This window comes from Niallia sp. MER 6, assembly GCF_023714395.1.
GTDB lineage: Bacteria > Bacillota > Bacilli > Bacillales > Cytobacillaceae > Niallia.
The window spans coordinates 114341-172011 of record NZ_JAMAUK010000005.1 but is presented as its reverse complement, the minus strand read 5'-3'; the positions used below and the strand labels follow the sequence as shown (position 1 = coordinate 172011).

Genomic DNA, 57671 nt, shown 5'->3' with positions numbered 1-57671 from the left:
ATTATTTGGCATAAACCATGCAGCAATTCCATCTGAAGTGGAAACAAAGTTCCAGACTTTCTGTATGTCCGCATCAATAGTAATAGTTTGGACAATATCCTGCACCTTGTCCTGATTTTGACTAATTGTCATAAAGGCATGCTCCTTTAAGTTTAATTTAAATAACACCTTTTGGTTACACTTTTATCTTATAACACCTTTTGGTTATATGTCAACCTGCCTTCCCCTATTATGACTATTGTTTATTTTTTCTTATTCGTTCATTCCATAATCTCTTTCCACTTTGCAAATACGGACAAAGTAATCTTCATACCAGCTTGATTTACCTAGCTTTTGGGCTGTTTGATGCGCAGAATTCTCCTTCCAGTGTTTAATCGCTTCAAGAGATTCCCAGTAGGACACGGTTATCCCTAAGTTTGCATCCCTTGCACTTTCTATTCCAATAAAGCCAGGCTGTTGTCCAGCAAGTTCTTCCATTCTCTCAGCCATTTTCCCATAGCCATTTTCTCCATCTGTTCTTTTTGATGTAAAAATAACTGCATAATACTCTTTCCGTTCCAAAACATTCTCCCCTATCTGCTTAATCTCTGTTTTTTTATTTCGCGTCTATAAAGATAAACTCCTTTTTTAGCTTATAATAAAAAACACTGGCAAAAGCTTCATTTCGCCAGTGTTCGTCCTTTGCGCTGCAGATAAAATTCCAGTGTTCCCATTTCCTCATTTGCAAGTATTTCCATTTCTTCGAGATCTTTTGTTGTAACATATGGGTCTGATGCATTCCATTTTATAAATTTAATAAAATAATAGTTTTTAATTGGGTATAGTATTACTTTGGAATGAGCAAATTTATCATATTTAAATTCCATGCTGCCTTTTTTTCTGTAAGCGTAGGAAATCACATTCATGTTCCCACCTGCTTTCTCATTAATATCCATTTATTTCACTATTCCCTGTCCTTATGAAGAAAAACCACATGCAGAAACAGAAATTTATCCTATTTTACTTATCTCTATGCTATAATTACAAAAAATTCATACAGAAGTACTATTAAGGAGATATAATCTTATGGAAAAAAAAGGATGTTTTGACATTAAGGTGAATCACTTCTCCAAAACGATTGATATGTTAATAGAAGGTACCTTTGATCCCTCTAAAGTTTTCGAGTTTGTCACTGATTACAAAAATAAAATGATAGGAGTGCCTGTCAAAGAGTACAGATTAATCATCGATTGTAAAAACATGGATGTTCTAACCCAAGAGATGATTCCATACATGGAAAACTCATTTCGTTTATATAAAGAATTCGGCGTAGAAAGAATGATTATTATCATTCAAAAAAGTCCTGTGCTGAGAATGCAGCTGAAACGTATCGCAACGAGAACAGGATTATTATTTCCTGTGATTGTTGAAATATAGTTTACGAGGGGAAATAGAGTCTATTTTATTTATAGCAAGTATAGTTAGAAAAGCAATACTTCACAAACAAATGTAGAAAAATAGACATATTTCCCATTCTCCTCCTAACAACTTACCCACTCCCACATTTTCTACAATAATTTAATTCTTTGCCTTCAAAATGTAAGCAGATTTATTTAAATAGTCAAACATTGATTTTTCTTAATATTTAATCTAATATAGTTAGTGTTTTTATTACAAAAATCTGAATTATCATACTTTGGAGGTTTCGTTATGGGAGTCATCGAGAAAATCAGCAGCTTTGCCGGAAAAACATTTACATTATGGGTGTTAATTTTTGCCGCTGTTGCCTACATTATGCCCAATCATTTCGTTTGGATTGGCAGCTATATTGTTCCTTTATTAGGGATTGTTATGTTCGGCATGGGGCTTACTTTAGAATTATCCGATTTTAAAGAAGTATTCACACGTCCTAAGGATGTTGCTCTTGGAGTAATTGGTCATTTCATCATTATGCCGTTGCTTGCATTTTTGCTCGCAGTTGGGTTGGACTTGCCAAGTGAAATTGCTGTTGGCGTCATTTTAGTAGGCTGCTGCCCAAGCGGTACAGCATCTAATGTTATGGTATTTTTGGCGAGAGGAAATGTTGCCCTCGCAGTTGCCATTGCATCCGTTTCGACGATATTAGCACCAATTGTGACACCATTGCTGATTTTGCTGTTTGCAAGTAAATGGATACATATCAGTGTAGGTTCCTTGTTTCTTTCAATTGTACAAGTTGTCATCATTCCATTAGTTCTTGGTTTTATCGTTAAACGCTTTTTTGGAAAGCAGGCTAAAGCTGGTGCTAAAGCGATGCCGCTTGTTTCGGTAATTGCGATTGTTTTAATTGTGTCTGCCGTTGTTGCTGGCAGTGCTGAAAGATTGGCTGAAACTGGGCTGATTATTTTTGGAGTCGTTATCCTTCATAACGTCCTTGGCTTTATCATCGGCTTTTTCTTTGCACGTCTTTGTGGTATGGACTTGGCCAAGCAAAAGGCTGTGGCAATGGAAGTAGGCATGCAAAATTCAGGATTGGGAGTTGCGATTGCTACAGCTCATTTTTCACCGCTGGCAGCAGTTCCTAGCGCCATTTTCAGCGTTTGGCATAACTTGTCTGGTTCGCTTCTTGCCAATCTGTTCAGCAGAATGAAAGATAAAAACAACAGTGAAGATCCAGAAATTAACAATAACCTTCATGCTTAAATGTTCAACATATATTTGCAAATCATCACCATTTAGCTGTGAAGTGAGTCTATTTCTCTTACAAACTGACTAAAATAGTAATATTCTAAATAATAATGCTATTCAAATAACCTTATGGTAGGATAATACTATTAGATTGTCATTTCAATTCGTTTAAAGAGAGGAGAACACATACATTGATCATTAAAGTTGATGATTTACAAGGACCTGAAATTGCAGGCTTATTAGAGGATCACCTTCATAGCATGACACTTCATTCACCGCCTGAAAGCATCCACGCCCTTGATTTAGAGGGATTACGCAAGCCGGAAATAACGTTTTGGAGCGCCTGGGAGGATGGTGCGCTGTTAGGATGCGGCGCATTAAAGGAATTGGATAAAAATCATGCAGAGGTAAAATCGGTAAAGACTGCTCCTGCCCACTTGCGAAAAGGTGTTGCTAAACAAATTATGTTACATATTTTAGAAGCCGCACAATTCCGCGGCTATGAACGCTTAAGCCTTGAAACAGGCTCAATGGATGCTTTTTTGCCTGCAAGAAAGCTATATGAAACATTAGGATTTACTTATTGTGGTCCATTTGCAGATTATAAACATGATGAGAACAGCATGTTTATGACAAAGCTGCTGTAATTTTTCAAAGAAAACGGCTTTAGGAAACACACATCCTAAAACCGTTTTTTCTTTATTCTGTGATACGCAGTTTATCCCATACAGAATGCCATTTTTTTTGCTTTATTCTTGCCTCGTAAATATGTCTGTTGTTTGCCTTTTTAAAGGGCGGGGTTGGTTTAACCTCAAGGAAAACAGCATCTTTTATCCCCCATGGAGCACAAAGAACGATGCTGTCATCTTTATGAAGCTTTACTCCAAGCGCTGTAGCCGTTTCAGGAAAATGTGCTATCCCATCAGCAGAAGATTCATATGGCGGGAAGTTATTTAAAACATGCATGCGAGCTTGATTTTTTACAGACCATGGCAGATTCGGATTGTATTGTTCTAATTTTTTCTCTAGCTGCTTTTCCTTCTCTTCTGATATTTCGGTTGAGTCAAAATAAATCACATCAATATCAGCAAGAGGTGTTCTATGTGAAAAACCATGGATTTTATCCCAGATTTTTGTTCGGACAAACCCTGCACAAATCCACCAATCAGGCAAGTTGAGCTTACGGACCATTCGTAAAATGTCCATCATCCATTCATCGTCATGAATCCACTCTTTAATGTCTAATTCTGTTTGTATCATGATTACACCCTCTTTTTTTATTGCTTCCCTTTTAATAGTAACAGAGAGCAAAAGTGAATTGTAAATATCTACTATAGGAAATCAATAAAAAAAATGCACCTTCAGCTGAAGATACACTTAAAGGATGGCCTCAAAGCTTTCCATTGTGATTGGTTTGGAGAAATAAAAACCTTGAGCCTGCTCACAGCCAAGCTGTATAAGCTTTTGTACTTGTGCTTCAGTTTCAACACCTTCTGCGATAATTTCCAGCTTAAGATTATGTGCCATAGAGATTATGGCAGAAACTACTTCAATATTGCCTTCTATTTGATCAATAAAAGACTTATCTATTTTTATGCAATCGACCTGAAGCTTATGAAGATAGGACAACGAACTATAGCCTGTACCAAAATCATCCATGCTGATGCTGATGCCAAGCTCACTTATTTTCTTTAATGTCTCATTGACAACAAGCTCATTCTTCATGACAATTCTTTCGGTTATTTCCAATTCAATAATGCTGCCGTCTATTTTGTACTTTTGCAAAAGTCCCGCAATAAATGAGACGAAGTCCTCTCTTAATAATGTGACAATTGAAATATTAATAGAAATCCTGCCGAATGTTTTCCTTGAAGTTGCCCATCTATGAATATGCTTGCACACTTGAGCAAACACATATTTTTCCAACTTTACGATTAGACCGCTTTCTTCTGCCAGCGGAATAAATTCATTGGGCGGTATAAAGCCTTTTTTATTATGTTTCCATCTAAGTAAAGCTTCAGCTCCAATAATCTTGCCGCTTTTTATATGATACTTAGGCTGATAGTAAACGGACAGCTCCTGATAATCCATGGCTTTTTGCAAATCACTCTCTAAACCGACTTTATGGTCTGCATGTAAGGACATTTCCTTGTTAAATTCCTTGAACCCATTAGCCCCTGCTTCTTTCATCTGGTACATCGCGATATCTGCGTACTTTACAAGGTCATCCACATCTGTTGTATGCTCGGGGAACCTGCTGATGCCAACACTTGCTGTCAAAATAATCTCATAACCGTCTATAAGGATTGGCTGTCTAAAAACATTATTAATAGATTTAGCAATTGATTTATACATATCCTTGTCACTACTGCCATCTGGAATGATAATCAAAAATTCATCTCCGCCAAATCTTGCCACTTTGCCGTTCTCTTCTACTAAATTATTAAGCCGTTTTGCTATTCTTTGCAGCAGACTATCCCCGAATGAATGCCCCAGAGTATCATTAATGCTTTTAAAGCGGTCAAAATCGAGGAGCATTAATGTAAACGGAGTGTTGTTTTCCACATATTGATTCATCGTAATCTTTGCAAGCCGTCTATTTGAAAGCTGTGTAAGATCATCATGAAAGGCTAGATGTTTTATTTGCTCTTCTGATTTTTTCTTTTCGGTAATATCCTCAACCAGTACAAAGGTGCCGATGAACTTTTCCTTTGTGATAATCCGGACTGCCGTAACAAAAACATCTTTTCGAGTATTATTCTTTAAAACTATTTCTGTCTCAAATTTATGAACCTTCCCTTTAAAATGACCTAATAGATAGTGTTTAATCTTCTCCTTATCCACCTTCATGAAGATTTCAGAAATGCTCTTTCCAACCAATTCCTCTTCCTCATATTCTAGTAGTTTAATACCTTCAGAATTCACACTATTGATTACTCCAGCTAAATCGATGCCAATAACGGCAACGGGGTTATGCTCAAACAGGGATGTATAAAAGTTTGCCTTTTTATTTAAAATAGTATCTCCTAAAAAATATGGCAGCAGCATTAATAATAAATTCGCTGCGATTGTTAAGGTGAACGGAATAAAAATCTCGTAATCACTATACATATAGCCTAAATTAAATTTCAAAATAGAAACTAATACAATATAGGGGATATTTGCAAGAGACACACCTGCAAGGACAATTCCGATATATTCCAGCCTTTTTGATGTTGCTTGAAAGACATCATCAGTGGTTATCAAAATCACAAACCGGAACACAGAAAAAGCAGATCCTATTGTTAGCAAAGAAGTAGTAATATACAGGATGATATTGAAATGGAGATGATTTTTAAACATCAGGGCAAAACCAATCGTATCAGCGGCGAGAATACATACTGCTAAAAATAAACTCCCCCAAAAATATTGGCTTTCCTTAACTTCCTTGGTTTGTGCCAATGCCAGAATTACTAAGGAACCGATAAAACAAAACAAATAGATGCTGATTAAATATAGCAGATAATTACTAGGCGAATATGGTAATGGCACCATTTGCATAATGAGATAAAGGGTTATCCAAAAAGTAAAGCCTAAGAGCAATGCACCAAAAATAAGAATTCCATTTCTATTTTTCTCATTTTCGTTCTTCCTTACTTTCTTGCTGATCCACAGCCCTAAAGCACAGCTTATGATAGACAGGATAGGAATTACGATCATATATTGTGTATGAAAATGGTCTAAGATGTGATGAAAAGGCAATGATATGACCTCCTGAAGTTTTAGCATGTTCCTATATTTCATTTATTAATCTATGAAGATTTATTATACACTACTTTTGTCATACGACTATACTACTATTTTTTCTTTTAGTTAACAAATATTATCTTTTTAATGCACTAAAAACTGCACCTCATTTATTAAAAGGTGCAGTTATAAAAAGATTGCTTATTTCGGATATGTCATTTCTTTCGGTTGGATATAGCTATCAAACTCTTCTTCTGTTAATAATTCTAGTTCTAATGCTGCCTGCTTTAAAGTGGAGTTATCCGCGTATGCTTTTTTCGCTATTTTTGCCGCATTTTCATAGCCGATATGCGGATTTAAGGCTGTTACAAGCATTAAGGACTCATTTAAATTTCTGTCGATTTTCTCTAGGTTTGGCTCAATTCCAACCGCACAACGATCATTAAAGGAAATAATGCTGTCACTAAGCAAGCGGGCGGACTGAAGGAAGTTATAGGCAATGACTGGCTTAAAGACGTTCAGTTCAAAATTCCCCTGACTTGCCGCAAAGCCGATTGCAGCATCATTTCCCATAACTTGAACAGCTACCATTGTCACGGCTTCACTTTGGGTTGGATTCACTTTTCCTGGCATAATAGAGCTGCCTGGTTCATTTTCTGGAATCATGATTTCTCCAATGCCGCAACGAGGCCCACTCGCAAGCCAGCGCACATCATTCGCTATTTTCATCATGTCTGCAGCCAATCCTTTTAACGCTCCATGTGCGAATGTTATCTCATCATGGCTTGTCAGTGCATGAAACTTATTTTTTGCTGATAAAAACTCTTTGTTTGTGAATAAGGAGATTTTTTCGGAAACTCTTTCAGAAAACTCTGGATGGGCATTTAAGCCTGTACCGACTGCTGTGCCGCCAATTGCCAGCTCACGCAAGTACGGCAAACTCGCTGCTATCATGCTTTCGGACTTTTCAAGCATGCGGTGCCAGCCGCTGATTTCCTGCCCTAATGTCAATGGGGTCGCATCTTGTAAATGAGTTCGCCCAATTTTAACAATTTCAGAAAACGCAGCTGCTTTTTCCTTAAAAGTCTCTTTTAGTTTGGCTATCGCCGGCAAGACCGTATCTTCCAGCTGAACAACTGCAGCCACATGAAGTGCTGTCGGATATGTATCATTTGAGCTTTGCGATTTGTTTACATCATCATTCGGATGCAGCCTGATGTCTAATCCTTTTTCAGCAAGCCATTTGTTGCCTGCAAAAGCAATCACTTCGTTAACATTCATGTTGGACTGTGTGCCGCTTCCCGTTTGCCAAACCACAAGGGGAAAATGCTCTTCAAGACTGCCATTTAAGATTTGGTCAGCACCGTAGCCAATCGCTTCCGCTTTTTCTTTTGCTAATAAGCCTAGTTCTTGGTTTACAATAGCAGCGCTTTTCTTTAAAATAGCAAAGGCGTGAATAATCTCCATCGGCATTCTTTCTGTTCCAATTGGAAAATTCTCTTTGCTTCGCTGTGTTTGTGCTCCCCAGTAACTTTCTGCCGGCACTTTAATTTCTCCGATTGTATCTCTTTCAAGACGGTACTCCATTGACATTCCTTCCTCTCTATAAAAAATGTTTTCGTTTCTATATCCTATTATATACGGTGCTGCCTGAATTTTCATATTTTTATCCTTGTAGAGAAGGTGATAATTCATTTTACATATTTTGTATATCTTAAGTAGTAACAGGAGAAACTGACATTAAGTTAACTTTAAGAGGTATTTATATGAGAATTATTGCTGCATTGATTTCCATGATCATGCCAGGATTTGGCCAAATTTATAATCGTGAGCTGTTAAAGGGCGTAATTTTTATTATTTTTGAGCATTTCGATAATATGCTTGGCAGAATTAATGAAGCTATCGCACTTGATTTTAACGGTTACCATCAGCAAGCAGTAGAAACAGCCTCATTTGACGTTCTGCTCTTTTATCCTGGATTTTATGTTTATGCAGTCTGGGATGCTTGGTTTTATGCTAAGGAAGGTGCAGATAAAACAAGGTCTGCAATTCCCTTTGTTGCTGCAGGATTTTTAGGGGAAATGGGTACGATTTTTGCTGAAAAGCTTCCCTTCCCTACACTGACTATCGGATTGTTAATGATTGTGCCAATGGGTATTGGAATGGTTATATTTCGGAATCACTGACCATTATTTTATGTTGATATTGCCGACAGAAACGGATATGGTCAACTTGTCTTTAGCACTGGAGGCTTCTTTCACCAACTCTTTGCCCGGCCCAATTTTTTTCACAGTTAAAAGGGAGTTATTTGCTGTTATCGCTCCGTTTTTAGTGATGGCATGTATGGCTGTATTAGTTGTATAAAGTTCTTTCGGGAGCTGTATATGAACATTGCCATTAGAGACTTTTAGATAATTTTCTCCTTGAACACGCAGCAGCTCAAGACTTTTTATTCCGCCTACTTTGTTATCAATATTTACTTGGGCACTTACTTTCCCTAAAGAGACACTGCCATTGTTTGATTTAATGGCAAGCTTTCCTCCTTGAAAACTACTTAACTGAATACTTCCTACTTCGGAATTTATGGAAAGTAGCCTTAAATCCGTAATTTGACCGATTTCTGTCTTTCCGTTCTGATTAGTTATTTCTAATGTATCTATCATTCCAGAAGGGATATTTAGTGTTAACTTCGCTCTCATTTTTCGACCAGGCAAGTATTTCTTCCAGCCTTTATTTAATATATTTATAGATATATAGGCTTTATCACCTTCCTCCTTTACTTGAACAGACGGTGTAGACAGCAATGATTTTTTTCCGTTTAATTCAAGGGATAAATCAGGCTTGTCGGTAACTACTTTAAGATCGGAAAAATCTGATTGTAGAATTAGATGACTAGATTTTTTTAAACTGATGCGTTGTTCAAATTTCGTAGACATAATTCCTGCTATTGAAAATAATGCCATTATTAATACCCCTCCTAAAATAAGTCTCTTTATGGACATAGTATATCCTCCCCCCACCCTTAATATTTTAATAACTAAAATATTTAATAATTATAATATATTCTAAATTCGATAAAATATCCATTTAATTCAAAGAAAAAAACAGATCGTTGCGACCTGTTTAAGTTATATCCTCAATATGTTTAAAGAGCTTATTAATCTCTGCCAGTGTGTTGGTAATACTCAGGAGCTGTTCATCTGTAAATTTTGAAAAGATGGCGTTGACTCTGTCTTCCCCTTTTTTCGTTAAAGCAACACGGACAATACGCCTGTCATCCTGCAAGCGAATTCTTTCCGCATAGCCCATTCTTTCCAGCTTATCACACATATTAGTAGCAGCACCTGGTGTCAGTAGGAAAACCTCTGCTATTTGCGTGATTTTCAGAAATCCAAACAGTTTCAAGCGAAGCATGAGGAGCACGAGATTTTCAGATAAGTCCTCATCAAAGGTTAGCAGCCGCATAAAGTTATTGGACTTAACTTGAATATGAAACATCTCCTCCATTAAATTTCGAACTGTATCATCGTTTTGTTTTATCACGTTTAACATCCTTTGTTAATTATTTCAATAACTAAAATAGTAACTATTATAACTGCAAAATCTGTTTGATTGAAATCAGGAAGTATCATTTGAATTTTGCAAAAATTATCACCTTCATTATTTTAGCAAAATAAAGCCTTATCATCCAACATTAAGGATAATAAGGCTATTGTAACAAAATTTTTAAGCGGAACCGCTCTAACTAATTTACTTTCTCTGGATGAGGAATTCAAATTCTATCGTTTCATTAGCATGAATTAAATGCTCCTCATGAACCGGCGCACCCCAGCTGTCATCACCGCCAACGCCCATCTGCCTGCCCGCCACAGTCACAACTGTATAATGGATAGGCGGCAGCTCATAAACATGCTGCGCATTCTCAAGCTCAAAGGCAGTATATGGCGAGATATTACATTCAAGTGGTGTATTTACAGAAGATATTAAAATACCACGGCCATTTTTTGATGTGGCAGATACATGTCTGACACCTGTTCGATTTCCTGATTCTTGCGGCATAACATACCCTGATAGACTCTCTTCCACCTCTTGCTGAAAATGGCATAGTTTTGCGCCCATGTTCCTGTCAGAATAGTTCTCTTCTGGTCCGAGAGCATACCATTCAAGCTTTCTGTAATCTGCTGGAAGCTTAAACGTAAGCGCAAAAATCGGCAGCTGAGGCAGACTGTCAGCTCCTTTATACGCTGACTTCACATGCACACTTCCATCTGAATAAACGGTGTAGGTGACTGTTACCTCGATGTCTTGATGCACAGAGAATTCATATGTGAATGCAACACTTGTTTGACTGTTGCTTTCCTTCACTTGAATGTCCTTACACCTACGCGCAAGACTTGCCGCATACCAGATTCCCGAATGATAGCTTTGTGAAAACCCACGGTCATTGTCTGTTGTCGCTCTCCAAAACAGTGGGGCAGGAGGTGATGAGATCATTTCTCTGCCAGCATAGCTCAAAGAAACGAGACTGCCAGATGCTTTAGAAAATAGCACAGAAAAATCTTTACCATGAACACCAATATTAACATCACCATGGACAGTTCGCAGTTCTCCAACAGGCGGACTAAATTGTTTGCTGCCCTTTTCATAAACATACTGTCCGAATGCAATCTCAAAGCCTGCTTCTGCCCAAAGGGTATTTTCCTTCAGTGTAAGTGATGCTTGAATACTATATTCACCTAAAGCTGCATCCAGATTTTCAGGCAGATCGAACTTGAAATATTGAGAGCTTTGCGGTTCAACTCCTGCCAAAGTACTTTTTCTGTACAGTTCCTTTCCTTCCAAAAACAGCTTATATTCTAATTGATAGCTGTCTGTATTTGTGAAGAGACTCTCATTTCTTATCGTGACACCATTTTCGTCTAATAAGAGCTTATAGTCTTGGTAAAGATATTTAACTTCCTGCATTTTGGGTGACAGTTGGCGGTTTGCATATACAATTCCATTTGTACAAAAACCGTAATCTGTCGGCCTGTCGTCAAAATCGCCGCCATATGCTAAGTATTCCTTGCCAAACCGGTCTTTTTTATAAAGGGACTGATCGATATAATCCCAGATGAATCCGCCTTGGTACATAGGATATTTTTGTTCTAACTCTGTATATTTGTACATGCCTCCAAGTGAATTTCCCATCGCATGCATATATTCACAGCTTATATATGGCTTCTCTGGATTTTCAGACAAGTATTTTTCAATAACAGCCGGTTTTGCATACATACGGCTTTCCATATCACTTGAATCATTATAAGCACGGTTGTGAAACACTCCCTCATAATGGACGAGTCTGCTTGGGTCTGTCTCTCTGAAATAGTTGGCAACGTTCAAGATAACTTCACCAGCATAGGATTCATTCCCGCACGACCAAATTAAGATGGAAGGATGATTTTTATCGCGCTCCACCATTGAAATGGCTCTGTCCATAACAATATCTTGCCATTCCGGTTTATTTCCAGGAATATTCCACGACGGCTCAACAGCCCCCATTTTTTGCCATGACCCATGTGTTTCCAAGTTCATTTCATCAATAACGTAAACACCATATTCGTCACAGAGCTCATACCAATAGCTTTGGTTTGGATAGTGAGAAGTACGAACAGCGTTGATGTTATGCTGCTTTAATGTTTTGATATCCCACAGCATGTCTTCTTTCGAAATTGCTCTGCCTTGTCTTGGATTAAATTCATGTCGGTTCACACCTTTAAACACAATTCGTTCACCATTGAGGCGCATAATTTTATCTGATAGCTCAAATCGCCTGAAGCCGAGCCTTTGTGGCACCACTTCTGTCAGGTTGCCAGATTCGTCATAAACACTAATGAATAATGTATACAAATATGGACTTTCTGCGCTCCAAAGGGACGGCTGGTCTACATTGATTGTTAAGGACCAATTGCTTGCCTCTTCCACCCCCATTGCTGCAGCTGTTGTTTTGCCCGTTTTGTCTCTAAGCTCTGCGCTTAGTTTAGACGCAGGTTTTCCTGTCAGCTTAACGGTTGCTGTTAATTTACCTTTTGTAAAAGTTTCATCCAGTTCAGGACGAACATGAAGATCTGTGATGTGAGTGGTAGGCACTGTGTAAAGATAGACATCGCGAAAAATCCCAGAGAACCTCCAAAAGTCTTGATCTTCAAGCCAGCTGCCAGTACTGCGCTGATACACTTCAACTGCAAGCTTGTTTTCCCCTTCTGCCAAATAGGGCGTGAGCTCAAATTCAGCAGGTGTGAAGGAGTCTTCACTATAGCCGACAAATTCCCCATTCAGCCATACGTAGAAAGCTGATTCTACCCCTTGAAAAGACACATTAACAGCACGCCCCTTCATATTTTCTGGAACAGAAAAATATTTGACATAACTGCCTACAGGATTATGATCGGAAGGAATTTCAGGGGGACGGATATCATTGTGGCCGTCCCACGGATACATCGTATTCACATATTGAGGCGTGCCATATCCTTGCAGCTGTATATGACCCGGAACGGTGATGTATTCCCAGCCTTCACAATCAAAATCTTTTTCATAAAACTGTTGTGGCCTGCTGTGTGGATTTTCTGCATAATGGAATTTCCAATCTCCGTTCAGACTGTGCCTGAGCTTCATCGGCACTCGAAGATTTGCCTCTTCAAATGTTTCATAATAATTATGGTCTGAATGAGCCAAAAGACGGTTAACAGCAAATACCTTCACATCTTCAAGCCAATCTAATGTTGGAATAATTTTCGTCATTGATTACACTCCCCTTGCTTCTATTTAACTGATCCCATCATGCCGGCAACGAAATGCTTCTGCATGATGAAGAAAATGAATGCTGCTGGTAATGTCGCGATAACAATCGCAGTCATAATTACGCCGAAATCGGGAGAATAGCTCGACCCAAGAACAGAAATCAATAATGGCACTGTTTGGTTTTCTGGAGACTGTAACACAACCAATGGCCATAAATAGCTGTTCCAGCTCGCCATAAACGTGATGATGGCTGCTGCTGCATAAGTCGTTTTCATTGTCGGTACATAAATCCTGAAAAAACAGCCTAGCTCTGTCAAACCATCAATTCTGCCTGCTTCCAAAATATCTTTTGGAAACATCTTTGTGCTCTGACGAAAGAAGAAAATTAAAAATGCAGTTGTAACTGTCGGCAAAATAACAGCTGCAATCGTGTCAATACCTATATATGGCGCAGATTGTGAAATCATGCCAAACATTCTGAACAAAGGCACCATTAACGCTGCAAACGGTATCATCATCGACAGTAGAAGAATGTTAAAAACCATGTCTTTCGCTTTGCTTTTGTAAACTTCAAAGCCATAGCCTGCCAGTGATGCAATCAGCAGTGATAAAACAGTAGTAATGATTGATATTTTCGCGGAATTTATCAACGCTGGAATGATCTCTACTGTTTCAAGCAGGTTTTTGAAATTTTCAACAAAATGCCCACCTGGCAATAGACGCCCCTTTGTAACATCAACTGATTTATTCGTTGCACTGACAATCATCCATAAAAAAGGGAAAATCGAAACGATTGAAACAATCGTTAAAAAACTGTAACTAAATACTTTCTTAATCATTTTTGTCACCTGCCACTTTAAACTGGATGATAGAGAAAATAACAATCATAATAACAATGGCATAAGAAACCGTTGCCGCATACCCAAAGTCTGGGGTGTATTTAAAGGAGAGATTATAAATGTACTGGGATATCGTCATCGTGGCGTTCCCTGGCCCTCCCTGGGTTATATTCATAACTTCATCAAACAGTTGGAGTGTGCCAATTGTAGAAGTAATCGATGTAAATAAAATGATCGGCTTCAGCATTGGAATTGTAATCTTAAAAAAGGTTTGAATGCTAGATGCACCGTCCATTTTAGCTGCTTCATAAATAGACTGGTCGACATTTTGTAATGCAGATAAATAGAAAATCATGTTATAGCCAGTCCAGCGCCAAGTGATTGCTGCAATAATGGCGATTTTGGCCCAAAAAGGATCTGTCAGCCACTGAATGGGCTCGGAGATAATGGAAACCTTTAATAAGAACATATTGATAATGCCATCATTACCGAATAAATATTTAAAAATAACCGAGTAAGCTACCAATGAAGTTACACATGGCAAAAAGATAGCCGTCCGGAATACACCTTTAAACTTTAACGTCTTATCATTTAACAGAACGGAGATAAATAATGCCAGCAGTATCATTACTGGAACTTGGATAATGAGATAGATAACCGTGTTTTTCACTGTTGTCAGAAAAGTCGGGTCCTTAAATAACCGGACATAATTATCAAAACCGACAAAGGTCAGGTTAGTGCCTGTTCCTGATTGAAGGGACAAGATAAAAGCTTGCACCATTGGATAAAAATAAAATAAACAAATCATGGCCGCGGCAATAGTTATAAAAGACCAACCGATCGCATTATTTTTTGTGCGCAGGCTTCTGGAAGTTCTTGCTGTCTGAAGATCCTGATTCGTTCTAGCTGGAATCACAACTCAACACTCCTTGCATTCTGTAATAAAAGAGAGCCTTGGTATTTAGTAAGAAAATCCAAGGCTCTAAAGTTTACTCGATTATTTAATCTGCGCCTCTGCCTGCTTTTGGGCATCCTCTAGGGCAGTATCAAGAGCTTTACCTTTTAAGTAGTTTTGAGCCTCTACGACAAGCAGATCTTCAATGGCATATGTGTGCAGTCCATAGTTAATTTGCGGGATTTGTTCTGTCCAGTTCGCAAAATCCGCGATGACTTGCTGACCATTAAAGAAATCATCTGCTTCTTGATATGCTTCATCTTCCACTGCTGGAGAATAAGTGCCGATAGCACCTACTTCTTTATTCAATGTTTGGTAAAAATCAACATTAGAGCCAAACGTTTTCGCTAGGAATTCAGCTGCTTTTTCTTTTCCAGGAACATTTAGAACATACCAAGAACTTCCGCCTAAGTTAGTAGCATTAATGGAGCTTTCCACATCTGGCAAGCGCGGCATAGAAACAACTGCCCATTTACCAGCTTGAGAGCTTTCTGCTTTAACAGATGGAGTAATCCAGTTTCCTGATGGAACTGTGGCTACTTCACCGCTATTGAAACCTGCTAAAAATTGACTCCAGTCCGAAACAGGTGAAACAATATCTGCATCCAATAGTGCTTTATATGTTTCAAACGCTGTCTTTAAAGCTGTATTTCCCGATAAGTCAGGCGTCACACCATCTTCCTTTGTATACCATGATCCAGCAGACTGAATCATCATACGAATCAAACCAAGATCATTAGGGTCTTGTGTAAGCATGTTTTTGCCTGTTGCTTCCTTCACCTTTTTGCCGATTTCAATATACTCATTCCAATCAATATCCTTTAAGTCATCCACTGTATAGCCAGCTTGCTCTAAATAATCTGTTCTGACATACAAACCTGCTACCCCTGTATCAAATGGGAGACCATAGTTTTTGCCGTCTACACTTGTAGGTGCAATTTTATATTGAGCGAAATCCTCTTGCTTAAAAGAATCACTCAACTCATAGAACATGTCTGGATATGCTTGAAGAAAGCTTTGTGCACGATAATCCTCAATTAGGACTATATTTGGCAGCCCCTTCGTCGTTCCTGAGCTTAAAGACGTATTAAGCTTTTGAATGATATCATCTTGAGCGTTTTCAATTACTTCAATATCAAGGTCAGCATTTTCAGCGGCATAGGAATCTACTGCCAAGTTCATCGCCTTAATGTTGAAGTTAGGATCCCAAGCCCATACCGTAATTTTATTTGTATCCTTAGAGTCTCCTGAAGCATTCTCTGTATTGGAGCCAGATGAACAGGCTGCCAAAAGTAGAACGCTGGCTAGTATTAGTGCAAGAATCTTTTTCATCGATTTCCCCCCAAGTATGAATATTATTTGTAAGCGTTATCACTTACAACTATTATGTTATCATCCTATTGGGGTGCATCGTTAGGAAGATATTTTTGTGTTTTTGTAGTATTTTCACAAAAATGAATCCGCTTCCAATGTTCAAATAGGACTTTTTTTAGATTTTATTATTTTCTTTGAACAGGAAGGGTGATTCGTACCTTTGTTCCTTCGCCAACCTCACTGGAAATTTCCACGCCGTATGATTCGCCATAGATGAGCTGAATCCGCTCATGCACATTTCTTATGCCAATGCCAGAAAACTGCTGCTTCCGTTTTGTTTGCGGAAGATGCTCATCAGCTATTACCATCCCATCCCCATTATCAACAATTTCACAAATCAAACAGTCGCCCTCATGCCATACAAGAACATGAATATACCCTTGCGGTTTATGGATAAAGCCATGAAAAAAGGAATTTTCCATAAACGGCTGCAAAATTAGCTTTGGGATCAGAATGTCGTGACAGTTCGGTGCAACAAAATAATTCACCTTAACGGAATCGCCATAGCGCTTCTGATTAATAAGCACATAATTGCGCAAATTATTTATTTCCTGATCTACGGTAATCGTCTCATTTACATCACCAATTGTATTTTGCAATAAGGATATGAGCGAATTAATCATTGCTTCTGTTTCGGCAATATTGCCTTTACTTGCAATAAATTTAATGGATGCGAGTGTATTGTACAAAAAGTGGGGATTAATTTGCTGCTGTAAGGCAGCAAGCTCAGCATTCCGCCGTTGTTTCTGTGACAGTACGAGCTGATCGACATACTCATGTAATTCATCAAGCATGGAATTAAAGGCAATACCAATCTTTCGAGTTTCATATGTTCCTGAAACAGCAACATATTCATCAAAGTCATAATCTGATGCACTCTCAATTTGTTTGACAAGACTAGACAAAGAATTCGTCAGCCTTCTTGAAACAAGGAGAACGATAAACAGCGCTGCGATAACAATGCTTAATGAAATAAGCATAATTTTTTTCTTATCAATTAAATCACCAAAAGCTGTATGCTTATCAATGATATTGAACATGTACATATCAAAGGCTGGTACATATTCCATCATCATTATTTGCTCCTTACCCATAAACTCCCCTATCAGATAATCATCATGATCACTATTGCCAAGCTCTGAAGCATACTCTTTTAGCTCTTTAGAGGTGCTGCCGACTTTTTCTGACAAGCTGCTTGAGACAATGACGCCTTCTTTATCAACTAAAAAAACATCATTGCCTGGACTTGTATAACTAGAGTAAAATTTCCGAAATTCGTTTTCTCGTATAGATATATAAGCCGCTCCGTAAGTATATCCAGACCTATTCACAAGTGCCCGTGAAGCAACAATATAGCTGCCGCTCTCATCATCATTTAGCCGCTTGTCATATTGATAGATTAATCTGTTCGGGTTTTCAGCCGTTTTCTCCGCTAAACTGCTTTCCTTTAACTCTGTATCAGTAATTGGCCAAAACGTTCTGTCGTTTGTCGCATAGCTCAGACCATTTGCACCAACTACAATAATGCCAACCTCATATGCTGCCATATTAGGTTCAACCCGTTTAATTAATTGGCTCATCTGATAGATGGACTGAAACTGTACTGCATTTGTTTCCCTTTTTTCTGTCAATATGTCCTTTATGGCAATGCTTTGCTGTATGCTGTTAGTTGCAAGAACGACTGAATAATGATATTTCTCGTAACTTTCTTTCACTTGATTCATCACCTTCGCATTCGTAATACTGAATTTATCGAAAAAGAATTGTTCACTCATGCGAATTGTTGTCCATGTGATGGTGATGGATACGATGATGATAATCATTACAGTAATCAAGGACATCGTAATAAATAAATTGCTGTGTCTAAAACGTTCAGGAATTAGCTTCATAGTATGCTCAACTCTTTTCCACCCATTGCCTGCGCCTGAACTGGCTCGGTGATAATCCTGTCATCTTCTTGAAAACTTTACAGAAATAGCTGTGGTCTGAATAGCCGACAATTCCGCTGATTTCTGAAATTGGTGCAGTGCCTGCAACAAGAAGCTTAGATGCCTCTTCTATTCTAACTCTGTTAAGGTACTCGCTGAAGCCTTCTTTCATATGTGTTGAAAAATAGCTGGATAAATAGGATGGATTAAAATGAAAATGCTGCGCTACATTAGTAAGTGTCAAAGGCTCACGATAATGCTCATTCATATATGCAATGATGTTTTTGATATTGACATTTTCCGGCTTCGTTTTTACTGTATTAATTACCGTTTTTGTATCACGCAAAAAACACTCCAGCTTTTTAACAACTTCTTCTGCACTATTTGCCTCTTCTATTCCTTTCAAGTAAACATATTTCGACTGTTCCAAGCTATGAATCTCATATTCCATATTGCCAAGCAGGATGGTGATATTAAAAATAATATTGCTAAAAAAAGACTTATACTCATACACATCCAATGTATACATAGAAGAAATAGCTGCAACATGATCCTCCAAATAAGCAAAAGCAGAATCAAAGCGTTTACATTTAAATTCATTAATAAACCAGTCTAAATGAAATTTCTCCAGCTCTGTCACAGTGATATGCAAATGTTGTACAGTGAGAACCGGAATATCTGGAAAGTAAAAGCTGCATTTTATTAATTTTAGAATTTCTTCTTTATATATCTTTCCTATTTGCATAAAATCCTCAAATTCTCCACTTACTATCAATTGAAGATTGTATTTTATGGCCACTGTGTTTTCCAAAAAAGAGTGCAGTGCTTTAAAATTGTCCCCGTTAATAAGAAGGATTTTGTCTGTAATAAAGCAGATATAGCCTTGTTCGCTTAAACCACTGTTAATCCATGTTTTAACAGCAGAAGACAGTTCTCCTGTTCCGTCTCTCTGCTCAACTGAAACGAGACAATACTTCCTATGCAAAAAGCGATCTGTTAGTTTAAGAGAATGTTCCACTTCATAGCCTGACAGCATTTTTCGGACAGCATTCGCAACAAAGGTATTCAAAGCCTCCTCTTCATCTATTTTGCGAGCAGGCAGCCTTTTTTTCATCTTTCTCAACACAGCTAACAAACTTTCTGCATCTAGCTTTGGCTTTAGAATATAATCTAGAACCCCATTTTGAAAAGTTGAGCGCACATAATCAAAATCGCCAAAGCTGCTTAACACTACCACTTCAATATGAGGATATTTCTCCTTCACAATTCTCGTTAATTCTTCTCCATCCATTATTGGCATAACAATATCAGTAATGATAAAATCCGGCTTTACAACCTCTATTAAATCAAGAGCTTCCTGCCCATGCGCTGCCTCGCCGACAATTTCAAAGCCTTCTTGTTCCCAATTGACGTAATGCTTAATCCCCTGCCTTATCAGAATTTCATCATCAACAATAAGCAATCGGCCTCGTTCTAATGCCATTGGTTTCCCCCCTGACGGTGAGTATGTGTTAACAAAAAGCAGACATTCCCGGCTTATCAATGAAGCCTTTCCTTTAGCTCATTCACTCTAAAAATAGAGTGCTAATTCATCCTATGTAGATTGATCCTTTTATAGGTTTCCTTATATTAGCATCGTTGCAAATTGGTTTAATTGCCCCCTTCCGCCGCTTTCCATTAAGTATATCACGTGTTTTATACGGTATTAACTAAAAAAATGAGAGAACGCATCGGAAAGTTATCGTATTTATCAGCAACAAAAAAAGCATAGTCTTAAGTAAACTACGCTTTTCTTAAACACTTCTGTATTATTATGGTCCGCTTGTTTATCTATGCTATTAAGAATTAACAGATACTTCCTTGACCTTCGCTGCTGATTTATCTTTTGGCAGCTTAAGTGATAACAGAAATCCTAACCCGCTAACTACTGTAATAACAAAAAAAGTTATTCCTAACGCCATTTGTTCCGAACTTAAATGGTTGTCAAGGCTTGTGTAAAAAGAGACTAATATCGATATTCCAACAGAACCTGCTATCGAGGTCAAGGTACTATACACAGCTACCCCATGTCTGAATAGGTGTTGAGGCAATATATTCATAGCACCAGTTTGAACTGGCGTCATCAGCATACCAATCCCAACCATTCTTATCGTATATAAGATAACAAGGAGCAGAATTGACTTTTCTATATTTAAGATACTTAAAGGGATTGTAGATAGTGTAATAACCCCGAATCCAAGAACGACAAGCAATTTCACCCCAACTTTATCAGTGATTCGTCCAACAAATGGTGATATCAGCCCCATTAATGCCGCACCTGGCAGCAAAATAAGTCCTGAAGTAAGGGCAGAAACTCCCTCCACATTTTGCGTATATAACGGGACAATAGTTTCTGTACCAAACATTGTTCCAAATGCAATCGCAATCAGTATGCTAGAAACTGTAAATGTTTTGTATTTAAATACTCTAAATTCAAGCATTGGCTGAGCAAGCTTTAATTGTCTTTTCACTAACAATATTAGTGCAACAATTCCGATACTGACCCATGCATAAGTAATCAGGCTTCCCCAGCCTAACGATCCTGCAAGACTGAGTCCATATAGAATTCCTCCGAAAGCAAGGCTTGATAATATAATGGAAAGACTATCAATACGCTCATCTTTATTTGTTTCTGTCACATTCTTTAGTGTTACAAGCGAAAAAATTAACACTATTAAAAGCATTGGGAGAGTACCGTAAAACAGATAGCGCCATGATAAAACATCTACAACTCCTCCAGCTAAGGAGGGACCGATTGCAGGGGCAAAACAGATTACTAGAACAAGCAAGCCCATGGCACTTCCCCGCTTCTCTTTTGGAGTTATTGTTAAGATGATATTGGAGACTAACGGCATCATAATGCCCGCACCGATAGCTTGAATAAATCTTGCCATTAGCAGCATCGAAAAGGAAAAGGACAAAGCTCCTAATATAGTGCCTATTAAAAAAATGATTACAGCAGAAAAGAATAATTGCCTTGTTGTAAACCTGGCAATTAAAAATGCTGAGATAGGAACGACAATTCCATTTGTTAGCATAAAGGATGTGATAAGCCATTGTGCATTATTGGCATCTGTATGAAACTCCTCCATAATTTGCGGCAATGCTGTAATTAATAATGTTTGATTTAAGACTGCAATAAAAGTACCGACTAATAATAAGGTCATTAATATTTTTCTGTTGTGTATCGTTATAGTGGTTGATTCGTTCATCTTGTGCCCTCATTTCTGATTACATATAATTTACAACTCTCTTTCATTTTAGCGATTATCTTTTAAAAGGACTTTCTCATCCTTTTTCACAAAGTATTAAATTTTTATCCTTCCTTTACTGCTCCCTTATTTAGATTAAAAATTTATGGTCATTTTTTAATCTCTCGTACAAAGACATAAAAAAACACGCATTTATTTATCCCCTTTGCTTGCTAAAAGAAGGTTCAAAAAGAACTGCGTGTTATGATAACCCTTACATTTTATTTATTGTCTTTATTGAGATGTTTTTCATCTAAGCTTTCTCTAATTTTCGCTGCCTTTTCTTCTGTTAAGCCATACAATTTAACTGGAATAATAGCTAACAAGAACAAGATGGCTGGAGCAATATTAACTACTAGATTGATGCCGTTCATCGCTTCTGCGGTTTGTTCTGCATTGGCAACATACCCAAAAAATCCTAGTAACGAAACAGTTGCTGCACCGCCAATAGCGCTGGCAAATTTCGTAGCAATACTCGTTGCAGCGTAAGCGGTACCATCTGCACGCACCCCTTTTTTATCCTCCATTTCATCAATCGCATCAGGCACCATCGCAATTACAAGTGGAATACCGAATTGCGTTAGTCCAAAAATGAATGTCCCTATTAATAGTAACGGTATATTATTAAAATCTACAAAATATAAAAGAAGAAGTGAAAGAGATGCTAAACTGTAAGAGATGTATAACATATTTTTTTTGCCAATGTTTTTAGCAAATCTTGCAAATACGATAATCCCGATAGCTGCGCCTATGGCTGGTAAAGGCATGAATAGCGCAATTAAATCCATCCTTTTTATAACATATAGGTAGTAATAAATCTGCACTCCCATTCTGCCAAAAAAGGCGGTTAAGGAAACTAACAATATAAAGAATATACATATTAAGGATTTACTCGTAACAATAGCTGCAAGGGAATCTTTAATAGATATTTTATTTTTATTTATCGGCTGAACCACTTCCTTACATTTGAAAAAAACCATATAAAACAGCGGGATAGCAATTACTGAGAGAACAAGCGCTGTCATGGTATATCCTTTTGCCGTTATTTGCTCTCCTGTGCCTCCACTAAAAAACAAGATTAATGGCATAGAGATAACGGCAAGCAACACACTGCCTAGGTTTGTGAAAAGCATCCTGAAGGAGCTTAATGCTGTGCGTTCACCAGAATCTTTTGACATTACTGCAGCTAAAGATCCATAAGGTAAATTAACAACTGTATATAACAGCCCTAAACCGATATACGTAAACAAAGCCCAGGCAATTTTAGCTTCCGTATTTCCGCCAAAACCAGGAGCTGTGAAGGCAAGTACACTGAATAAAGCGAGAAATGGTGTCCCATATAATATATATGGTCTGAATCTGCCATATTTTGATTTTGTACGATCTGCTAAAACACCAATCATCGGATCTTTAACTCCATCTAAGATTCGAGCAACTAACATAATCATCGCAACAATTGCTGGTGTAAACCCAACTACGTCCGTATAAAAAATCGTAAGATAGGAACCGCTGAAGCTCCAAAATAGCTGACTTGCAAAATCTCCTAAACCATAGCTAATTTTGGTTGAGAAAGACAGTCTTTCCTTATCCTTCACGATTATGCTCTGTGAACTTATACTCTCTGTAACAGCATTACCATCCAAGCCTTTGCTCATTTATACTTACCCCCTTATATTATATAAATCTTCCAAATCAGTTCACTATTATAATCTCTTCCTCTCTGCCTTGTATTTACAATAAGTTAAGCGCTTACTTAATCATATTGTATATACATCACTCTCCTGCAGATATCCTTTTTTTACACTGTTAGCACATGATATTTAATCTAATAAATATCTGTTTTTACAATGGGTTAAAAATTGCATACTGCTTTTACCTAACGTTTTGTCAGCAAAAAAAAGCCCATACTTTTAGTATGGGAGTTTACCGAGCAATCAATATTATACTGTTTGTAGATTTTGTAATATTTTACGTTCCATTTGTAAGTGGCGTTTTGTCATTTCAACAGCATTTTCTGATGCTTCATATTCTGACATAATATAGCCTGTAAATTTAGAATGCTTGATAACTGGCAATATATCTTCATACGGAATACTCGCTTCTTCTAAATGATCATACATATAATGAAACTTCCCATGAAAATATAAGACATGTGGCATTATTTTCGCTAGTCCTGTTAAATCAGGTTCGCGGGTAAACGTTACAAAGCCATACATTCCCTGAAAAGCTCCCATTACCGCCTCATTCGCTCCAGCATTGATTAAACGTTGTCTAGCTTCATTTTGTGGGATGCCGTCATAGCGAAGATTAGCAGCCATTTCTAACAGCTCTAATGGCGCCCCTTTTTCTAATGCTTCATCCCAGTAAACTTTATTTGGCTTTGTTGCAAAACAGCCGAAGTCTGGAACAAAGCCAATATATTTGGATCCTGTTTGCTCAAATATTTCCACATACTCCTGAACCTTTGGAGAAGATGGTGTTTGCGGATTATGAATCTCAACACCTATTTGCACTCCGTAATTCTCAGCATAAGGAATTAATTTCGAAACTGCCGCTGGTGATAAGTGTGGTTGTACCCTCATTAATTTACATCCCAATTTGCTTGCTGTTTTTATATCTAAAATTGTCGACTGCACTAATTCATCATCTGTTAAATCTCTTCCAGTTATGACACCTCGATCAGCACTAGCTCCGTAAGAGACAAAATCAATTCCATAATGATCGGTCATGCTTTTCATTTCATTCACGACTTTTTCACTTGCATATGGGTAAGAAGGCAGCATGGTTGCCCCAACTAGCTCAAAGCCTTCCGCCCCTATTTCTGCCGCTGAACGGATACAATCTTCTAATGATAGCTTGCCTTTTACAAAATCTGTTGAAAAACTAAATAGGGAAACTCCTAATTTTATCTCAGACATCTAATTTAGTTCTCCCTTCCCTCGTATTTAGTGTCAGCGTCTTGCTGCCGCAAGAATCTAATACTGCGTAATTGTGGTTTTCTGTATTTCCAGGAACATACATATATGCATTTCGAAGCAAGAGGGTTACATCAATCTTATAATCCCCCTCTTTTATTCCTCCTGGAGAATAAACTTTAATAGTAGCTGGCTTATCTACATTCCAAAATTCTGAAACTAAATTAGGCAATTGACCTATTGTGAATTCCTTTCCATTAAGACAGAAATTAATATCATTGGAATCAATTATTTTATCGTTTACAGCAATTGATAACTCTTCAATGCAAGATAAGTAATGACCGCGATAATAGCTTAATCTTATTTGAAATTCATAGCCAATCTTTTTTCCATTTATTGTTGTGTTAATTAAACTATTATCTACGACAGTATCAACAAAAGGCAATTTCATTATGAACGTCATTTTGTTACTCCTTTTCAAAAATAATTTCTTTCCCTGTTTCTGCTGATTGGTAAATAGCGTCTAAAATTTTCGTTACGACAAACGCTTCCTCTGGTTTAACAAGGGGTTCTTTATCTTCTCGGACAGCCTCTAGCCATTGCTTTGCTTCGAGCACTTCTGGTGAGTTATTGCTGCCATCGAAATAGGCAATGTTTCCAACCGGTGATCTTCGCTCTTCCACTAATCGTCCATTATGTGTTGTGTTATAAACTAATTCTTTATCCTTATAACCCATGCCCGAAATGATTTCTGCTCCTCCTTTTGTGCCACAAAGAGTAGTTGCCGCTTCTTTTGCGTTTAATATGTTTAGTGCCCAGGAGGATTCAAGGAAAATAGTGGCTCCGTTGTCCATTTTGATATATCCAAATGCTGAGTCTTCTACTTCAAATGTTTCAGGATCCCACGGACCAAATAAATTTCCTTCTGTAGCTTCTGCTAAGCTGCCAAGCTTATTAAATACAGAGCCTGAAACAGAAACCGGCTTATAATTATTCATCAGCCATAAAGTAATATCTAGAGCATGTGTACCAATATCAATTAGTGGCCCACCGCCTTGTTGTGATTTATCAGGAAACACTCCCCAAGTTGGAACAGCACGACGGCGGACAGCATGTGCTTTTGCAAAATAGATATCTCCAAGCTCTTCTTTTTCACAGGATTTATATAAAGCTTGTACTTCCTCTCGAAATCGGTTTTGATAGGCTACGGTGAACTTCTTCCCAGACTTTTTCCAAGCCTCCATCATTTTCGCAGCAGCCTCTGTATTATGAGCCATCGGCTTTTCACACATAACATGTTTTCCTGCCTCAAATGCTGCAACAGTAATCGGACTGTGCATAACATTAGGTGTTAAAACGTGTACAATATCAATAGATTCATCTTTTAATAGTTCCAGATAATTCTCATAAACCTTTGCATCGGTTGATCCAAATTCCGCAGCTGCTTTTTCTGCACGTTCGATATGAATATCACAAAAAGCTACCATCTCACATATCTCTTTAAATTGCGATAATGCTGGAAAATGTTTTTGATTAGCTATTCCGCCACAACCGATAATTCCGATTCGAAGTTTACTCATTTTAAGTCTCCTTTATTTTTCAGGTATATTGGTTCCGCTTACAAAGATAATTTTACCTTTTATTTCAGCATATTCCTTTTCAATTCTTAACATCTCAAACGCAAATTTTGGACTTTTTCTAGGCTCTGTTTCAAATGTAAAACATAAGAGGTTAAAAGTTACGGTGACATTTTTAACCTCTTATGTTTATAACTATTTTTCAGGCAAAGGTTTTTTACACAGCTTGCTCCTATCTTTAAGAACCAATAAAAAAAGAGGATGAAAAATAATGATCATTTTTCATCCTCTTTTTTGGCATCTGCTCATTCTCGATATAATAAATTCAATTCATACAATCTGATTTCATGCGGCTTGAGCTCTGCAGTTATTTTGATTGCATTGTTTTCGACATAAATATGATCAACTTTCATGGAAGGTACACATCTGCGCTTTAAATATCCAACCTCGTCTGGCTTCATATCATAAACAGAACCAAAATTTAACCACTCATCAAGCACACTGCCTTGTTCTCTGTTTAGGATTTGTTCTTTCATTCTGTATTCACCCTTGGTGACACCTTGTATCTCCAATGAAATAGTAAGCTTGTCATTATTTTCAAAAATATCATATTGTTCCTTTATATCCGTGCTTCCTTCTGGATGTAAATAATAGGAATAGTCAAAGTGTTTATAATTAAAGCAGATGATTTGATATCTATCCCCTGATTTTTTGGTGATAATATAGTTCGGTCCCTTGGCAACAAGGATTTCCCCTAAATGTTTTAATAATACAAAGGCATGATAACCAGGTTTTCTGATTCCATTTTTCGTAACGAGCCCTGCTCCTCCATGGAGAAGATTTTTAGCATCTCTAAAATCACTAAAAATATCGGAAAACATCCAATAGCCCATCATATTAACATTTTGTTTAATATTATCTACAATATTCTTCACTATATATGCCGCTTTAAAGCAGCTGTCATTAAGATAATCTCTGTTAGATATGGAAATATTCCACTCTGTTACATTAAGCTCCATATTGTCAAAACCAGCGTTCAGCATAGATTCTCTTACCTGCTTAAGCTTCATCTTCATATAATCAGGATTGGTAGAGAGCATATTCTTTTTAGGAACATTTCTATCTGAATCCACTTCAATGGAGTACAAATAGATCGACAAAAAATCCGGCATTACTCCGTTCAATTTCCACTGTCGAAAGAACTTATCTAATTTTTCCCTTTCTAAATCCATAGGCAATCCACATCCACCAACTTTAGCAGATGAAACAATTTCATTTACCGTCTGTTTTAAGCAGCTGAAAATATTAAAATATCCCTCAAACTGCCCCGGGTCATGCCGGATGTTTTTAACAAAATTATTACTAGGATTCTTTAAATTATGTATAGGATCAATTTCATTGCTCCAAATTTCAAAGTACCATGTTTCCACTTCTTCAATACTATATCGTTCAATACAATGTAATAAAAACGCTCTTAATAATTTCTTCCATTCTTCAAGTGATCTTTTACTGTTTGTTTGAAAGGTGATGGTATGCTCAAAAGACTTGGACACTATTTTCGGCTTGGGTCCAAGTTCAATAAACGGTTTTAATCTATTTTTTATTAAAAAATCCAATAACTTATTTATATTTGTAAAGTTGTAAGTGGAATTATCTTTAGAATAGTCTTCCACATGCATTTCATCACTAAATAATCCCCAAAACCTCGCATAAGTAAATCCTATTTCGTTTTGCATAAAAGTGATTTGTTCCTGCATATCTGAGCTTAATATATCGGTTGCATATCCTATATTAATTGTTTTGTTCCAATATTTTGTAAAAGCATCCATCTTGCCTAATTTAACTATAATATCCTTTTCTTCAGAAATCTTCTTGGTTGAATCGTCTGCTGTAATTACATCTTCTAAATATGTACGTAATGCTCTAAAAGCCTCTTTTTTTTCAGCTGTTTTATCTTCTTTTAAGATTTCATGTTGTTCCTTTGGTTCTATATGCTGTTTTCTATATTCTATTGGTTTCACCTGAAATCTTTCATTAAAGACTCTATTAAAAGCTGCTAAATTAGGGAAACCATTGTCTAATGCAATTCGGGTAATCGATTTATTTGTGTATATTAACTCATTAACTGCATGTGCTACTCTAACTTTGTTTACATATTCGGAGAAGGTTTTTCCTGTTTGCTTTTTAAAGAACTTCGATAAATACGGCACTGTTATATATTGAATACTTGCAACCTCTTCAAGGGACAATGGCTCTCTAAAGTTATTCTCAATATATTCAAGTATTTCTACTAATCTTTCATTTTGACCATTTTCTGTTGTATAACTTCTTTTTTCAAGCGGCCTGCTATCCTTTAAATACTCTAGCTGAAGGATAGAAATTACGTTAAACACTTTCTCTAAAAAAAATACCATCGAGGAATTGCGTTGATTTAAATAAACAGCCAACAGCTCATCTAGGCTGCTTCGCAGTTTTTGATGTGATAAAGCTATCTGTTCTATTGAATTACATTGAAATAATGGATTTTCCTGACCAAGAAGAGAGCAAGTTTGCAAATAATTCAAATGAAAAACGATAAATAAGTTATCAGAATCAGAATGAAAAGAATGCAGCTCGTTTGAATTAACAAGTAGAAAATCAGATTTATTCAGTTCGGTCGTTTTATTGTTCGCTTTTACCTGTAAATTTCCCTTTATGACATAGATTATTTCTATATCCTTATGGACGTGATCAAGGGTACTATTGCCATGCATGACGGAAATAGCTATAATTTTTGAATCTATTGAAGTTTGGACAGTTTGTGTATTAAACATCCTTTAGCCTCCATAGTTATTCTATTTTTTCTTAAAAACTGCCGCTATAATCTTGTTAAAAAAAGGGGAGGACCTGTACTTACTAAACACAGGCCCAAACTTACTATTTATCTAATAAATTACTTAATAAGGTTTGATGATAACTTACCTTTTTAATACTATCGACCTCCATAAAATCTTGTATATGCCGATTCCCTTCATATTCACTATTAATATATCCTTCGTAACCAGCCTCCGCTAATATGTCAATAATCTCCTTATACGGGATACTAGGCTCTTGATAATCCTCTGTCACATCATAAAATTTACCATGGACATGCATGATATACGGTATATAATTCTTCAAAATATGCGGATCTGTGTATATTAAATGCTTTGCCAATTCAGCATAAGCCAGGTCCACTTTATTGGAATTTTCCATACTAGCAACAATTTCTAATGTTTTATCTTTTTCCACACCGTTAGCATAGTTTTCACTTATAAATTGGATTATCTCCGGTGTGCCACCGTCACGAATATATCTTTGTTCCATAACTGGTGGTATACGTTTAACAAAAATCCCTAAATCCGGCATTATTCCAAACCACTGGGTACCACTGCTAATGATATATTCCATTCTTTCCTCAAACCAAGGAGTTCCGAACGTAAAAGGAGAATGTACTTCCAACGCAATTTTTACTCCGTACTCTTCGGCATAAGGAATACTTGCCTGTACAACTTCTAGAGGTGTTGATACTAAAGTTCTGAGAATCTTAAATCCTAGTTTCTTTGCAAGCTTTAAATCTCTTACCATCATATCTACATTTTCTTCCAATGTTAAAAGTCGATTCGCATACAATTTATTATCTAAAAAGGCATCATACGCAACAGGCTCTACACCATATTGTTCCATCCAGCCAAACCATTGCTCAACAAATTCATCGGATGCTTTCGGGTATCCAAAAAGCATTTGCTCTGGTAAAAGTTCAATCCCTTTTGCACCAGTTTTGGCAACTTCAGCAATACACTGTTCGAGATTTAATTTTCCTGTATAAAACTCTTCCTGATAACTATATAGTGATACCCCTCTTTTAATATTCGCTTTCTGTGTCATTTTTCCCACCCCCGTCATTAAATAATTAACTAATATTCTCTTCCAGTGTCAGTATCTTTTGATTTTCTCCTATATTTGGCCATGGTAGATAGGAGATTCGCAAACTAACAAATACGCGAACCTGATGCTCTCCTGGGTTTAATCCGCCTTGTTTTCGAACAAATAGTGTTGCTTTTTCGCCAAATTCCCAACGATTATTTATAACGGTTGCTAATTCTTTATAAGGGAAACTGCCGGAATTAACGGTGAACACCATATCTTCCTGTAAAAAGGCTGTTCCGTTAACTTCTAGTTCTATATGATTAATTAAAGACAATGCAATACCTCGGTAGTAGGGAATCCGGATTTTCAGCTCAAAACCTATTATTTCACCATTATCTTCTACATTCCTAAAACCTTCCTCACACACTAAATATTGTTCAAACACAGCTTTATACCTCCCTCTAATTTTAGGATGAACCGTTTCGCTTAAATTTGTAAGCGCTTTAGTAAATATTTTCTATACTATATCACTTGCTATTTTTTTATACAATTTAATTTCCCATGTTTAAGACTTAGCAGCCAGATATCTGCTTACACAAAATATTGACTTAAATAATTTTTGCTAATGATAATAGAGTCTTTTCTTGATTTTAATGAATCCTCAAATGCTTTATCCTCCACTTCAATCACGGCATTGCCTGTATAGCCGATATCTGTTAGTGCAGATATATAAGTACCCCAATTAACATCACCAAGCCCAGGTAATTTGGGAGATAGATATTCAAGGGGCGCAGCCATAACTCCTACATCATGTAAACGATCTTTATATATTTTCACATCTTTAAAATGCACATGAAAGATTCGATCTTTAAATTCATACACTGGTTTAATATAGTCCATTTGCTGCCAGACAAAATGGGATGGATCAAAATTAAGCCCAAAATTTTTACTTGGAATCAACTCAAATACTTTTCGAAAGATAGCTGGAGTTGTCATAAGGTTTTGGCCCCCTGGCCATTCGTCATTTGTAAAAAGCATTGGGCAATTCTCAATGGCAATTTTCACCCCTAAGTTTTCCGCATATTCCACAATAGGCTGCCAAACAGCACTTACCATTTTAAGATTTTCAGCTACAGACAGATGCTGATTTCTGCCAACAAAAGTGTTTACGAGATTCACATTGAGTTGTTTAGCAGCCTCTAAACATTTTTTAAGATGAGCAATATAATACTCGCTCTTTTCCTTATCCCTATCAAGAGGATTCGGATAGTAGCAAATAGCAGAGATTTTCACATTTTTAGCTTCCAGATAATTACGGATATAGTCAACATCTACATGTTCCACATCAATATGTGTTACACCAGCATATTTTCGGACCGCTTTTCCCCTTGGCCAAGCACATAATTCCACACATGCAAATCCGTTTTCTGATGCAAAATCTATGACTTCTTCAAAAGTACAACCATCTAAAATAGCACTATTAAATCCCAGCTTCATTCCTACTTCTCTCCTTTTTTCAATCATGGTTTTTAACTTAGTTTATTATTCTTACTCTTTTCTCTTTATTTTTAAAAAACACAGGTTCGCCCATACTTGCAGATACATAAAAGCGATCGATAATATCCATCATATATACACCATGTTCTGCAGGAGCAGATAATTCTTCAGCAAAAACAATGCTGTTTACAAAGTGTTCAAACTCATTCTTTAGCTTTATGTTAGGATTAAGAATTGGAGTAATATCAACAGTTGTGTCAAGTAATTCAGAAAAAACCTTCAGCTCCCCGTTAATAATACTTGCTCCTCCATTTGTTCCTAATATTTCAAGGTATGTTTGATCGTTTTCAATATTAGAAGCCCAAGCAAATTCAAAATGCACAATAGCACCGGATTGAAGGCTTAGTAAGCCAGCAGCACTATCTTCTACATTAAAAACACCTGCTGGATTTCCACTGTAGCCATTTCTATTTCGAGTAGCTGTTTGGTGGAAATTTTGATAGGTTGCCCCTGTAACATATTTCGGCTCAGGCAGTCCCATTAAATAAAGAGCTAAGTCGAGAAAATGAACACCTAAATCAATCATAACCCCGCCTCCAGCAACCTCCTTATTTGTAAACCAAGTTCCTCTTCCTGGTATGCCGCTTCTTCTAATCCAACCAGTTTTCGCCTTGTATATTTCTCCTAAATAGCCGGCATCAATAAGCCTTTTTAAAAAAACCGCTTCATTTGTAAACCGATTATTTAGGCCAATCATTAACTGTTTACCTGATTTGTTTTTAGCATCGACTATTTTTTGGGCCTCTATAGCATTTAGTGCTAACGGCTTTTCACAATGTACATGGACACCGTGCAGCAAAGCATAAATAGCGATCGGAGTATGAAGGGAATTAGGTGTACAAATGCTAACAATATCTAAATTTTCTTTATCAATCATGTCAGAATAGCTAGTATAGATGTTTTTAACATGATACTTTTTTGCTATCTTATTAGCATGTTCCTGATTGACATCACAAATGGAAACTAGTTCAATATTAGGCAAACTTAAATAATTGCTTAAGTGTTTTTTTTCTGCATTACTGCCGGCTCCAATTAAGCCATATCTTAGTTTCTTAGTCATATTAATCCTCCTGCTCTTTAAAAAATGAGTTTTTTCATAAATTCAATTGTATAATTCACACCACTCTTTCCAAGTTCCCCCGTCCAGATGGGTGAATGCGCTTCAATACTTAATCCCCCTGTATAGCCTTTTGCTCTTAATAAAGAAATAAATGATTTCCAATCAGTTTGGTCCAGTCCAGCCGGAGGATCATCTACTCTTGTTCCATTAACTATTAATGAACCCTTTAAATGAATATGATTAAAACGGTCACCCCAATCTAAAGTCTCCTGTAAATAGTCTCCACCAAAATACCTGCTGTGTGACGGATCGAATTTAATCCCTAAATCTTTTAAATGACCATGAATGATTTTCCAGACTTCCGGATTATGAACAAAATTCACTTTTCTGCAATTATAGGAAGAGATTTTGACTCCCTTTGGCTTTGCATAATCAATGAGAGCAGAAAAAAACGCGATTGCTGAAGAGCAATTATCATAGTAAGATAACTCATCCACATAGTTACAACCGCTTACAAAATTTCCACATTCTAATTCACTTGCAACATCAATTAATTGAAAACACTTCTCTAACTCAGCTTGTATGACATGCCCTTGCTTATCTAAGCGAATGGATTTCCATCTGCCTATGGAAGCAACTTCTATCCCATACTGCTTTTTCCACTTTATTAATTGGTTTCGGTTCTTATGGAACTCAGCAACATCCTGGCCTTCGTTCACGCATAGTTCGATAAAATCTAATTGGCTTTGATTAGCATCCTTAAAGCTTTCTCGGGTGGGTTTCGCGATGATTCCCAGCTTCATCCTTTTCACCTTCTTGAATTAAATTCACTTACATCATTATTTAGCTCTTCCATTAAAATTTTAGACTTTCTCTCGTCCTATTTCTTTCAATCTATTAACCAAAATGTTTCGTTCCTTTATTCAAACTTTTTTAGAATAATGGGCAAAATAAAAAGAGGTTAAAAATTAACAAGGAATTTTTAACCTCTTTCTGTAATAAGCTCAGTCTGTGACAACCTCCACCTTATCAGCTACTCTGTTGTCATCCAAATGAATGACCAACCACTCACTGTCTATAGAAACTAATCCGCGCTCCATCCCAAGATGATAAACAATATTATCATCCTCTTTAAAGTAGTTCATCTCGATATTGCTGCCTAACAAGGCAATAATCTCCTGTTCCTGTTTGCCCTTTAATGGATGGTTTGCTAATAAATCATCAATCATATAGGTTCTTTCTGTCTCATATTGAAGCCATTTATCGGTTGTGAATGTTGATTTGTATTCATTTTGGCCTAACAAATATAAACAAATGATTGGAGGAATGGTAAATAGCAGCAATGATATGCTGTTTGTAAGCGTTAGTTTACCTTTTCTCCTCATTAAGCCTGTAATCCAAATCAGCAATATGGGCACCAAAACAGCAGGAACACTTATGATGCTAAAGGAAGATTGACCAATATTAATGATAAATATACACGCAAAATAAAACAGTATATAAAATGCTATTCCTAAAAAACGCCATATTAGCTGCCAATCTTGTTGCATTCTTTTCCTCACCTTCTATATTTTTACATCTATACTAAAATAACATAAGAATAAACAATCGGAAACACTCCTTTACAAAAAAAGAGACAATCATGTTGCGATTGCCTCTTACTTTCTTATAAATTGTATTTTCGAATCAAATATGTTGGCGTACAGCTCCATGCATGGCAATAGCTGTTGATAAGATAGCTTCCGTACGGGGAAAATTTCTTGTCATGAGGATTATAAAGCTCCCAGAAGGTATCTGCTCCGTCCTTAATCATGCCTCCCCAATATGCTTTCATTTCCAGAATGGCTCTGTCTTTGTCCCCCGCATGCAGCAATGATTCGACTAAATGGTGGTACATATACGGTGTTGCAATGCCGATATCTGGGTTTTCTTGAAACAAACGGTTTAACAGCTGTCGATTTTCTTGCTGTGGGAGAACACCTGCCAGCACCATCCAAATTTGGCTGGCCCATGAAACTTGGCGGTCTTGCCCACTCACAAAAAATTGCTTCTCTTCATCCCATAGATGCTCTTTTGTTGCTGCCATAATTTCCTTTAGCCGCAGCTTTAAATATTCCGTTTGCTCTGTTTGAAGGATACTTGAAAGCTCTATTGCCTGTTTCATTACATAGATTAAAACCCCTTGTGAAGGTGCTTGCTTGTTCAACCCATCCTGCCAGTCGATGAACGACCACCAGTCAGGAGAGTCTCTAAGAATATCATTTTCATCCAAACGTTCTAAGGCAAGCTCCAGCTGTCTGTATGCAGTCGGCCACAGTTCTTTCAAGGTTTCTAAATCGTTTGTAGCAGCATAATAATCACGTAGTGTTGACAAGAAAAATAACGAATAATCAAATAAATACGTGTCATCAGCAATCAGCTGTGGGGCAACGAATACATTTGCAGCAACTCGGCCGCCTTTATCAGGAACTGCTGCAAACAAATACAGACAGCGTTTCACAAGATCATTTGTTTGAAAAGTTTCATAGTTTGCGAGTGCCTGTAACCGCAGATCTCCCAGCCAGAGGCGGCGGTCGCGTTTTGGACCATCCTCAAATATATCTTGCATGCAATCAGCTAGTGTCTTTATGCTGATTTCATCTAAGCTTTGTAACAGTTGATCTTCATGTAACGTTGCCACCCCTATTTGATTAGCAGAAGTTACGGCCCTGCATTCTACATTTTCAAACGCGACACGGTATTTTGGTGATGTAGCCAAAACTTCTAACTTAACGTACCGAAAGCTGTATCTTCGCGGCAGTGTGATAGCACCTGGGAGCACATCGACATAAACCGTTTCTTCCTGCAGCCATGAACTGCTTAGCCAGCCATCATAATCTGTGAACGGCTCTGCCATTTCAACTGGCATTTCACCGATTGTTAAACGCAGCTTTAGCGGGGCATCGGGAGGGCTTCCGACAGGACGAACATCAAACGAAAGATATCCTACATAGTGGTCGCCAAAATCTAGAATGAAGGAATCGTTTTTACCATAGTCATTTTGCGATAATGCGCTGATTGGTGCGATAAATTCTGTTTTCCATCCATGGATTACAGCTTCATCCGCTTTGACTTTAACCAAAGCTTTAGGACTAACAGCTGTTTCGTGAAGAACAGGCTTTAGCTTTTCTGCGGTTTCTTCGAACCCTTCGTTTCGGACAATCACTTGGTCGTCGATTTTTTGAAAGTTCATATGGCTTCCTCCTTTGTTTCCGTCTTGATGCGGGCATCAATTTCGGCTCTGATTTGCGGATAGATTTTGTCGAGATTATAAAAACGCATAATAATCATCGAAATAATCACACAAATTGCCGGAATAATAAGGTAGCCCATTTTAATTGCCAGCAATGCTTCTTTCGTTTGCACTTCATTCGGCACATAATTCCCCCATGTCAGCATCATGCCAAAAAGGGCGCCGGCAACTGCCATCGTTACCTTTCCGATAAAGCCATTCAACGCACTCAAAATCCCAGCAGCATTGATACCTGTTTTCCACTCCCCATAATCAACAGGGTCTGCCTGCATGGAAAAGTAGATGCTTTGCCGTGCTCCATGGCCAATCGCTGACACAATAGCACCTGTAATAAGAATCGCAATATTGCCGCCTGCCGCCAGCATAATGAAAAGTCCTACTAAATTAACGGCGCTTGAAATCATAAATAGTGTGCGCTTATACATTCTTTTTGCAATAACCGGTGTTAACACCGTGCCGACAATAGGAACGAATGACCCGATACCTGCAATCAGGGCAACAAGGTCTGCTCGGTCTAGATTATAAGTAAAATAATAGATAAGCGCTCCTTGCTGAAAGAAGTAGGCTCCCCACATAAACAAAATATTCACTGCAAAAACATAGTAAGGCTTATTGCCTTTCAATGTAGATATTGCTTGTTTTACAGTTGTTTTTTCTGCTTGTACAACAACCTTCTCGCGCACATTGCGGAATGTGTAGAAGAATAAAAAGCAAGCGATTACAGAAAAGATAACCATTGTCCAAAAGAAGCCTTGAGATTGGGACCCGTTACCTAATGTATTTACCATCGGCATTGTCAGTACACTGACAGCTGTCGAGCCGAACAAGGCAAAGATAATCCGAACAGTTGCAAGCATTGTCCGCTCCTGCGGATCACTTGTCAAGTTCGGCAATATGGACGCCAGCGGGATATTAACCATCGTATAAGCAATCGACAGACCTGTATACGTAATATATGCATAAAGCAGCTTAGAAGCAGGACCCACATCCGGTACATAAAAGGCCAGTATACCAAGCAAAGCAAACGGGATGGCTCCGTATAGGAAATACGGCCGTGATTTGCCCCATTTTGTGTTAGTCTTGTCAATGATGATTCCCATCAATACATCAGCAACACCATCAATTATTCTTGTCAGCAAAAACAATAAGCTTACTTGGGCGGCTGCAATGCCGACAACATCTGTATAATAAAACATTAAATATAATCCAATCATCTGCCAAACGAGATTACATGAAAAATCAGCGGCGCCATAGCCAATGCGCTGACGCCATACACTTACTGCTCCGTTCATTCTCATTACCTCCTGTGATTCAAAAAGTCGAACTAGTTCTTACACTTATTAAAACGCTTTCTGAATACGGATACAATAAACGGTTTACAGATAAATATGCTCTTTTTACAGATGAGGTCTTAAGCTGTGTCAATTCCCCTTTTTCCGATATTGATATGGTGTGCAATGATAATGCTCCTTAAATTTGCGATGAAAGAAGCTGCTGCTCTCATAACCAATTTCATAGGCAATGTCAGCGATGCTTTTAGAGGTGTTTTTCAAGAGAACAGCTGCTCTAACCATTCTTTGTGACTGTAGCAGTTCAATAAACGTCTTGCCGGTGCGCGTTTTTAGCATATTGCCTAAGTAATTTGGATTAAAGTTAAATACCTTTGCAAGTGAGGTTAATGTACAGTCCTTATAGTTATTTTCAATATAATGAAGAATTTCCATCATATTCGTGCGGCCGATTTTTTCGTAAGTTTCGAAGTTTTTATCAAGCTGATAAATTCGCATCAGTTCAAAAAACAAAACAGGCAGCAAGGCATTAATAATATCTGTCGAATAGTCTGTCGGAAAAAAGAACTCACACAGCAATTTTTTGATAGTATGCTGCAGTTCGTCATGCTGCTCTGAATGAAACAGAATATATCTGTCATGAAGCTGATTCTCTGTTATAGCATTCAGTAAAAATTCAGAAACGACACCTTTCCCTGTAAATTGCGACCAAAAAGCAGTGGAGAAGGTGTCTTTCTTCATAATGATATTGACGAGGATATCATCCTTCCCCAGTGCAGGAATACTGTGTGGAACATCTGTATCAAGAATACATACTTGTCCTTTCGTTAATAGTATTTCCTCACCATTTATAATTTGGCGGCATGTGCCTGAATACACATAATTGATTTCTATAAAGGAATGCATATGCAAAGGCATGTCTGCATAGCGATGATGTTTATTTATAAATATTGGTCCTCTATGAAAAAAATACTCTTCCCGCATTCTAGGGATTGCATCCCCATTTTCTATATGTAATTCATGACCATCAAAGTCATTCACATTTTCTCCTGTCTTAATTTGAAGTTCTTCAATATAATCAAGACTTCGCAATAATTCATCAAGCTGCTGGAGATTCAACTTAGCCACTCTCCCTTTCCCAATATAACCTCCCTCTTACTCTGAAAAAGTGAGCAGCATATCGATATGAGGAATATTATCCTCTAAGTAACTACTAGAAATAGACTTAAACCCAAATGAAGCGTAAAATTTCTCTAAATGACTCTGAGCCTGAATCTTGATTGCTGTCTCGTTTAGGTCATCTTGGATAAACATAATTGCTTTTTTCAGTAAATCATGGGCGAGGCCCTGTCCTCTGTATGCTTTTTTAACGAGCACTCTGCCGATTGACGCTTCTTTGTAAGACACCCCTGCTGGCAATATTCTTGCATAGGCAGCAATTTCTCCGTCTAATTGGGCGAACAAATGATAGGATTCAATATCCTTTCCATCCACCTCTAAATAAGGACAATTTTGCTCGACAACAAACACAGCTGTTCTTTCTTGTAAAATCGTATAAATTTCAACAGTATTTAGCTCATTAAATGCTTTCAAATTCCATTCCATCATAAATCTCCTCGATAAGTGTATTTTATCCGTTTATTATATATGAATTTGTACAAATTTCTAACAAAAAAAGTTAAAATAGGACTCTTTCATAAATCATGTGCTTTGGCGGCAAGCTTACCAGTTTTCCTTAAGGATCGCATCTTCCGCATGAACAATGCACATCCAACTTCTTTAGGTAGGAATAATCTCTTTAGATTTAATATTTAGAATTTATGAACTTTAATATTTTCCTAAAAAAATAGGAAATTTGGACGATAGAAAATACGTTCATTACATACATACTTTTTGTTTTTCTGGCAAACTCATTGAAAGATGAGGACGCAAAGCTTCAGGTCTAAGGCGTATAAAGCTACGACGGCTGGGTTGCAGGATGTTTCCATATTCTTTGCAGCCCTTGATTCTTTAAGGGCTTTTTTTGTTAGAACACATAAAGGCATCCAATACATATCATAAGGAGGAAATTATGGATTTACAGAAAGTACAGCAGTTATTTCCAAGTGAGGATGGAGATCGCGGGCAGCAATTAAGGCTATTAGGTTATATTGAACAACTTATTGCCGGTATTGACAGCAAAAAAGATCCAAACAAAGCTACATTAGGTCCAATGCAAGAGAAAAGTGATGATTTCTACAAAGAAATCGTGGAGTCTGCGGCAGCTCCCGAATCAGGAATGGATATGGAGGAAATAGTCAAAAAACTAGTTGATCTATCAAACGGACATCCTTACCATACAAGAAATTTCGTAACGAATGTATTACCAATGGCAAGCATACCTGGGATTATTGGACTATTAACCACATCGATTCTAAATGGAAATAACTTATGGGATGTATATGGTCCGGCAGCTTCTGAAGCAGAGGTAAAAGTTATTTCCATGATGTCCAAGCTGGTTGGTTATGATTACAAAAAAAGCTGGGGTTATACAACTTGGGGTGGCCAAGGAGCTGTTTTCAGCGGTCTCCGTTTAGCAATTGCCAAGCAATTCCCGCATGCTAAAGAAGAAGGAATCCCTAATAACCTATACTGCTTTGCTTCTGAAAATGCTCACTACAGCTTGTTAAAATCTGTTGAAGCAACTGGAATTGGAAGCAACCATTTAATTCGTGTGAAAGCAGGCAATGACTTTGCGATGGATATGACAGATTTCAGAAGTAAACTGGAAGAAGTCATTCAAAAAGGCGGTATCCCTGTATATGTTGTCGCAACTACTGGAACAACAGATAGTTTCGGCATTGATGATGTAAAGCAAATCAAAGAAATTACAACAGAAATAGAGAAAAAGCATCAGTTAAAACCAATACATATTCATGCCGATTCTGCTTTAGGCGGTTTTTATTCCCTATTTTCATCCTATGATTTCACCCAAAATCCTCTTGGGTTTGAAAAAGAGGTTTTAGAGGGACTGCGTCATATTAATGAAAGAATGCAGCATATCTCCTTGGCAGACAGCTTATGCTTTGATTTCCAAAAGCTTGGTCAAACACCATATTTAACAAGCCTTTTCTTAATTAAAAATGGCGAAGATCTTGGTCTGCTTGATCTGGAAGAATTCGAAACACCTTATGTCGGTAATCGTGGGTATGGAAGCTACCATACAGGTTATACGTTAGAGTGTTCAAGAATGGGAAGTGCCATCGCAATATATGCTGCTTTATTGGCATTCGGCGTGGAAGGTTACCAGCAAATACTCGCTAATTATGTACGCGTAAATCTTGAGTTTAGAAAAAAATTAACAGCAAGAATTCCTAATATGGGTATCACAAACTATCAAAATATCGGTCCTATTACTACATTCCGACTCTATCAAGATACAGTTCATTGGGATTTAGAACAAAATGGCCAAGCAACGACAGAACAAATCTTACATACAAACGAATTAAACAATGAATTATTTGAAATACTTGGTCAACAGCGGGAAGATGTGTTTTTTGGAGATACGAAAAAACAATGCTTAGTGAATGCTAGTGATTCAAAAGAGCGCCTGCCGATTTATGTAGCAAAATTATTCTCCATTTCTCCATATACGGAAGTAGAACATATCGATCATTTTATTAACGCGATTGAAAATTCTATTAAAAAGATGGAGGGACTAAAAATTGAAGTTACCATCTAGAAATAAATCGATCTTATTTAAAAATATTCTAGATTTTGTTATACCGATTGCTATATTTTCTGTTATTTTTAGTGCTACTCTTTATACTTTTTCGATGAATATTATCAATAATTATGTTATTGATCAATTTGAGAATCGCTTAGAAACTGTTCTAAATGACATGGTAGAAAATATTGATCCAGCTATAGTTCAAAGCGCCGACAGCGGAAGCAGCACAAGCTATCACGAGCTAATAACTACAGTAAATCAATACCAAGTAAAACATGAGGTTGAAAATACTTATGTTCTAGCGAAAAAGGATAATAAAGAATACATTGTTGCCTTAAGCAACACAGATGCGCAGGGTTCAGACTATACTTTCTCAGATGAAATGAAAAAAACTCTTTCTGAGGGAACAACTCATTTCAGCGACATTTATAAGGATGAATTCGGCATTCACAAATCGATATTTGCACCTATTAAAGGAACAGATATGATTGCTGGAGTTGATATGGATGCTTCTTTTATCAATAGCTTAAAATCTTCAGCCCTTTATACGTCATTAGCTTTAACACTGATATTTATTATCTTAGGAATAGTCATTGCCTACTTTGTCAGCAAAAGAATTACTAAACCGATTATTTCATTAAAGGACTACGTAAATGAGGTTGCTGATGGCAACTTGGCTATAAAAGATTTAAATATAAACAGAAAAGACGAAATCGGACAGCTTGCAAGTGGAGTTCAGCATATGGTCACAGACCTTAACACTCTTATCCATAAAATTGCTAAGAACGCCCAAGAAGTTTCGACAACCGCTGAAGAACTAAGCTCAAGTGCAGAGCAAACAAATCTTTCTGTTGTTCAAGTAACTGAATCTATTCAGGAAGTTTCAAATGGTGTCGAAAATCAGACGCAAAATATTGATAAAATGAACAAAGGAATATTTAATGTTTCTAAAGGAATGGAACTCATTTTTGATAATGCAAAAGAAGTTTCCATAAACTCAAATCAAACTGCTGATATTGCCACGAATGGATCAATGGTTATTGACTCAGCGATTGAGCAAATGAATGTTATTCATCAATCGATGAAGCATACTTCTGAAGTTGTTAATAGATTAAGTACACAAACGAATGAAATCAGTGAAATTATTTCATTAATCACTGCAATTGCAGACCAAACTAACCTATTGGCATTAAATGCTTCGATTGAAGCTGCAAGAGCTGGTGAGCACGGTAAAGGATTTGCAGTCGTAGCGGAGGAAGTACGAAAATTAGCCGAAGAATCTAGAACTGCTGCAAATGACATTACAAATAAAATAGAAACGATAAAAGTAGAATCTTCCAACGCTGTAGAAGCAATGAACACCGGCTATAGCAAATTAGAAGATGGAGTTGCAACGTTTGACCAGGCTAGAGGTGCTTTTGTAAACATCCAAAAGTCAGTTGAAGGAGTTAACAAGCAAATCACAGAAGTTAATGTTGCGATTGAGGATATGAATAATGGTGTGCAGCAAGTTTCCAAATCAATGGAGGAGCTTAGCGGAATATCTGTTGAAACAACAAGTAATGTTCAACAAATTGCAGCAACCTCAGAAGAACAAACGGCCATATTTGAAGAAATTGCAAATTCAGCTTCCACTATGTCGACAATGGCTGAAAGTTTGCGCGACAGTGTTAAGAAGTTTAAATTGTAATAAGGTTAATTTAACAGGGTGTCTAAAGTTTTCTTTAGACACCCTATTATGCTATTGATCTAACTGAGGCGGCAGCGTCTTAAATCCACTTGTTCGCTTATACAAAAAGAAGATTCCTAGCACCAGCCACACCGTGCCGAGAAGCAGCGCCAGTCTGTCCATACCAGCCCATACATATACGATGACGGCAAACCCAAGTGCCGGTAATACAAAAAATTGCAGATGATTCCAGCCTGTTGGCTTCCAAATTTGACTGCTATTAAGTTTAAGTCCCTCCCCTTTCTTCTTCACATAATACAGCCAGATAACAGAAAGATTCAGTGCAGCAAATCCAAAAAAGGCGCCGTAGTTTACTAGATTCGAAATGGTACCGATATCTACAGTGCTCCCAAGAATAAATTCAATAGCAACAATCATCATAATGTTATAATGTGGCGTATTAAAGCGTTTATTGACTCCTGCAAATATTCCCTTTGGCAAAAGATTATCACGTCCCATGCCATATAATAGTCTTGACCCCGCCGCAGTTGCCACGAGGTTAAACACTGCAAGTGAACTCAAAAAGCCAGCACTGTAAAAAAGCCCAAATCCTTCTCCTCCACTAATCACAGACACTTGATATAACACAGTGTTAATCCAATTTTCATCACTCACATAGTTCCTCCAGTCAGGAATAACTAGCATCGCTGTATAACTGCACACTACCATTGTGACTAAGCCGATACCAACACAAAGAAAAATTGCTCTTGGTATATCTTTTTTGGGGTTTCGCGTTTCCTCAGCCATTGTGGTGATTGCATCAAACCCCAAAAAGCTGAGCACCGCCAAAGATGTTGCGCCAACTAATCCTTCTAGACTATCAAAATGAAAAGGCTGAGTACTAAACAATGTTCCTGTTCCCACATCATTTGCATAAACTGCCCTGCCCCAGACTAATATACAACCCCAAACAACAAATTCACCAAGTAGTAGAAACCAAATCCCCATTTTTGACATCAGCTCTACACCGAATAAATTTAGTATCCCAATACCAATAGAGAAAGCTGCAAGTAACACCCAAAAAGGAATGCCAGGAAAATATTGTTGGACGAGATAAGCTGCACTCACAGAGGTGACAGTTGGTATTAACACATAATCTAAAGTAATAACCCAGCCTGCCAAAAAACCAAGATGAGGATTCCAACCTCTTCCTACATAGCTGTAGACTGAACCTGCTAACGGAAAATTCTTCACCATAACAGAATAGCTGTTTGCAGTCAAAAGCATGGCACATCCTGCGAGCAAAAATGGCAGGGCGACTGTGCCGCCGGACGTCGTCAGAAGGACGCCGAAGATAACAGCAGGCGCTAATGGCAGCATGTAGTTCAGCCCAAAGGCCGTCAATTGAATAATATTCATCGATCCATGTAATTCTTGTTCATAACCGAATTTTGCTGTGAGTGAATCCTGCTGGGCACTATTTTTCTTTTGCAGCTCCAAATGTTATTCCTCCTTGTTAATGTGAGTGATTATGAATGCTCGTATCCAATTCCCCTTGTTCACTGCTCATTGTTTCGGCAAAGCCTACAGTGCTGATAAGGATAATATTCATTATAAAAAATGCAGAAAAGACCTTTAGCTTCCCTTTAAACGCAGCGGGATTACTTGTTACTGTATCCTTTGTCAACAGTAACAGGACGAAGTAAACGCTAATTAAAAATAGGAAATCCATAGCAAGAATCATGAAGATTGCTTCTATCCCTGTAAGCATCACACCGAGCATGGTTCCCATCATCGCTCCCATCAGGCTTGAGGCTTGTGCTTCCATTATTCCTTTGACTCCAAAATCTTTTCCTGAAAAAACAGCAAGAGCAGCGCTTAAAATGATAGCTAAAACAGTCATTAATGCAAAAAACCCAGGAAACCATACAGCTAGCAGCAATCCAATTGTCACACTACTTGTCATGGACAAAAACATAGGAATACACGATGCATATGGACTGACTAACTTAAATTTTTTTAACTTTTGGCTCAATCCAAAGGAAATAATATATAAGATTACCATCAACAAACTTATTCCGTTTATCATGAATTCCCCTCCAAACTGGAAGGAGAAGAAAATTATTTTCTTCTCCTTCTTGTTTTAATTCGTACTGCAATTAGAATTAGAGTGACAAGCTGTTTTCGCTTTTGGCCGAGGCAAATCCAAAGCTGGATTTCGGTCGAAAAAGCCCACTGGTTTTAGCTGGAAATTGATATAAGCTGTTGGCATTACTGGCCAATCTTCTGGTCTTGTAATATGATGGTGCCCCATTGTATACCAAAGTACGATATCATCATTTTCGATATTCCGGTTTTTTGATATATACTTTGGCAAACCGTCACCGCCTTGATGCTGATTTGGATAGTTGCCTGTAGCGTACTTTTCCTTATCATCAAACTTTGTTACATAAAGATGATGTTTAAGAAAGCTGGCCCGTTTCATTACACTTGAATTTTCTCGAGCGAACGGCAGGCAATTTTCTCCTGGCATAATCTTATATCCCACAGGTGTTCCAACAGCATTTAGAGAATTGGGATTTATCACCTTCCATGTCCGCTGTGTTGCCAAATCTAACGTTCGTTGTGCCTCCAATTCTGTCTTAAAGACCTTTGTATCAATATAAAAAGCATTATCGTGCGGATTGTCTGCTCCTTGTTCTTCAGGCAAGGTATTGATTTCCATAACAGAATTGTTCATACCATCAAGCATAGTGTCTATTCTGTAATTAAAGAAATGCTGATGATAAGCGGCGTTCAGCTTTGGAGCGATTTCTGTTCCATATTTTGATTTTCCACTCTCATCAAATGTTCCTGTATTAAGCATGCCTGTCAGCTTTACTTCATTCTCAATGGTGCCGTCTTGATAAAAGCTCCAATAAAAACCATAATCATAATTCCCGACCGTACAGAAGAAAGAAATCACCAACCTGCGAGACCGGCGTGTTTCTACCTGTTCAGTTCTCCAGTCAGTATGCTTCCAGGCTATTCCATAATCCTCCTCATGTAGACATACAGCGTTCGGTATTGTCCGCACATTTCCCTTACTGTCTGTCATAACGGCATTAAAATAGCGAATTTCCCCTAAGCAGTCACAGCCCAGCGTCAACGAGTTTGCCAGCTGCCCCATTCCATATTCACCTGCGTCGAAGGCGTTTTGAGTATTGTGAGCAAAGCTTGAGTCTGCATACGGAACGACCATTTCTGACAATGCAGCCCTGTAAAGAATTGGTCGCACTACTCCTTTATCCTCATAACCAACTGTATAAAGGACAAGACCTTCTCTTGGCGTAAAACCGAAACGAATATGCCATTTTTGCCACTTAATATAATGTCCTTCCACCTCAAAGCTTGGACCTTCCGGCTGAATTATTTCCAGTGGTTTTAAGTCTGTTCTTAATGTAATACAGTCTGTTGCCTCTGGCGTGTAATTAGCATCAAGAGGCGGCAGTGGACGGATGCCGTGATCTTCAAAACGATGAATTTTCATTTTATTCAAATCGACATATACGACAATCCCTGTTAATGGGTACGCATAGCCATTATCATTCGGAAATTTTCGCACCCAGCAGATTGCCCTTGCCAGCCGCTTCCCTTCATCTTCTTTGACCCCAAAGTTACCAGCAGACCACGGATCTACCATAACAAGGTCGGGATTTGTAATTCCTCTTCTTTTTAGAGCTTCTTTAAATTCAGGACTGTTCTTCACAACCTGTTCACATTCCTCAAACTCATCCAGCATTATACCAGGTTGGACCCCCGGGATATGGTTCCATTCGAGAACCTTTCCCATAGTGATTGAAACTATTGCTTCAAAAGTTTGTTCCGATTCATTGTCTAGAATAATAAGGAAAGCTTCGCGATTAATGTCTTCACCTACCTTATATTGAAGAACAACATCCTTATCTGGTTCATTTAAAACGACTGTGCAAAAGCGAATACTCTCAGCAAGGTTTTTTTCCTGTTTAAGAATGGCTACTGCTTTTGTTATTTCCTCAGCTGTTAATGGTTCGAGGGGGTGATTGACCTTATTAATAACACTTTGAACACTCATTTTAGTTCCTCCTTGTTTTTGGTTGAACTAAATATACTTAATTTTCAGAATATAAACATTGTAAAAAACGGAACATGTTAGTTCACCTATAAAAACTATGTAAGATAATTTAACATTATTGTGGTGCAATCATAAACGGTTAACTTATAATGTTTAACAACTTGCTTATGTAAGAAATTACGTATCGTAGGAGGAATTTTATGTCTTTTCTATTCAATCCCACTCAGCCTGAAATGAAAAGGTACAGCCATTATTATGAAGAAGCAAAACCTCCTGCGTTTTTGCGGCAGGAGATTTATTTGTTCTATCAATTTAGAGTTCAGAATACTTCGATTGTCCATTTACCTGTCATACCAGATGGCTGTATTGATGTGCTTTTTTGCTTTCATCCGCACAATCCGTTTGCTGTCGTAGCTACCAGCCCTGTCGAACGCTGCACTTATGATTTCATGGCAGACTGTGACTATTTCTGTGTACGTTTTTATCCAGAGCAAACGAGCCTCCGGTTCCAATGCTCCATGAAGGAAATTAATGCTTACAAACAAATATCCTTTTTTGATATCATCCGTTGCCATCCTTCTATTTTGGAGGAATTAGCCCAATTAAAAACATTAAATGAACGCATCCACCGATTTGCCTTCTTTCTACAATCACAGACTCAGAGCGGCAATTACGACTTGAACCTAACCTCGTATTGTCTTGAAAAGATTTATACCTCTCACGGAATGTTAAATATGAAAGAATTATCTTCCCTAACCGGTTATTCTGACCGTTATATCCGCAAAAAGTTTGAACATTATATTGGCTTTTCTCCAAAAGAATTTAGCCAAATTGTCAGACTGCAAAAGTCAGTGGAAAGCCTGCTCGCTAACAATTCAGCAATTAACGAAAAGACAGTAGATAATTTTGGTTTTTATGACAAATCTCATTTCTATAAGGACTTCAAAAAGTACATGCATATTACGCCAATCCAATATAAAGGCATTTGCTCGCTGACTTAATATTATTTTAAAAAGGAAAAGAATGGTTTCCAGAGCTAATTACTTTACAGAATTCGCCCGATGTTGTATCCTCTTAAGGTAGCATATTTCATGTCTCTGTAGCTCAGTAGGATAGAGCGGCAGCCTCCTAAGCTGTGTGTCGTGGGTTCGATTCCCTCCAGGGACGTCATCATAAAAGCTGGCACTTTGCTGCCGGCTTTTTTCTGTCTGCGTCTTAAATTCTCTGCAAAAAACTGCTTATATTTATTGCTTCTCCCCCTAATTGTTTACAGCCATTTTAAAAAAATAGTAATTATTAAATAAAACGCTTGCTAAAAACTTGTAAGCGGTGTCATAATCATTTTATATCATTATCATAGTGTTAGTTTTACTTATTTAAATCATTATCCTAAAAAAGCAGTTATTTAAAGACAAGGGTATGGTGAGGCTATGTTGGTTAATAATTTGAGGGAAAAATTGCTTTCAGAAAATGAAATTGAGGCATTTGCCTTGGCATCTGGAACGGATGATCTGCATGAGATTTTATCCAGTCTAAATTCAGCTTCACAGAGTGCTGAGGATGCAGTTCTGTCAGCAGATTCTTTAATGAACAAGACAGACAAGATTACCATCATGAAACATCCCCGTTATGTCGATATTAAAGTACATAAGCATGACTTTCTAGAAATAAGCTATGCCTATATTGGCGGATTTACACAATGGATTAATGGAGAGACAGTTGTGATGAAGGAAGGCGACTTGACGATATTGGATACAGATGTCATGCATACCATCCAAAAGGCAGATAAAGACACCGTCATTATTAATATTCTCCTCCGCAAAACTTATTTCAATCATAATATTCTTGCCCGTTTGACTGAGAATGATCTCATATCTAAATTTGTGATTGATGCCATCTACAAACCGAAAATGAAAGGCCGTTACCTTTACTTTCCTTCATCAGGAAATGAAAAAATTAGAAATTGTGTGGATGCTGGATTATTAGAATATTACAATCCTGATATTGGCGGCCAAGAGGTACTCAGCTGCCATATCGTCTTATTGTTTACAGAACTTATGAGAATGTCTAAACAACAACCGAAGACGTTGGCAGAAGATGTCTCAAGTATTGCCATTGTTGATATACTCCAATATATTGAAGAGCATTATTTAACAACAAGCTTAAAGGAGGTTGCGAAGCATTTTCACTTCCATCCTAATTATTTGAGCAGGCTGCTGAAAGAAAATATCGGTAAAACATTCAGTGAAATGGTGCAAGAGCTTCGCCTCCGTCAAGCAAAGCTTCTCCTCGAAAACACACAAATGCAAATAAATCGGATTGCTGACGAAGCAGGCTACACTAATTTCAATCATTTTTATAAAAAATTTAAAGAGTATTATCATACAACTCCTGCTGATTACCGTAAACGTGTGATTTTAGAAAAAAATATTCTTGAATAACTAACATGTTTATGTACCTTAAGCCGACTGAAATAACCAGCGGTTTAGGTACATTTTTTTTTATAAAACTCAGAAATAGCTTTAAATGGAGAATTGCTTCTTTGACAATAGCTTATCTATTTTCTATAGTTAGGTAGGACTATTCTCACAATTGAAGGAGGAGGAAAATAATGATGGAGACGAAATTAAATTCCCGTGACAAAATACTGCAAACAGCTTCTCGGCTTTTTCAGCTGCAAGGTTACCACGCGACAGGCATGAATCAAATTATCAGTGAAAGCGGACTGCCAAAAGGTTCTATTTACCACCACTTTCCTCAAGGAAAGGAATCATTGGCAATCGAAGCCGTCCACTATACAAGCAGTTACATTGAAAGAAAGCTGCAAACGATTATGGATGAAATAAATGACCCTATTGAAGCAATTCAAGCGTTTATTGCCGATACTTCAAGTCAATTTGAATCACCTGAACATATTGAAGGAATTCCGATCGGATTGCTGGCAAGTGAAACGGCACTTATTAGTGAGCCGTTGCGTCTTGCATGCGTTGAGGCATTTGCAAAATGGGAAAGAATTATTGCTGCTAAACTAGTGCAAAACGGATACAACCAAGATTATGCATTAAAGATGGGCATGCTGATTAATTCCATGATCGGCGGGGGGATTATGCAGTCGATAACCCGTAAGGACAAAGCACCATTGCTGGCCATCAGTGAAATTATTCCACAAATTTTTAACAACAAAGGGTAGAATTTATTATCCCTTTGTATTATGATACTAGACAGACCGGTCTAGTCAATTACAAAGGAGATAAAAGCATGAACTTATTAAAAGAAACAGGACTACCAACAGAAAAAAAACCTTATTTACTAAGAAGCGGTGCTGGGGAACATCGTCTCTTCGGCAGACAAGTTGCCACCATAATGGCAGATTCACCTAGTACAGATAATATTTTTGGGATGGTGATGATTACTGGAGGTAAAGAGGATTCCTTTCCTTCTCATATCCATGAAAACACACATGAAGGAATATTGATTTTAAGCGGCAGACTGGAAATAAAGCTTGATGGCATCAAGTATTTGCTTACAGTTGGCGACTATGCCCACATACCTGCTGGAACTGTGCACAGCTATGTTATGAAAGCCCACAGAACAAGATTTGTCTCTTATACTGCCAATGGTGAAATCGCAGAGCTTTACCGAATTATTGGTAAACCCTACAACCAACCTGAATATCCGCCAAATGTTAATAGTGACATCCCAACTGAAGTTTTGCTGGATGCTACTTTACATACAGATATACAGTTAAAAAAACAGCCTGACATAACTTCTGAAGTAGCAAGTGTCACGAGCCTGCCTGACAGAGCAATTCCCTATGTTATCTACTCAGGTGAAGGAGACCGTCTTTTGACAGGAGATCAGCTTCATCGCATTATTGCATCACAAAAAAATACAGATGGCCAATTTATTATTGTTGCTTCAGACGGGCCTGCTGGTGACAGGATTGTTGAACATTATCATGAACATCATACGGAAACATTCTTCTGCCTTGAAGGGAAGATGACGATGTGGGCTGACGGCCAAGAGATTGAGATGCTTCCAGGAGATTTCCTTCATGTTCCAGCAGGCACCGTTCACTCCTATCGCCTAGACTCTCACTATACTAAGATGGTCGGCTTGCTCGCTTCTGGTTTATTTGAACCATTTTTCCGCATTCTTGGCGACGATTTTGAGCATTACACCTTCCCAAGTGAGGCGATGCCGCTTCGTTTCGACCGGGTTATCGAAAACTTAGATGTTCTTGATCTAAAAGTGGTCAACAAACCAAAATAAATAGCTAATAAACGATTAAAAGGAGAAGAAAAATGGTTGTCGCTGTAAATAAAGAAAAACAAGGTATAGACAGGCTGGTAACAGTTCTTGTTTTTGCATTAGTTATTTCTGTCATGAATTCCACTATGTTCAACATGGCCATTCCTTCTATTACTAGAGAGTTCAATCTGCTGCCAACAGAGGCAGGCTGGATTGTGACAGCTTACATTATTATTTATGCAATCGGGTCTGTCATTTATGGAAAGCTGGCTGACAAATATATGCTAAAAACATTGCTAACCTTTGGTTTATGCACTTTTGCAGCAGGGAGCATTCTCGGTTTTGCAGCAAGCAGCTTTCCTTTGCTTGTTGCAGGCCGCTGTCTGCAAGCGATGGGAGCATCTGTCATGCCAACTGTGTCAATGATTATTCCCACTCGCTACTTCAATAGTGAAAATCGAGGACGAGTATTAGGTTTAACATCTGCTGGCATGGCGTTAGGAACGGCGATCGGTCCAATTGTAGCTGGCTGTGTGACTAGCTTCTTTAATTGGCATTATTTATTTATTGTCTCCTTGCTGTCTCTTGTTACCTTGCCGTTTTTCCGCAAATACTTACAAGAAGAACAACAGCAGAGATATGGAAAAATAGATATGGTCGGTGCTGCCTTCCTTGCTGGAACACTCGCTTTTCTGCTGCTGGCTATAACACAAAGCTCCATTTGGTATGCTGCTTTATGTGGTTTATTTTTTATGCTGTTTCTATGGCGGATTCAATCAGCAAGAGACCCATTTGTACAGCTTTCTTTATTCAAAAATAAACAGTTCTCCTTAGGAATTGTCATTTCTGGACTTTGTTCAGGAATCGGCTTCGGAATTCCCTACTTGACACCGTTGCTGCTGCAGGATGTTAATGGACTGTCACCGATTTTGAGCGGCTTGTATATGTTTCCGAGTGCCTTACTTGCAGCAAGTTTAGGGCGAAGCGGCGGAAAACTTGCTGATTTAAAAGGGAATCATGTTCTTACTTATATCGCTCTGCTCGGTTTCTTTGTCGGCTACAGCATCCTTTCCATTGTGGCAGGCTTGTCACCGTATATTATTATGTTTGTACTAATGTTTGCTTGTATCGGGCAAACCTTTATGCAAATTGCCTTGTCCAATACTGTATCAGGCACACTCGTAAAAGCAGACGTTGGTGTCGGAATGGGGATTTTAATGATGACGAATTTTATCTCTGGTGCTCTTTTCACTACATTAATGAGCAAAGCGCTCGAAAAAGGCAGCTTTTCAGTTCAGCTGAATCCGCTCCTTCAAGCACAAGACAGTTTAAACTACAGTAATATTTACACAGTGCTTACTGTTTTAATTATTATCGTCACATTCACTTACCATTTCCGCTTTAAAAGATATAGTGCGGTGCGTGGATAAATAAGAGTATACAAAAAAGGAAGGCTAAAAAAGCCTTCCTTTTGCTATCGACTAACTAGCCTTTGAACATGAATAGCTAAATACAGCTTTTCATTGTTTGTAATATCGTAGTCGAACTGTTTCTTTATATATTCTGAGATTTTTTCTGTACATTCAACACTTCCTGGATGTTTCTGTTTAAAAGCATCATATAAAAATGAATCATCATCCGCCAAGTATGTTTTACTGTACAGCCGTTGTGCAAAAAACTTCAAATGGGTTAGAAACCGGAAATAGTTTAGCGATTCTTCATCAAATTCCATTTTATAATGATATTTAACAATATTCATAATATCCTGAATGACCTTTGTTATGTTAGCAATATTAGGCATTTCCTCACTTAAACCAGCATTGACAATATGCATTGCAATAAAGCCAGCTTCATCTTCCGGCAAATCTACTCCCAGCTTTTGTTTTACGAGCTGCAAAGCTTCCTTACCAATTGTGAACTCATCTTTGTAAAATCGTTTGATTTCCCATAATAAAGCATTGGTAATGATATGTCCTTTTTCTATTCTATCAACAGCGAAGTGAATATGATCTGTTAAGGAAATATAAAAACTGTCAGTAAAGCTTCTGCCGAGCCTGTCTTTAGCAAGCTTAATGATTTCTTCTGTCACTTCCATATATTCAATGGGGACTTCATAAAGAAGGGTCTTGAACTTTTGCGATATATCTTTATTCTTCAGCTCAAAAATCTTTTCAATTTTTTCTTCATCCACGATATCTCCTGGCTTCTTCTGCCAAGCGAGCCCCTTTCCAATAATGATGAGCTCTTCCTGCTTGTCATCAAGTACACTAATGACATTATTATTAAATACTCTGGTTATTTTCATGTAACCACCTATTCGTTTAATATCGTATGTTTCTCTTTATTATAATAGAAAAAGTGATCTAAAAGGACTATTTTTCGAAAATTCAAAAGAAGGAAAGCAACCTTCTGCTTTCCTAAAATGATGCTGATTATAGATTTTCACCGTTTGCAGCGATAACCTCTTTATACCAGTCAAAACTCTTTTTCCGTGATCTGGCAAGCGTGCCGTTTCCGTCATTATCCTTGTCCACATAAATATAGCCATAACGCTTTTTCATTTCTCCTGTTGATGCACTTACAAGGTCGATTGGTCCCCAGCTAGTATAGCCAAGCACTTCCACACCTTCATCTATTGCTTGAGACAGCTCTTTTAAATGCTGACTTAAATAATCGATGCGGTGGTCATCCGAAACTTCCCCATTATCTGTGGGAACATCAATAGCTCCTAAGCCATTTTCCACAACAAACAACGGTTTTTGGTAGCGGTCATATAATTGATTAGCTGTAATGCGGAAGCCTTTTGGATCAATTGTCCAGCCCCATTCTGATTTTTGGAGAAACGGATTTTCAATGGAACCGAACACATTTCCTGAAGTAGTCTTATTGATTTCTGGGTCTGTGCTTGTTGTTCTGCTCGCATAATAGCTGAAACCGATATAATCTACTGTATTGTTAAGCAGAATCTCTTCATCTTCTGCTTCCATTTCAATCGTAATATTATTGTCTTTAATGAATTTTTTCGCATAGCCTGGATATTTACCGCGGGACTGAATATCAATAAAGAAGAACGAATCACGGTCTTTCTCCATTGCGTCAAGAACATCGTCTGGGTTGCAGCTGTAAGGATATGTCTGTCCTGCAGCAAGCATACAGCCGATTTTTGCATCTGGAATAATGTCATGGCAAGCTTTCACAGCAAGTGCACTTGCCACAAGCTGATGATGTGCTGCCTGGTATTTCACCTGCAACTTATCCTCACCCTCTTTAAACACAAGGCCAGCTCCAACAAACGGCAAGTGAAGTAGCATGTTGATTTCATTAAAGGTCATCCAGTACTTTACTTTATCTTTATAGCGGTTGAACAAAGTTGTTGCATTTTTTTCAAAGAACCCGACAAGCTTGCGGTTTCTCCAGCTGCCGTAATTCTCCACCAAGTTAACAGGTACATCGAAATGAGCGATTGTCACAACTGGTTCAATGCCATGCTTGTTCAACTCATCAAACAAATCATCATAAAATTTCAAGCCAGCCTCATTCGGTTCGGCATCGTCACCATTTGGGAAAATCCTTGCCCAAGAAATCGATAAACGCAATGCCTTGAAGCCCATTTCGGCAAATAAGGCAATATCCTCTTTATAACGGTTATAAAAGTCAATTGCTTCATGTGATGGATAGAACTCACCCTCAATTGGTTCATAAGAAGTCAGATTACCCATCATAATGTCAAATCTTTTTTGACCCGTCGGCAAAAGATCAACTGTTGTTAATCCCTTTCCATCAGCAAGATATGCTCCTTCAGCTTGGTTTGCAGCAATCGCGCCGCCCCATAAAAATCCTTTTTGAAATGCCAAAATATTTCTCCTCCTTCATATTTAACGCTGGTTAAGTAAGGAGCTGATTCCTTCCTTACTTAACCAGTCTTTTTCTTTTATTTTACATCTAGTTTCAATAACTCATCCACTGTAGTGACTTGTTTTTTATTCGTCAGCTCCATGTTGAAATCCTTGTAGTTCGTCACAACAACAGGAGTTGTTAACAACTTGCCAGCTTTACGGATTTCTTCCATGTCAAACTCAATCAACAGCTGACCTTTCTCGACATATTCCCCTTGTACTGTATGTGCTCTGAAATGCTTTCCTTCAAACTGAACAGTATCCATTCCGATATGAATTAAAATGTCAGCACCAGAATCTGTTGTAATTCCTATTGCATGATTTGTCGGGAAAAGAGCTGAAACTGTACCAGATACTGGTGCATACAGCTTTCCTTCAGTCGGTTCAATTGCTAAGCCATGACCTAATGCACCAGTTGAAAATGCTGCATCTTCTACTTCAGATAATAATTTCACTTCTCCGTTTAAAGGACTTGTAATTACTTCATGCTGTACAACCGCAGCTGCTACTTCATTAGAAGCTGCTTTCACTTCTGAATTTGAGCTGTTTTTCTGTTCTTTACCGATTCCGCCAAACAAGTATGTTAAAATGAAAGCAACTACGAATGCCACAACAATTGCGATTAATGCACCCCATAGATCCATACCAAGCCCATCAGGACTGATGTAAGTTGGTATTCCGAATATCCCAAGACCGCCAATAATGTAACCCTTTACATTAGCGAATCCTAGAACAGCTCCACCTGCAGCAGCACCAATACAGCTGATGATAAATGGTTTTTTCAATGGCAATGTAATACCATAAATAGCAGGCTCTGTTACACCGAATACGCCGGAAATAAATGCTGGAATGCTCAATGATTTCAATTTTTTATCTTTCGTTTTAATTAAGATGGCAAGAACTGCACCTATTTGTGCAAAGGATGCTGCAAATACTGTTGCAAGAATTGTATCGAAGCCCATTGTCGCCACATTGTTGATCGCAATTGGCACTAAGCCCCAGTGAAGACCGAAAATAACGATTACTTGCCATAGTCCGCCAAGCAAAATCCCTGCAATTAATGGACTTAAGTTATAAATGAATAATGAACCTGCACCGATCAAACTGCTTGCCCATGTTGCAATTGGGCCGATAACCATAAATGTTATTGGAATGACAATTAATAATGTTAATAATGGCACTACGAATGTTTTAATAACATCTGGAATAAAGGAACGAAGCCATTTTTCCACTTTTGCTGCAAAGAATGTAGACAAAATAATTGGTATAACCGATGATGAATAAGACATTAAAATCACTGGAATTCCTAAAAATGTTACATAAATTGGTGATTCAAACATGGTTCCTGCAAATACTGTGTAAAGCGGGTCACCTATAGTTAGAGTTGAAAGGGTCGGATACACTAATGCGGCTCCGATTGCCATACCGATGAATGGTGTACCGCCGAACTTTTTGATTGCTGTATAACCTAAGAAGATTGGCAAGAAATAAAACAGAGCATCACCAGCTGCATTTAAGATTTGATACGTGCCGGATGTGTTTGTCAGCCAACCAAGTGCGACAAATAGTGCATTAAAGCCTTTGATCATCCCTGATGCAGCTAAAACGCCAAGGACTGGTGTAAAGATGCTTGAAATCATATCAATAAAGCGGCTGAATAGGGAACCTTTTGGTCCTTCCTCTTCATCAACTTGCTCTTGACCTTGAAATCCACCTACTGTGACTACAGCTTTGTATACATCTGGTACATGGTTTCCGATAACTACTTGATATTGCCCGCCGCTTTTCATCACTGTGACAACATCATCCATATTTTTTAGAACCTCTGTATTTGCCTTGCCTTCATCCTTCAGCTTAAAGCGAAGGCGTGTAATACAATGGACTACATTGGAAACGTTTTCTTTTCCACCCACATTAGCAATAATATCTTTTGCCAGCTGCTCATATTTCATTTTTGACCCTTCCTTCTTTTATCTATTTTTATATTTTGCCAAATAAAAAACCTGAGCCCACTAAATCACACTATTAACAGCGTGTTCTAGTCAGTTCAGGTTATGCCCACTTAAGGTAACATTCCATCTAGGAACTTTTATTAAGTTGTTATTTGATAGGTTAAATTTATCATGAGAACGATTACATGTCAACGCTTTCAATAAAAATATTTTTGTAACTTTACAGATTAGTTGCATTATTGAGAATAGATTTATTTGTATTATCATTTTTCCAGTTATTTTATGTATATTTTTAAAATTGGGTCGCAATCTATTTGTAGGGATAAATAGGCATTTCTTGAGCATTCCTTGTATGCTGGACTTGATTAGAACATATTGAATAATAGGTGAGAACATGTTTAAGGATATAGCAATCGAATTGAGTGTCGGCTTCATTACACTGCTGCTTATGCTAAAAGTACTCGGTAAAATACAATTTTCCCAAATAACACCTTTCGATTTCATTACAGGAATGGTATTAGGAAATTTTGTAGGTGATTCGATATTCGATGAAAGAACAACTGTTTTGGAAATTATTTTTAGCATTTTGCTCTGGGGACTGCTTATTTACATAGTTGAGTTTTTAACACAGAAATCATTTGTTTTACGCAGCTTTTTTGAAGGCAAGCCGTCCATATTGATTAATAAAGGTCATATAGACTATAAAAAGTTAAAAAAAAATCATCTCGATCTCAATCAACTGCAGCATCTGTTAAGAAAACAAGGATATTTTTCTTTATATGAGGCGGAGTATGTCATCTTAGAGCAGGATGGTAATATAAGTGTGGCACCTAAGCATCGTTACGCCACACCCACAAAAGAGGATTTACATATTGATGAACAAAAAGTCCAGCTTTCTTATGCACTCATACTTGATGGAAAAGTGGACAAGCAAAATTTACAGGAGCTGGGCTTTGATGAAAACTGGCTTAAGCTGCAATTATCT

At 37.7% G+C, this 57671-nt stretch carries 48 protein-coding genes, 1 tRNA gene and 1 riboswitch (2 of these 50 running past the window's edge); of the genes, 13 read left to right on the top strand and 36 right to left on the bottom strand.

The window, feature by feature from the left end; translation table 11 throughout:
• The 3 genes from M3600_RS09425 to M3600_RS09415 all read right to left on the bottom strand — a co-directional run.
• Positions 1-132, bottom strand: the beginning of a protein-coding gene (locus tag M3600_RS09425) for an SRPBCC family protein (RefSeq protein ID WP_237941562.1). The gene continues 303 nt to the left of window position 1, outside the view; only the first 132 of its 435 coding nucleotides appear in the window; its start codon is at positions 130-132; its stop codon lies beyond the left edge, outside the window.
• Between the two features lie 120 nt (positions 133-252).
• Positions 253-561 (bottom strand): antibiotic biosynthesis monooxygenase family protein, encoded by a 309-nt coding sequence (locus tag M3600_RS09420; RefSeq protein ID WP_233313600.1) that lies wholly within the window; start codon positions 559-561, stop codon positions 253-255.
• A 98-nt stretch (positions 562-659) separates the two neighbouring features.
• A complete protein-coding gene (locus M3600_RS09415) occupies positions 660-905 on the bottom strand; it encodes a hypothetical protein (RefSeq protein WP_237942303.1) in 246 nt (81 codons plus the stop codon).
• A 160-nt stretch (positions 906-1065) separates the two neighbouring features.
• Here M3600_RS09415 and M3600_RS09410 point away from each other — a divergent pair, with 160 nt between their 5' ends.
• The 3 genes from M3600_RS09410 (at position 1066) to M3600_RS09400 (ending at position 3293) form a co-directional block, all read left to right on the top strand.
• Entirely contained in the window at positions 1066-1416 is a 351-nt protein-coding gene (locus tag M3600_RS09410) for a hypothetical protein (RefSeq protein ID WP_233313598.1), read from the top strand.
• 273 nt (positions 1417-1689) lie between these two features.
• The gene (locus M3600_RS09405) at positions 1690-2661 is read left to right on the top strand and encodes a bile acid:sodium symporter family protein (protein ID WP_233313597.1); all 972 of its coding nucleotides are present in this window, start codon (positions 1690-1692) and stop codon (positions 2659-2661) included.
• 176 nt (positions 2662-2837) lie between these two features.
• On the top strand, positions 2838-3293 hold the full coding sequence (locus M3600_RS09400) for a GNAT family N-acetyltransferase (RefSeq protein WP_233313596.1): 456 nt from the start codon (positions 2838-2840) through the stop codon (positions 3291-3293).
• A 52-nt stretch (positions 3294-3345) separates the two neighbouring features.
• Here the strand turns inward: M3600_RS09400 and M3600_RS09395 are convergent, their stop codons facing one another.
• The 3 genes from M3600_RS09395 to fumC form a co-directional block, all read right to left on the bottom strand.
• Positions 3346-3909 carry a nucleotidyltransferase family protein gene (locus M3600_RS09395; RefSeq protein WP_251645682.1) on the bottom strand — a complete coding sequence of 188 codons (564 nt, stop codon included), beginning with the start codon at positions 3907-3909 and terminating at the stop codon, positions 3346-3348.
• A gap of 114 nt (positions 3910-4023) precedes the next feature.
• A complete protein-coding gene (locus tag M3600_RS09390) occupies positions 4024-6387 on the bottom strand; it encodes an EAL domain-containing protein (RefSeq protein ID WP_251645537.1) in 2364 nt (787 codons plus the stop codon).
• A gap of 186 nt (positions 6388-6573) precedes the next feature.
• Complete coding sequence (fumC, locus tag M3600_RS09385; protein ID WP_233314738.1) at positions 6574-7959, bottom strand: class II fumarate hydratase; 1386 nt, start codon at positions 7957-7959, stop codon at positions 6574-6576.
• 179 nt (positions 7960-8138) lie between these two features.
• Between fumC and M3600_RS09380 the strand changes: the two genes are divergently transcribed.
• Positions 8139-8558: a hypothetical protein gene (locus M3600_RS09380; RefSeq protein ID WP_233313593.1), complete on the top strand. Its 420-nt coding sequence runs from the start codon at positions 8139-8141 to the stop codon at positions 8556-8558.
• Positions 8559-8561: 3 nt separating this feature from the next.
• Here the strand turns inward: M3600_RS09380 and M3600_RS09375 are convergent, their stop codons facing one another.
• From M3600_RS09375 to M3600_RS09260, 24 genes are all read right to left on the bottom strand, one after another.
• Positions 8562-9335, bottom strand: a complete 774-nt coding sequence (locus tag M3600_RS09375) for a DUF4097 family beta strand repeat-containing protein (RefSeq protein ID WP_251645528.1) — start codon at positions 9333-9335, stop codon at positions 8562-8564.
• Between the two features lie 160 nt (positions 9336-9495).
• Positions 9496-9915, bottom strand: coding sequence for a MarR family winged helix-turn-helix transcriptional regulator (locus tag M3600_RS09370; RefSeq protein ID WP_233313591.1), 420 nt, complete (start codon positions 9913-9915; stop codon positions 9496-9498).
• A 207-nt stretch (positions 9916-10122) separates the two neighbouring features.
• Positions 10123-13152, bottom strand: a complete 3030-nt coding sequence (gene lacZ / locus M3600_RS09365; protein ID WP_251645526.1) for a beta-galactosidase, LacZ type — start codon at positions 13150-13152, stop codon at positions 10123-10125.
• Between the two features lie 20 nt (positions 13153-13172).
• Positions 13173-13991: a carbohydrate ABC transporter permease gene (locus M3600_RS09360; protein WP_233313589.1), complete on the bottom strand. Its 819-nt coding sequence runs from the start codon at positions 13989-13991 to the stop codon at positions 13173-13175.
• A complete protein-coding gene (locus tag M3600_RS09355; protein WP_267913310.1) occupies positions 13984-14853 on the bottom strand; it encodes a carbohydrate ABC transporter permease in 870 nt (289 codons plus the stop codon). The genes M3600_RS09360 and M3600_RS09355 overlap by 8 nt, the downstream gene beginning before the upstream one ends.
• Before the next feature lie 135 nt (positions 14854-14988).
• On the bottom strand, positions 14989-16278 hold the full coding sequence (locus M3600_RS09350; protein ID WP_251645524.1) for an ABC transporter substrate-binding protein: 1290 nt from the start codon (positions 16276-16278) through the stop codon (positions 14989-14991).
• A 167-nt stretch (positions 16279-16445) separates the two neighbouring features.
• On the bottom strand, positions 16446-18209 hold the full coding sequence (locus tag M3600_RS09345; protein WP_233313586.1) for a cache domain-containing sensor histidine kinase: 1764 nt from the start codon (positions 18207-18209) through the stop codon (positions 16446-16448).
• Positions 18210-18216: 7 nt separating this feature from the next.
• Positions 18217-19731 (bottom strand): response regulator transcription factor, encoded by a 1515-nt coding sequence (locus tag M3600_RS09340; protein WP_251645522.1) that lies wholly within the window; start codon positions 19729-19731, stop codon positions 18217-18219.
• Between the two features lie 355 nt (positions 19732-20086).
• On the bottom strand, positions 20087-21499 hold the full coding sequence (locus M3600_RS09335; protein WP_251645521.1) for an MDR family MFS transporter: 1413 nt from the start codon (positions 21497-21499) through the stop codon (positions 20087-20089).
• A gap of 260 nt (positions 21500-21759) precedes the next feature.
• A complete protein-coding gene (locus M3600_RS09330; protein WP_233313583.1) occupies positions 21760-23193 on the bottom strand; it encodes an MFS transporter in 1434 nt (477 codons plus the stop codon).
• A 285-nt stretch (positions 23194-23478) separates the two neighbouring features.
• Positions 23479-24456: a sugar phosphate isomerase/epimerase family protein gene (locus M3600_RS09325; protein WP_251645516.1), complete on the bottom strand. Its 978-nt coding sequence runs from the start codon at positions 24454-24456 to the stop codon at positions 23479-23481.
• Positions 24449-24916, bottom strand: coding sequence for a C-glycoside deglycosidase beta subunit domain-containing protein (locus M3600_RS09320; RefSeq protein WP_251645515.1), 468 nt, complete (start codon positions 24914-24916; stop codon positions 24449-24451). The genes M3600_RS09325 and M3600_RS09320 overlap by 8 nt, the downstream gene beginning before the upstream one ends.
• A gap of 4 nt (positions 24917-24920) precedes the next feature.
• Positions 24921-26033, bottom strand: coding sequence for a Gfo/Idh/MocA family protein (locus tag M3600_RS09315; RefSeq protein WP_251645514.1), 1113 nt, complete (start codon positions 26031-26033; stop codon positions 24921-24923).
• Between the two features lie 302 nt (positions 26034-26335).
• Positions 26336-28843 (bottom strand): GH39 family glycosyl hydrolase, encoded by a 2508-nt coding sequence (locus M3600_RS09310; protein WP_251645513.1) that lies wholly within the window; start codon positions 28841-28843, stop codon positions 26336-26338.
• 103 nt (positions 28844-28946) lie between these two features.
• Positions 28947-29936: a sugar phosphate isomerase/epimerase family protein gene (locus M3600_RS09305; RefSeq protein ID WP_233313578.1), complete on the bottom strand. Its 990-nt coding sequence runs from the start codon at positions 29934-29936 to the stop codon at positions 28947-28949.
• A 25-nt stretch (positions 29937-29961) separates the two neighbouring features.
• Positions 29962-30363: a C-glycoside deglycosidase beta subunit domain-containing protein gene (locus M3600_RS09300; protein WP_251645511.1), complete on the bottom strand. Its 402-nt coding sequence runs from the start codon at positions 30361-30363 to the stop codon at positions 29962-29964.
• Positions 30364-30509: 146 nt separating this feature from the next.
• On the bottom strand, positions 30510-31415 hold the full coding sequence (locus M3600_RS09295; protein ID WP_251645509.1) for a sugar phosphate isomerase/epimerase family protein: 906 nt from the start codon (positions 31413-31415) through the stop codon (positions 30510-30512).
• Positions 31416-31452: 37 nt separating this feature from the next.
• Positions 31453-32535 (bottom strand): Gfo/Idh/MocA family protein, encoded by a 1083-nt coding sequence (locus M3600_RS09290; RefSeq protein WP_251645507.1) that lies wholly within the window; start codon positions 32533-32535, stop codon positions 31453-31455.
• A 17-nt stretch (positions 32536-32552) separates the two neighbouring features.
• A complete protein-coding gene (locus tag M3600_RS09285; protein ID WP_251645505.1) occupies positions 32553-33338 on the bottom strand; it encodes a sugar phosphate isomerase/epimerase family protein in 786 nt (261 codons plus the stop codon).
• Positions 33339-33539: 201 nt separating this feature from the next.
• Positions 33540-34085, bottom strand: a complete 546-nt coding sequence (locus M3600_RS09280; protein ID WP_251645503.1) for a hypothetical protein — start codon at positions 34083-34085, stop codon at positions 33540-33542.
• Positions 34086-34201: 116 nt separating this feature from the next.
• Positions 34202-35767: an alpha-L-rhamnosidase-related protein gene (locus tag M3600_RS09275; protein ID WP_251645501.1), complete on the bottom strand. Its 1566-nt coding sequence runs from the start codon at positions 35765-35767 to the stop codon at positions 34202-34204.
• Positions 35764-37119: a glycoside-pentoside-hexuronide (GPH):cation symporter gene (locus tag M3600_RS09270; protein WP_251645499.1), complete on the bottom strand. Its 1356-nt coding sequence runs from the start codon at positions 37117-37119 to the stop codon at positions 35764-35766. Before M3600_RS09270 ends, M3600_RS09275 begins: the two co-directional genes overlap by 4 nt.
• 129 nt (positions 37120-37248) lie before the next feature.
• Positions 37249-38244 (bottom strand): AraC family transcriptional regulator, encoded by a 996-nt coding sequence (locus M3600_RS09265; protein ID WP_233313570.1) that lies wholly within the window; start codon positions 38242-38244, stop codon positions 37249-37251.
• Positions 38245-38271: 27 nt separating this feature from the next.
• Positions 38272-38721: a GNAT family N-acetyltransferase gene (locus M3600_RS09260; RefSeq protein ID WP_251645681.1), complete on the bottom strand. Its 450-nt coding sequence runs from the start codon at positions 38719-38721 to the stop codon at positions 38272-38274.
• A 288-nt stretch (positions 38722-39009) separates the two neighbouring features.
• Positions 39010-39095: riboswitch (cyclic di-GMP riboswitch) on the top strand.
• 92 nt (positions 39096-39187) lie between these two features.
• Here M3600_RS09260 and M3600_RS09255 point away from each other — a divergent pair.
• Complete coding sequence (locus tag M3600_RS09255; protein ID WP_233313569.1) at positions 39188-40837, top strand: pyridoxal phosphate-dependent decarboxylase family protein; 1650 nt, start codon at positions 39188-39190, stop codon at positions 40835-40837.
• Positions 40821-42515: a methyl-accepting chemotaxis protein gene (locus M3600_RS09250; RefSeq protein WP_237941581.1), complete on the top strand. Its 1695-nt coding sequence runs from the start codon at positions 40821-40823 to the stop codon at positions 42513-42515. Before M3600_RS09255 ends, M3600_RS09250 begins: the two co-directional genes overlap by 17 nt.
• Positions 42516-42566: 51 nt before the next feature.
• On the opposite strand, the gene M3600_RS09245 is transcribed toward M3600_RS09250, so the two are convergent.
• From M3600_RS09245 to M3600_RS09235, 3 genes are read right to left on the bottom strand one after another with little or no spacing between them, the layout of a single operon-like run.
• Positions 42567-43994, bottom strand: coding sequence for an APC family permease (locus tag M3600_RS09245; RefSeq protein ID WP_251645497.1), 1428 nt, complete (start codon positions 43992-43994; stop codon positions 42567-42569).
• Between the two features lie 16 nt (positions 43995-44010).
• Positions 44011-44583, bottom strand: coding sequence for a hypothetical protein (locus tag M3600_RS09240; protein ID WP_251645495.1), 573 nt, complete (start codon positions 44581-44583; stop codon positions 44011-44013).
• A gap of 54 nt (positions 44584-44637) precedes the next feature.
• Positions 44638-46587, bottom strand: a complete 1950-nt coding sequence (locus M3600_RS09235) for a primary-amine oxidase (protein ID WP_251645494.1) — start codon at positions 46585-46587, stop codon at positions 44638-44640.
• 200 nt (positions 46588-46787) lie between these two features.
• Here M3600_RS09235 and M3600_RS09230 point away from each other — a divergent pair, with 200 nt between their 5' ends.
• From M3600_RS09230 to M3600_RS09205, 6 genes are all read left to right on the top strand, one after another.
• The gene (locus tag M3600_RS09230; protein WP_251645493.1) at positions 46788-47588 is read left to right on the top strand and encodes a helix-turn-helix domain-containing protein; all 801 of its coding nucleotides are present in this window, start codon (positions 46788-46790) and stop codon (positions 47586-47588) included.
• 92 nt (positions 47589-47680) lie between these two features.
• A tRNA-Arg gene (locus tag M3600_RS09225) sits at positions 47681-47754 on the top strand.
• A 263-nt stretch (positions 47755-48017) separates the two neighbouring features.
• Positions 48018-49028, top strand: a complete 1011-nt coding sequence (locus M3600_RS09220) for an AraC family transcriptional regulator (protein WP_251645492.1) — start codon at positions 48018-48020, stop codon at positions 49026-49028.
• 173 nt (positions 49029-49201) lie between these two features.
• On the top strand, positions 49202-49777 hold the full coding sequence (locus tag M3600_RS09215) for a TetR/AcrR family transcriptional regulator (RefSeq protein WP_233314735.1): 576 nt from the start codon (positions 49202-49204) through the stop codon (positions 49775-49777).
• A gap of 68 nt (positions 49778-49845) precedes the next feature.
• Entirely contained in the window at positions 49846-50859 is a 1014-nt protein-coding gene (locus M3600_RS09210; protein ID WP_251645491.1) for a quercetin 2,3-dioxygenase, read from the top strand.
• Between the two features lie 32 nt (positions 50860-50891).
• A complete protein-coding gene (locus M3600_RS09205; protein ID WP_233313559.1) occupies positions 50892-52268 on the top strand; it encodes an MFS transporter in 1377 nt (458 codons plus the stop codon).
• Positions 52269-52312: 44 nt separating this feature from the next.
• Here the strand turns inward: M3600_RS09205 and licT are convergent, their stop codons facing one another.
• The 3 genes from licT to M3600_RS09190 form a co-directional block, all read right to left on the bottom strand.
• On the bottom strand, positions 52313-53143 hold the full coding sequence (gene licT, locus M3600_RS09200; RefSeq protein WP_233313558.1) for a BglG family transcription antiterminator LicT: 831 nt from the start codon (positions 53141-53143) through the stop codon (positions 52313-52315).
• 127 nt (positions 53144-53270) lie between these two features.
• Positions 53271-54692, bottom strand: coding sequence for a 6-phospho-beta-glucosidase (locus M3600_RS09195; RefSeq protein WP_285854763.1), 1422 nt, complete (start codon positions 54690-54692; stop codon positions 53271-53273).
• 77 nt (positions 54693-54769) lie between these two features.
• Positions 54770-56686 (bottom strand): beta-glucoside-specific PTS transporter subunit IIABC, encoded by a 1917-nt coding sequence (locus M3600_RS09190; protein WP_251645490.1) that lies wholly within the window; start codon positions 56684-56686, stop codon positions 54770-54772.
• Between the two features lie 394 nt (positions 56687-57080).
• Between M3600_RS09190 and M3600_RS09185 the strand changes: the two genes are divergently transcribed.
• On the top strand, positions 57081-57671 hold the 5' portion of the coding sequence (locus M3600_RS09185) for a DUF421 domain-containing protein (RefSeq protein ID WP_233313556.1). 99 nt of this gene lie beyond the right edge of the window; the window shows 591 of its 690 coding nt (coding positions 1-591); the start codon lies at positions 57081-57083; the stop codon falls past the right edge of the window.

Excerpts from the sequence above, each read along its gene's own strand:
- M3600_RS09215 (WP_233314735.1), top strand. The coding sequence starts at position 49,202 with ATGGAGACGAAATTAAATTCCCGTGACAAAATACTGCAAACAGCTTCT.
- M3600_RS09320 (WP_251645515.1), bottom strand. The coding sequence starts at position 24,916 with ATGACGTTCATAATGAAATTGCCTTTTGTTGATACTGTCGTAGATAAT.
- M3600_RS09375 (WP_251645528.1), bottom strand. The coding sequence starts at position 9,335 with ATGGCATTATTTTCAATAGCAGGAATTATGTCTACGAAATTTGAACAA.
- M3600_RS09335 (WP_251645521.1), bottom strand. The coding sequence starts at position 21,499 with ATGAACGAATCAACCACTATAACGATACACAACAGAAAAATATTAATG.
- M3600_RS09280 (WP_251645503.1), bottom strand. The coding sequence starts at position 34,085 with ATGCAACAAGATTGGCAGCTAATATGGCGTTTTTTAGGAATAGCATTT.
- M3600_RS09415 (WP_237942303.1), bottom strand. The coding sequence starts at position 905 with ATGAATGTGATTTCCTACGCTTACAGAAAAAAAGGCAGCATGGAATTT.
- M3600_RS09340 (WP_251645522.1), bottom strand. The coding sequence starts at position 19,731 with ATGGCATTAGAACGAGGCCGATTGCTTATTGTTGATGATGAAATTCTG.
- fumC (WP_233314738.1), bottom strand. The coding sequence starts at position 7,959 with ATGGAGTACCGTCTTGAAAGAGATACAATCGGAGAAATTAAAGTGCCG.
- M3600_RS09235 (WP_251645494.1), bottom strand. The coding sequence starts at position 46,587 with ATGAGTGTTCAAAGTGTTATTAATAAGGTCAATCACCCCCTCGAACCA.
- licT (WP_233313558.1), bottom strand. The coding sequence starts at position 53,143 with ATGAAAATAACCAGAGTATTTAATAATAATGTCATTAGTGTACTTGAT.
- M3600_RS09345 (WP_233313586.1), bottom strand. The coding sequence starts at position 18,209 with ATGAAGCTAATTCCTGAACGTTTTAGACACAGCAATTTATTTATTACG.
- M3600_RS09210 (WP_251645491.1), top strand. The coding sequence starts at position 49,846 with ATGAACTTATTAAAAGAAACAGGACTACCAACAGAAAAAAAACCTTAT.
- M3600_RS09220 (WP_251645492.1), top strand. The coding sequence starts at position 48,018 with ATGTTGGTTAATAATTTGAGGGAAAAATTGCTTTCAGAAAATGAAATT.
- M3600_RS09230 (WP_251645493.1), top strand. The coding sequence starts at position 46,788 with ATGTCTTTTCTATTCAATCCCACTCAGCCTGAAATGAAAAGGTACAGC.
- M3600_RS09380 (WP_233313593.1), top strand. The coding sequence starts at position 8,139 with ATGAGAATTATTGCTGCATTGATTTCCATGATCATGCCAGGATTTGGC.
- M3600_RS09285 (WP_251645505.1), bottom strand. The coding sequence starts at position 33,338 with ATGAAGCTGGGAATCATCGCGAAACCCACCCGAGAAAGCTTTAAGGAT.
- M3600_RS09295 (WP_251645509.1), bottom strand. The coding sequence starts at position 31,415 with ATGAAGCTGGGATTTAATAGTGCTATTTTAGATGGTTGTACTTTTGAA.
- M3600_RS09310 (WP_251645513.1), bottom strand. The coding sequence starts at position 28,843 with ATGTTTAATACACAAACTGTCCAAACTTCAATAGATTCAAAAATTATA.
- M3600_RS09405 (WP_233313597.1), top strand. The coding sequence starts at position 1,690 with ATGGGAGTCATCGAGAAAATCAGCAGCTTTGCCGGAAAAACATTTACA.
- M3600_RS09275 (WP_251645501.1), bottom strand. The coding sequence starts at position 35,767 with ATGAACTTTCAAAAAATCGACGACCAAGTGATTGTCCGAAACGAAGGG.
- M3600_RS09240 (WP_251645495.1), bottom strand. The coding sequence starts at position 44,583 with ATGATAAACGGAATAAGTTTGTTGATGGTAATCTTATATATTATTTCC.
- M3600_RS09255 (WP_233313569.1), top strand. The coding sequence starts at position 39,188 with ATGGATTTACAGAAAGTACAGCAGTTATTTCCAAGTGAGGATGGAGAT.
- M3600_RS09290 (WP_251645507.1), bottom strand. The coding sequence starts at position 32,535 with ATGACTAAGAAACTAAGATATGGCTTAATTGGAGCCGGCAGTAATGCA.
- M3600_RS09270 (WP_251645499.1), bottom strand. The coding sequence starts at position 37,119 with ATGAACGGAGCAGTAAGTGTATGGCGTCAGCGCATTGGCTATGGCGCC.
- M3600_RS09315 (WP_251645514.1), bottom strand. The coding sequence starts at position 26,033 with ATGAGTAAACTTCGAATCGGAATTATCGGTTGTGGCGGAATAGCTAAT.
- M3600_RS09330 (WP_233313583.1), bottom strand. The coding sequence starts at position 23,193 with ATGAGCAAAGGCTTGGATGGTAATGCTGTTACAGAGAGTATAAGTTCA.
- M3600_RS09190 (WP_251645490.1), bottom strand. The coding sequence starts at position 56,686 with ATGAAATATGAGCAGCTGGCAAAAGATATTATTGCTAATGTGGGTGGA.
- lacZ (WP_251645526.1), bottom strand. The coding sequence starts at position 13,152 with ATGACGAAAATTATTCCAACATTAGATTGGCTTGAAGATGTGAAGGTA.
- M3600_RS09205 (WP_233313559.1), top strand. The coding sequence starts at position 50,892 with ATGGTTGTCGCTGTAAATAAAGAAAAACAAGGTATAGACAGGCTGGTA.
- M3600_RS09260 (WP_251645681.1), bottom strand. The coding sequence starts at position 38,721 with ATGGAATGGAATTTGAAAGCATTTAATGAGCTAAATACTGTTGAAATT.
- M3600_RS09325 (WP_251645516.1), bottom strand. The coding sequence starts at position 24,456 with ATGTCTGAGATAAAATTAGGAGTTTCCCTATTTAGTTTTTCAACAGAT.
- M3600_RS09305 (WP_233313578.1), bottom strand. The coding sequence starts at position 29,936 with ATGACACAGAAAGCGAATATTAAAAGAGGGGTATCACTATATAGTTAT.
- M3600_RS09360 (WP_233313589.1), bottom strand. The coding sequence starts at position 13,991 with ATGATTAAGAAAGTATTTAGTTACAGTTTTTTAACGATTGTTTCAATC.
- M3600_RS09410 (WP_233313598.1), top strand. The coding sequence starts at position 1,066 with ATGGAAAAAAAAGGATGTTTTGACATTAAGGTGAATCACTTCTCCAAA.
- M3600_RS09350 (WP_251645524.1), bottom strand. The coding sequence starts at position 16,278 with ATGAAAAAGATTCTTGCACTAATACTAGCCAGCGTTCTACTTTTGGCA.